General features: G+C 60.0%; 58 protein-coding genes and 7 pseudogenes (1 of these 65 running past the window's edge). 34 read left to right on the plus strand and 31 right to left on the minus strand.

The window, feature by feature from the left end:
* Positions 1 to 59: 59 nt before the first annotated feature.
* Together trfA and AXYL_RS32340 are read right to left on the minus strand one after the other, a co-directional pair.
* Complete coding sequence (gene trfA, locus AXYL_RS32335; RefSeq protein ID WP_011013257.1) at positions 60 to 1283, minus strand: plasmid replication initiator TrfA; 1224 nt, start codon at positions 1281 to 1283, stop codon at positions 60 to 62.
* Between the two features lie 48 nt (positions 1284 to 1331).
* A complete protein-coding gene (locus AXYL_RS32340; protein ID WP_011013259.1) occupies positions 1332 to 1670 on the minus strand; it encodes a single-stranded DNA-binding protein in 339 nt (112 codons plus the stop codon).
* A gap of 109 nt (positions 1671 to 1779) precedes the next feature.
* Here AXYL_RS32340 and AXYL_RS32345 point away from each other — a divergent pair, with 109 nt between their 5' ends.
* The 21 genes and pseudogenes from AXYL_RS32345 to AXYL_RS32445 all read left to right on the plus strand — a co-directional run.
* A complete protein-coding gene (locus AXYL_RS32345) occupies positions 1780 to 2139 on the plus strand; it encodes a transcriptional regulator (protein WP_011013260.1) in 360 nt (119 codons plus the stop codon).
* Between the two features lie 314 nt (positions 2140 to 2453).
* Positions 2454 to 3419 carry a P-type conjugative transfer ATPase TrbB gene (gene trbB / locus AXYL_RS32350; protein WP_011013261.1) on the plus strand — a complete coding sequence of 322 codons (966 nt, stop codon included), beginning with the start codon at positions 2454 to 2456 and terminating at the stop codon, positions 3417 to 3419.
* A gap of 29 nt (positions 3420 to 3448) precedes the next feature.
* Complete coding sequence (gene trbC / locus AXYL_RS32355; protein WP_011013262.1) at positions 3449 to 3913, plus strand: conjugal transfer system pilin TrbC; 465 nt, start codon at positions 3449 to 3451, stop codon at positions 3911 to 3913.
* A gap of 3 nt (positions 3914 to 3916) precedes the next feature.
* The gene (locus AXYL_RS32360) at positions 3917 to 4228 is read left to right on the plus strand and encodes a conjugal transfer protein TrbD (RefSeq protein ID WP_011013263.1); all 312 of its coding nucleotides are present in this window, start codon (positions 3917 to 3919) and stop codon (positions 4226 to 4228) included.
* The gene (locus AXYL_RS32365; RefSeq protein ID WP_011013264.1) at positions 4225 to 6783 is read left to right on the plus strand and encodes a VirB4 family type IV secretion/conjugal transfer ATPase; all 2559 of its coding nucleotides are present in this window, start codon (positions 4225 to 4227) and stop codon (positions 6781 to 6783) included. Before AXYL_RS32360 ends, AXYL_RS32365 begins: the two co-directional genes overlap by 4 nt.
* Positions 6780 to 7568: a conjugal transfer protein TrbF gene (locus AXYL_RS32370; RefSeq protein ID WP_011013265.1), complete on the plus strand. Its 789-nt coding sequence runs from the start codon at positions 6780 to 6782 to the stop codon at positions 7566 to 7568. The genes AXYL_RS32365 and AXYL_RS32370 overlap by 4 nt, the downstream gene beginning before the upstream one ends.
* 17 nt (positions 7569 to 7585) lie before the next feature.
* Positions 7586 to 8479, plus strand: coding sequence for a P-type conjugative transfer protein TrbG (gene trbG, locus AXYL_RS32375; protein WP_014386236.1), 894 nt, complete (start codon positions 7586 to 7588; stop codon positions 8477 to 8479).
* 2 nt (positions 8480 to 8481) lie between these two features.
* The gene (locus AXYL_RS32380) at positions 8482 to 8943 is read left to right on the plus strand and encodes a lipoprotein (RefSeq protein ID WP_011013267.1); all 462 of its coding nucleotides are present in this window, start codon (positions 8482 to 8484) and stop codon (positions 8941 to 8943) included.
* A 3-nt stretch (positions 8944 to 8946) separates the two neighbouring features.
* Positions 8947 to 10326, plus strand: a complete 1380-nt coding sequence (locus AXYL_RS32385; protein ID WP_012478192.1) for a TrbI/VirB10 family protein — start codon at positions 8947 to 8949, stop codon at positions 10324 to 10326.
* A 16-nt stretch (positions 10327 to 10342) separates the two neighbouring features.
* Positions 10343 to 11116 (plus strand): P-type conjugative transfer protein TrbJ, encoded by a 774-nt coding sequence (trbJ, locus tag AXYL_RS32390; RefSeq protein ID WP_011255135.1) that lies wholly within the window; start codon positions 10343 to 10345, stop codon positions 11114 to 11116.
* A gap of 9 nt (positions 11117 to 11125) precedes the next feature.
* Complete coding sequence (gene trbK / locus AXYL_RS32395) at positions 11126 to 11347, plus strand: entry exclusion lipoprotein TrbK (protein ID WP_011255136.1); 222 nt, start codon at positions 11126 to 11128, stop codon at positions 11345 to 11347.
* An 11-nt stretch (positions 11348 to 11358) separates the two neighbouring features.
* Complete coding sequence (gene trbL / locus AXYL_RS32400) at positions 11359 to 13077, plus strand: P-type conjugative transfer protein TrbL (protein ID WP_012478193.1); 1719 nt, start codon at positions 11359 to 11361, stop codon at positions 13075 to 13077.
* An 18-nt stretch (positions 13078 to 13095) separates the two neighbouring features.
* Positions 13096 to 13674, plus strand: coding sequence for a TrbM/KikA/MpfK family conjugal transfer protein (locus AXYL_RS32405; RefSeq protein ID WP_011255138.1), 579 nt, complete (start codon positions 13096 to 13098; stop codon positions 13672 to 13674).
* A gap of 1 nt (position 13675) precedes the next feature.
* Entirely contained in the window at positions 13676 to 14311 is a 636-nt protein-coding gene (locus AXYL_RS32410; RefSeq protein WP_011255139.1) for a transglycosylase SLT domain-containing protein, read from the plus strand.
* Positions 14312 to 14340: 29 nt separating this feature from the next.
* Positions 14341 to 14610 (plus strand): hypothetical protein, encoded by a 270-nt coding sequence (locus AXYL_RS32415; RefSeq protein WP_011255140.1) that lies wholly within the window; start codon positions 14341 to 14343, stop codon positions 14608 to 14610.
* Positions 14607 to 15305, plus strand: a complete 699-nt coding sequence (locus tag AXYL_RS32420; RefSeq protein ID WP_012478194.1) for a TraX family protein — start codon at positions 14607 to 14609, stop codon at positions 15303 to 15305. Before AXYL_RS32415 ends, AXYL_RS32420 begins: the two co-directional genes overlap by 4 nt.
* Positions 15306 to 15320: 15 nt before the next feature.
* Complete coding sequence (locus tag AXYL_RS32425; RefSeq protein WP_011255142.1) at positions 15321 to 15764, plus strand: OmpA family protein; 444 nt, start codon at positions 15321 to 15323, stop codon at positions 15762 to 15764.
* Positions 15765 to 15866: 102 nt separating this feature from the next.
* Entirely contained in the window at positions 15867 to 16283 is a 417-nt protein-coding gene (locus AXYL_RS32430) for a major outer membrane lipoprotein (protein WP_013397084.1), read from the plus strand.
* 99 nt (positions 16284 to 16382) lie between these two features.
* A complete protein-coding gene (istA, locus tag AXYL_RS32435; protein ID WP_011255179.1) occupies positions 16383 to 17939 on the plus strand; it encodes an IS21-like element IS1600 family transposase in 1557 nt (518 codons plus the stop codon).
* Complete coding sequence (istB, locus tag AXYL_RS32440) at positions 17929 to 18723, plus strand: IS21-like element IS1600 family helper ATPase IstB (RefSeq protein WP_011255145.1); 795 nt, start codon at positions 17929 to 17931, stop codon at positions 18721 to 18723. Before istA (AXYL_RS32435) ends, istB (AXYL_RS32440) begins: the two co-directional genes overlap by 11 nt.
* 75 nt (positions 18724 to 18798) lie before the next feature.
* Positions 18799 to 18993: pseudogene (locus AXYL_RS32445) on the plus strand (ABC transporter ATP-binding protein); the annotation flags it as partial.
* On the opposite strand, the gene AXYL_RS32450 reads toward AXYL_RS32445, so the two are convergent.
* The 6 genes from AXYL_RS32450 to AXYL_RS32475 all read right to left on the minus strand — a co-directional run bounded on the left by AXYL_RS32450 (position 18990) and on the right by AXYL_RS32475 (position 24772).
* Complete coding sequence (locus AXYL_RS32450) at positions 18990 to 20009, minus strand: AraC family transcriptional regulator (protein WP_011255147.1); 1020 nt, start codon at positions 20007 to 20009, stop codon at positions 18990 to 18992. The pseudogene AXYL_RS32445 and the gene AXYL_RS32450 overlap by 4 nt on opposite strands.
* A gap of 93 nt (positions 20010 to 20102) precedes the next feature.
* Positions 20103 to 21161 carry a maleylacetate reductase gene (locus tag AXYL_RS32455; protein ID WP_011255148.1) on the minus strand — a complete coding sequence of 353 codons (1059 nt, stop codon included), beginning with the start codon at positions 21159 to 21161 and terminating at the stop codon, positions 20103 to 20105.
* The gene (locus tag AXYL_RS32460) at positions 21158 to 21874 is read right to left on the minus strand and encodes a dienelactone hydrolase family protein (RefSeq protein WP_011255149.1); all 717 of its coding nucleotides are present in this window, start codon (positions 21872 to 21874) and stop codon (positions 21158 to 21160) included. Before AXYL_RS32460 ends, AXYL_RS32455 begins: the two co-directional genes overlap by 4 nt.
* 21 nt (positions 21875 to 21895) lie before the next feature.
* The gene (locus tag AXYL_RS32465; RefSeq protein WP_011255150.1) at positions 21896 to 22906 is read right to left on the minus strand and encodes a tripartite tricarboxylate transporter substrate binding protein; all 1011 of its coding nucleotides are present in this window, start codon (positions 22904 to 22906) and stop codon (positions 21896 to 21898) included.
* Between the two features lies 1 nt (position 22907).
* Positions 22908 to 24020 carry a muconate cycloisomerase family protein gene (locus tag AXYL_RS32470; protein WP_011255151.1) on the minus strand — a complete coding sequence of 371 codons (1113 nt, stop codon included), beginning with the start codon at positions 24018 to 24020 and terminating at the stop codon, positions 22908 to 22910.
* Entirely contained in the window at positions 24017 to 24772 is a 756-nt protein-coding gene (locus AXYL_RS32475) for a chlorocatechol 1,2-dioxygenase (protein ID WP_011255152.1), read from the minus strand. The genes AXYL_RS32470 and AXYL_RS32475 overlap by 4 nt, the downstream gene beginning before the upstream one ends.
* 149 nt (positions 24773 to 24921) lie before the next feature.
* On the opposite strand from AXYL_RS32475, the gene AXYL_RS32480 reads away from it, so the two are divergent.
* Positions 24922 to 25806, plus strand: a complete 885-nt coding sequence (locus tag AXYL_RS32480) for a LysR substrate-binding domain-containing protein (RefSeq protein WP_011255153.1) — start codon at positions 24922 to 24924, stop codon at positions 25804 to 25806.
* 201 nt (positions 25807 to 26007) lie between these two features.
* On the opposite strand, the gene AXYL_RS35490 is transcribed toward AXYL_RS32480, so the two are convergent.
* From AXYL_RS35490 to AXYL_RS32530, 16 genes and pseudogenes are all read right to left on the minus strand, one after another.
* Positions 26008 to 26238 carry a helix-turn-helix domain-containing protein gene (locus AXYL_RS35490; RefSeq protein WP_375538800.1) on the minus strand — a complete coding sequence of 77 codons (231 nt, stop codon included), beginning with the start codon at positions 26236 to 26238 and terminating at the stop codon, positions 26008 to 26010.
* Positions 26235 to 26945 (minus strand): fumarylacetoacetate hydrolase family protein, encoded by a 711-nt coding sequence (locus AXYL_RS34570; protein WP_013397086.1) that lies wholly within the window; start codon positions 26943 to 26945, stop codon positions 26235 to 26237. The genes AXYL_RS35490 and AXYL_RS34570 overlap by 4 nt, the downstream gene beginning before the upstream one ends.
* 12 nt (positions 26946 to 26957) lie before the next feature.
* Complete coding sequence (locus AXYL_RS32485) at positions 26958 to 27338, minus strand: YciI family protein (RefSeq protein ID WP_011255155.1); 381 nt, start codon at positions 27336 to 27338, stop codon at positions 26958 to 26960.
* A 1-nt stretch (position 27339) separates the two neighbouring features.
* The gene (locus tag AXYL_RS34575) at positions 27340 to 28269 is read right to left on the minus strand and encodes a VOC family protein (protein ID WP_011255156.1); all 930 of its coding nucleotides are present in this window, start codon (positions 28267 to 28269) and stop codon (positions 27340 to 27342) included.
* A 12-nt stretch (positions 28270 to 28281) separates the two neighbouring features.
* The gene (locus AXYL_RS34580) at positions 28282 to 28596 is read right to left on the minus strand and encodes an NIPSNAP family protein (RefSeq protein ID WP_011489363.1); all 315 of its coding nucleotides are present in this window, start codon (positions 28594 to 28596) and stop codon (positions 28282 to 28284) included.
* A 14-nt stretch (positions 28597 to 28610) separates the two neighbouring features.
* Complete coding sequence (locus AXYL_RS32490; protein WP_011489362.1) at positions 28611 to 29513, minus strand: NAD(P)-dependent oxidoreductase; 903 nt, start codon at positions 29511 to 29513, stop codon at positions 28611 to 28613.
* A gap of 236 nt (positions 29514 to 29749) precedes the next feature.
* A complete protein-coding gene (locus AXYL_RS32495) occupies positions 29750 to 30742 on the minus strand; it encodes an ABC transporter substrate-binding protein (RefSeq protein WP_011489361.1) in 993 nt (330 codons plus the stop codon).
* Positions 30743 to 31054: 312 nt separating this feature from the next.
* Positions 31055 to 31963, minus strand: coding sequence for a LysR family transcriptional regulator (locus AXYL_RS34585; RefSeq protein ID WP_011255160.1), 909 nt, complete (start codon positions 31961 to 31963; stop codon positions 31055 to 31057).
* Positions 31964 to 32001: 38 nt separating this feature from the next.
* Positions 32002 to 32487 (minus strand): annotated as a pseudogene (locus AXYL_RS32500) (ABC transporter ATP-binding protein); the annotation flags it as partial.
* Positions 32488 to 32643: 156 nt separating this feature from the next.
* A complete protein-coding gene (locus AXYL_RS32505) occupies positions 32644 to 33612 on the minus strand; it encodes an IS5 family transposase (protein WP_011255161.1) in 969 nt (322 codons plus the stop codon).
* A 62-nt stretch (positions 33613 to 33674) separates the two neighbouring features.
* Positions 33675 to 33923, minus strand: a complete 249-nt coding sequence (locus tag AXYL_RS34590; protein ID WP_080551153.1) for an ATP-binding cassette domain-containing protein — start codon at positions 33921 to 33923, stop codon at positions 33675 to 33677.
* 8 nt (positions 33924 to 33931) lie between these two features.
* On the minus strand, positions 33932 to 34687 hold the full coding sequence (locus AXYL_RS32510) for an ABC transporter ATP-binding protein (protein ID WP_013397088.1): 756 nt from the start codon (positions 34685 to 34687) through the stop codon (positions 33932 to 33934).
* Positions 34684 to 35682: a branched-chain amino acid ABC transporter permease gene (locus tag AXYL_RS32515; RefSeq protein WP_011255164.1), complete on the minus strand. Its 999-nt coding sequence runs from the start codon at positions 35680 to 35682 to the stop codon at positions 34684 to 34686. Before AXYL_RS32515 ends, AXYL_RS32510 begins: the two co-directional genes overlap by 4 nt.
* Positions 35683 to 35684: 2 nt before the next feature.
* Positions 35685 to 36599, minus strand: coding sequence for a branched-chain amino acid ABC transporter permease (locus AXYL_RS32520; protein ID WP_013397089.1), 915 nt, complete (start codon positions 36597 to 36599; stop codon positions 35685 to 35687).
* A gap of 59 nt (positions 36600 to 36658) precedes the next feature.
* Positions 36659 to 36973: a non-heme iron oxygenase ferredoxin subunit gene (locus tag AXYL_RS32525; RefSeq protein ID WP_011255166.1), complete on the minus strand. Its 315-nt coding sequence runs from the start codon at positions 36971 to 36973 to the stop codon at positions 36659 to 36661.
* Positions 36974 to 36980: 7 nt separating this feature from the next.
* Positions 36981 to 37274 (minus strand): annotated as a pseudogene (locus AXYL_RS32530) (salicylate hydroxylase); the annotation flags it as partial.
* Positions 37275 to 37337: 63 nt separating this feature from the next.
* Here AXYL_RS32530 and AXYL_RS32535 point away from each other — a divergent pair.
* Positions 37338 to 38306, plus strand: coding sequence for an IS5 family transposase (locus tag AXYL_RS32535; RefSeq protein WP_011255161.1), 969 nt, complete (start codon positions 37338 to 37340; stop codon positions 38304 to 38306).
* A 131-nt stretch (positions 38307 to 38437) separates the two neighbouring features.
* Here AXYL_RS32535 and AXYL_RS32540 read toward each other — a convergent pair whose 3' ends face one another.
* The 3 genes from AXYL_RS32540 to AXYL_RS32550 are packed head-to-tail and all read right to left on the minus strand — an operon-like array spanning position 38438 to position 40935.
* Positions 38438 to 38656, minus strand: a complete 219-nt coding sequence (locus tag AXYL_RS32540; RefSeq protein ID WP_011255167.1) for a nuclear transport factor 2 family protein — start codon at positions 38654 to 38656, stop codon at positions 38438 to 38440.
* A 2-nt stretch (positions 38657 to 38658) separates the two neighbouring features.
* Entirely contained in the window at positions 38659 to 39921 is a 1263-nt protein-coding gene (locus AXYL_RS32545; RefSeq protein ID WP_013397091.1) for a Rieske 2Fe-2S domain-containing protein, read from the minus strand.
* Between the two features lie 27 nt (positions 39922 to 39948).
* The gene (locus tag AXYL_RS32550; RefSeq protein WP_013397092.1) at positions 39949 to 40935 is read right to left on the minus strand and encodes a 2Fe-2S iron-sulfur cluster-binding protein; all 987 of its coding nucleotides are present in this window, start codon (positions 40933 to 40935) and stop codon (positions 39949 to 39951) included.
* 107 nt (positions 40936 to 41042) lie between these two features.
* Here AXYL_RS32550 and AXYL_RS32555 point away from each other — a divergent pair, with 107 nt between their 5' ends.
* Positions 41043 to 41975 carry a LysR family transcriptional regulator gene (locus tag AXYL_RS32555; RefSeq protein WP_013397093.1) on the plus strand — a complete coding sequence of 311 codons (933 nt, stop codon included), beginning with the start codon at positions 41043 to 41045 and terminating at the stop codon, positions 41973 to 41975.
* A gap of 58 nt (positions 41976 to 42033) precedes the next feature.
* Here the strand turns inward: AXYL_RS32555 and AXYL_RS32560 are convergent, their stop codons facing one another.
* Together AXYL_RS32560 and AXYL_RS32565 are read right to left on the minus strand one after the other, a co-directional pair.
* On the minus strand, positions 42034 to 43209 hold the full coding sequence (locus AXYL_RS32560) for an ABC transporter substrate-binding protein (protein ID WP_013397094.1): 1176 nt from the start codon (positions 43207 to 43209) through the stop codon (positions 42034 to 42036).
* Positions 43210 to 43325: 116 nt separating this feature from the next.
* Complete coding sequence (locus AXYL_RS32565; protein WP_013397095.1) at positions 43326 to 43643, minus strand: helix-turn-helix domain-containing protein; 318 nt, start codon at positions 43641 to 43643, stop codon at positions 43326 to 43328.
* Between the two features lie 319 nt (positions 43644 to 43962).
* On the opposite strand from AXYL_RS32565, the gene AXYL_RS32570 reads away from it, so the two are divergent.
* The 3 genes from AXYL_RS32570 to AXYL_RS35435 all read left to right on the plus strand — a co-directional run bounded on the left by AXYL_RS32570 (position 43963) and on the right by AXYL_RS35435 (position 46021).
* Positions 43963 to 44493, plus strand: a complete 531-nt coding sequence (locus AXYL_RS32570) for an aromatic-ring-hydroxylating dioxygenase subunit beta (protein ID WP_011255173.1) — start codon at positions 43963 to 43965, stop codon at positions 44491 to 44493.
* A 40-nt stretch (positions 44494 to 44533) separates the two neighbouring features.
* Positions 44534 to 45820 carry an aromatic ring-hydroxylating dioxygenase subunit alpha gene (locus AXYL_RS32575; RefSeq protein WP_011255174.1) on the plus strand — a complete coding sequence of 429 codons (1287 nt, stop codon included), beginning with the start codon at positions 44534 to 44536 and terminating at the stop codon, positions 45818 to 45820.
* A gap of 75 nt (positions 45821 to 45895) precedes the next feature.
* Complete coding sequence (locus tag AXYL_RS35435; protein WP_272941987.1) at positions 45896 to 46021, plus strand: hypothetical protein; 126 nt, start codon at positions 45896 to 45898, stop codon at positions 46019 to 46021.
* Positions 46022 to 46056: 35 nt separating this feature from the next.
* On the opposite strand, the pseudogene AXYL_RS32580 reads toward AXYL_RS35435, so the two are convergent.
* Positions 46057 to 46572 (minus strand): annotated as a pseudogene (locus tag AXYL_RS32580) (ISL3-like element ISPst2 family transposase); the annotation flags it as partial.
* Positions 46573 to 46585: 13 nt separating this feature from the next.
* On the opposite strand from AXYL_RS32580, the pseudogene AXYL_RS34600 reads away from it, so the two are divergent.
* From AXYL_RS34600 to AXYL_RS32610, 7 genes and pseudogenes are all read left to right on the plus strand, one after another.
* Positions 46586 to 46714 (plus strand): annotated as a pseudogene (locus AXYL_RS34600) (MerR family DNA-binding transcriptional regulator); the annotation flags it as partial.
* 1 nt (position 46715) lies between these two features.
* Positions 46716 to 47669: pseudogene (istA, locus tag AXYL_RS32585) on the plus strand (IS21 family transposase); the annotation flags it as partial.
* Positions 47666 to 48526 (plus strand): IS21-like element helper ATPase IstB, encoded by an 861-nt coding sequence (gene istB, locus AXYL_RS32590; protein WP_011255177.1) that lies wholly within the window; start codon positions 47666 to 47668, stop codon positions 48524 to 48526. The pseudogene istA (AXYL_RS32585) and the gene istB (AXYL_RS32590), both read left to right, overlap by 4 nt.
* A gap of 57 nt (positions 48527 to 48583) precedes the next feature.
* A pseudogene (locus AXYL_RS32595) lies at positions 48584 to 49405 on the plus strand (ISL3-like element ISPst2 family transposase); the annotation flags it as partial.
* 106 nt (positions 49406 to 49511) lie between these two features.
* The gene (istA, locus tag AXYL_RS32600; protein ID WP_011255179.1) at positions 49512 to 51068 is read left to right on the plus strand and encodes an IS21-like element IS1600 family transposase; all 1557 of its coding nucleotides are present in this window, start codon (positions 49512 to 49514) and stop codon (positions 51066 to 51068) included.
* A complete protein-coding gene (istB, locus tag AXYL_RS32605) occupies positions 51058 to 51852 on the plus strand; it encodes an IS21-like element IS1600 family helper ATPase IstB (RefSeq protein ID WP_011255145.1) in 795 nt (264 codons plus the stop codon). Before istA (AXYL_RS32600) ends, istB (AXYL_RS32605) begins: the two co-directional genes overlap by 11 nt.
* Positions 51849 to 52796, plus strand: coding sequence for a Tn3 family transposase (locus AXYL_RS32610; protein WP_015060629.1), 948 nt, complete (start codon positions 51849 to 51851; stop codon positions 52794 to 52796). The genes istB (AXYL_RS32605) and AXYL_RS32610 overlap by 4 nt, the downstream gene beginning before the upstream one ends.
* Here AXYL_RS32610 and AXYL_RS32615 read toward each other — a convergent pair.
* Positions 52765 to 54983: the 3' portion of a Tn3-like element IS1071 family transposase gene (locus tag AXYL_RS32615; RefSeq protein WP_013397097.1), read on the minus strand. It continues 652 nt past the right edge of the window; 2219 of the gene's 2871 nt are visible here — the last part of the coding sequence; its start codon lies off the right edge, out of view — the gene reads right to left on this strand; its stop codon occupies positions 52765 to 52767. The genes AXYL_RS32610 and AXYL_RS32615 overlap by 32 nt on opposite strands.

Here is a 54983-nt window from a genome sequence, read left to right on the forward strand (position 1 = left end):
TCTGACTAAATAACCGCAGGGCTTATGAGTCAAAACTGGCTTTATCCCGGCTTGCCCTCTCATCGCTTGCAATGCACCAGGTCGTCATTGATCCAGGCGCTGTCCACCAGGCCGTTTTCGCGCAGCTCGTCGCATGCCTCGCTGACCTGCTCGCGCCACTTCTTCACGCGGGTGGAATCCGAACCGCACATGAGCCGGAACGTCTCCAGCTTGAGCGGGTACGGCTCCTTGTGCGTGGCAAAGTAGTCGAACATCCGCCGCGCGGTGGGCGACAGCTTGCGGTACTTCTCCCACACGAATTTCGTGTAGTGGTCGCCGGCGAACAGCACCACCATTTCGGTGTCGATCTCGACCTGGCAGCGCGACGTGCGCTTGCCGCGATCCAGGATGCGGAAGCGCCGGATCAGCGACACGGATTCCAGGCGGCCCAGCCGCTGGGAAGAGAACTGCATCGCGGACGCTTGCAGCCGCGAAAGGCAGTCCTCGGCCTGCTTGTAGTAGCGGCCATTGATCGACCAGCCCAAGTCCTGGCAAATCTCGTAGAACGTGAACGTGACCGGCTCGCCCAGCGGCGTGCGCTTCGCGTATTCGAGCACCTGGGCAAACACCAGCTCGTCGCTGTCGGCGCGTAGCTCGATGCCGGTAAAGGTGATCTCCACGTCCTTGCTGATGTGGTAGATCGCCTCGCGCTGCAAGGCGGCGCGGGGCACCTTCTTGTTCCTGGTCGTGAAGATCGCCGACCGGCCGAAGTCGTTGGGCATGGCCCGCATGTGGTCGGGCCACGGCGCGAGGTCGAACAAGGAAAGCTGCATGTCCTTGATCTGCTGCTTCGTGTGCTTGAGCAAGGCGGCCTGCTTGGCCTGGCTGACCTGCTCGGCCAGCTCGCCGGTGGCACTGGCCGGCTTCTCGGTCGTTTTCTTGGTCGCCATCTGTTGCGTTCTCCGTTCGGCGGTCACGCCGCTGACTTTCTCGGCCAAGGTGTTGACCACGGTTCGCGGCTCGGGCGGAAGGCCCATAGTCCGCGCCAGCTCGGCCGACTCGGCCGCCATCCGCTCGGAGCGCGCCACGGCCGCGCTGGGCGGCGGTGGCGGTGGCTCCGGCGCTGCCGGCCCGTCCGGCAGCTCGAAGAGGGAACCGGCGGGGCGGAAAGCCCCGCCGGCGGTGCCGGCCTGCGCGTTGCGCTCGGCCGCGTAGCGGCGGGCAAGCGCCGTCGCGTCGGCCTCACTCAACCCGCCGTCGATGAGCTTGCGGCGGTAGCCCTGCTCGTCGAAACTGTCCGGCATATCTTCGTCCTCCTAGCATAACGCCCGGCCTGTGGCCGGGCGCGTTTCTCATTTGCCGCCTGGTTCCTTGGTATCCAGGTACTCGATCACGTCGGCGATGAAGTCAAAGCCGTACTCGGTCTGGCCGTCCTTCTCGAACTTCGTCGGCTCGATGCGGCCCTGGACGAACACCTTGGAGCCTTTGCCAAGGTACTTGCCCGCGTTCTCTGCCAGGCCGGCAAACGACTTGATGCGGAAGAAGTCGGTTTGCTCTTTCTTCTCGCCGGCGCGGTCGCGCCACACGCGGTTCACGGCCAGGTCGAATACGGCGCGGGCGCTGTTTTCGCTATGGCGAACATCAGTATCACGGGTAAGATTGCCGATAAACTGGAATTGGTTATGGCTCATGCGTAGCTCTCCAGGCTGTGATGAAGCCTAGAGTTTAGCTAAACCTAATTCCGAGGTCAAGAACTTTAGCGGCTAAAATTTCGAGCCGCCCATGCGCAAGGCGACGCCTTTGTATAACTACATCTTCTTCACGAACGTGCTGCGGCTGCTTGATGAGCGCCACATGACGAAAAAGGAGCTATCGGACAGGTCGGGGGTTTCGATCTCCTTCCTGTCCGATCTCACTACGGGCAAGGCCAATCCGTCCCTCAAGGTCATGCAGGACATTGCCAAGGCCCTTGATGCGCCGTTGCCCCTTCTGCTTGAATCAACCGACTTGGACAAGGACACGCTCGATGCCCTGGCCGGCGGCAAGGCTCCGCAGAGCCTTCCTGCCGGTTTCGAGCGAGTGGCGGCGGTGCTACCGTCGCATCAGGCATTCATCGTCAAGAAGTGGGGCGAGGCCGCCCGCAAGAAGCTCCGGGGGTAGGACGCCAAGAAAGAAAGCAGGGAAGGGACGCGGCAAGGAACTGAGCCAGCAGAAGCCAGCACTTTTTAGCCGCTAAAGCCCGCCGGGGTGGCTCAACCCCCGGAACACCCACAACGCAAGCCATAGGTTCGGTGCGAGGCGCACGGAGCATGCGCCGCGTTGTTTCTATTGCGATCAGCTCGGGACACGATTGAAAACACTCAATCCGTCATTCCGTTTGCTTGCTCGTCAAAAGACTTCGGTATATCGTATGAACCTGTGTAGAATGCGTGCGGTCAGGGCAGCACGCAAATCACATACATGGGATACACGGAATGACCGAACAGAAGCTGGAACACAACACGATCAAGGAACGGGCGAAGAAGAAGCTCGAACGCGACATGGGGCCGGAGCTGTTGGCAGCTCTGAACGATCCCAAGACCGTTGAAATCATGCTCAACGCGGACGGCAAAGTCTGGCAGGAGAAGCTGGGCGAGCCGATGAAGTGCATCGGCACCCTTCGCTTCGCGCAGGCCCAAGCCATGATCGAAACCATTGCCGGCTACCACGGCAAGGAAGTCACGCGGCAGCGGCCGATCCTGGAAGGCGAGTTCCCGCTAGACGGTAGCCGCTTTGCCGGCCAGCTCCCCCCGGTCGTGCCCGCACCGACCTTTGCGATCCGCAAGAAGGCGGTCGCCATCTTCACCCTGGCGCAGTACGTCGAGCGCGGAATCATGACCGCGCAGCAGCGCGATTCCTTGATTGCCGCCGTGCGTGCCCACCGGAACATCCTGGTGATCGGCGGCACCGGCTCGGGCAAGACCACGCTGGTGAACGCGATCATCAACGAGATGGTGCTTCAAGACCCGACCGAACGGGTTTTCATCATCGAGGACACCGGCGAAATCCAGTGCGCCGCCGAGAACTACGTCCAGTACCACACCAGCATCGACGTGACCATGACGGCGCTGCTCAAGACCACGCTGCGCATGCGGCCCGACCGCATCCTGGTCGGCGAAGTGCGCGGCCCCGAAGCACTTGATCTGTTGATGGCCTGGAACACCGGGCACGAAGGAGGAGCCGCAACCCTGCACGCAAACAACGCCAAAGCGGGCCTTGATCGGCTCGCCATGCTCATCAGCATGCACCCCGATTCACCCAAACCCATTGAACCGCTGATAGGCGAGGCGGTTCACGTGGTCGTTCATATCGCCCGCACCCCTGACGGCTCGCGGCGCATCCAGGAAATCCTTGAGGTTTCCGGCTACGCCAACGGCCAGTACGCAACCAAAACCCTGTAACCCTGTAACCCTGTAAGGAGCTTAGACCCATGCAATCGACCCTTCCCGCGTTCCGCTTCGACAGCCGCGCCGTGTTCTACCTGGGCATGTTCGCCCTCTTGGCGTTCTTCCTGCTGGCCCCCCAGCACGCTTTCGCCTCCGAAGGCACCGGCGGTTCCCTGCCGTATGAAGGCTGGTTGACCAACCTGCGCAACAGCGTCACCGGCCCGGTGGCCTTCGCGCTGTCGATCATCGGCATCGTTGTCGCCGGCGGCATCTTGATCTTCGGCGGCGAACTCAACGGCTTCTTCCGCACGTTGATCTTCATCGTCCTGGTCATGGCCCTGCTGGTCGGCGCGCAGAACATGATGAGCACCTTCTTCGGCCGTGGCGCGGAAATCGCCGCCCTGACCGATGGCGTGCTGCACCAGGCCAAGGTCGCGGCGCTGGACATGGCCGGCTTCCCTGGTGAAGCCATCGCACGCTGGGCCGAACGCGGCCACATCGCGGGGTAAGTCATGGCACTGCGCGCGATCCCCATCCGTAGGGCCGGCAACCGAGAAAACCTGTTCATGGGTGGCGACCGCGAGCTGGTGATGTTCTCGGGCCTGCTGGCCGGGGCGCTGATTTTCAGCGCCCAAGAAGTGAGGGCAACGGTGTTCGGCATCGCCTTGTGGTTCGGCGCGTTATTCGTGCTGCGCCTCATGGCGAAGTCCGACCCGAAGCTGCGACACGTGTACCTGCGGCACCGCCGGTACAAGCCGTACTACCCGGCTCGCAGCACGCCCTTCCGTGAAAACACGCCGAGTCAAGGGAAGCAATACAAATGATCGAAGCAATCGCAATTGGCATTGCTGTACTCGGTGCGGTTCTGTTGCTCATCCTCTTTGCCCGTATCCGTCAGGTCGATGCCGAGCTGAAGCTCAAGAAGCATCGGTCGAAGGACGCGGGCCTGGCCGACTTGCTCAACTATGCCGCCGTGGTCGATGACGGCGTGATCGTGGGCAAGAACGGCTCCTTTATGGCCGCCTGGCTGTACCAAGGGGATGACAACGCCAGCAGCACCGAAGAGCAGCGGGAAATGGTGTCCTTCCGCATCAACCAGGCCCTGGCGGGCCTGGGCAGCGGCTGGATGGTTCATGTCGATGCCGTGCGCCGGCCGGCACCCAACTACTCCGAGCGCGGCGTCTCCACCTTCACCGATCCGGTGTCGGCCGCCATTGATGAAGAGCGCCGGCGGCTCTTCGAGGGCCTGGGCACGATGTACGAAGGGCACTTCGTATTCGCCGTGACCTGGTTTCCGCCAGTGCTGGCCCAGCGCAAGTTCGTTGAGCTGATGTTTGACGATGACGCGGTGACGCCCGACCACACGGCCCGCACCGTGGGCCTCATCGAGCAGTTCAAGCGCGAAATCCGCAGCCTGGAATCGCGCATGTCCTCGGCCGTCAAGCTCACGCGCTTGAAGGGCCACAAGATCGCCACGGAAGAGGGCAGGGAAGTCACGCATGACGACTTCCTGAGCTGGTTGCAGTTCTGCGTGACCGGCAACTATCACCCGGTGCAGCTCCCCAGCAACCCGATGTACTTGGACGCCGTGATCGGCGGGCAAGAGCTGTGGGGCGGCGTCGTTCCGAAGATCGGCCGCAAGTTCATCCAGGTGGTGTCCCTCGAAGGCTTCCCCTTGGAGTCAACGCCTGGCCTGCTGTCGGCCCTGGCCGAGCTGCCGAGTGAATACCGCTGGTCGAGCCGCTTCATCTTCATGGATCAGCACGAGTCCTTGAAGCACCTGGACAAGTTCCGCAAGAAGTGGAAGCAGAAGATTCGCGGCTTCTTCGACCAGGTTTTCAACACCAACACCGGCAGCGTCAACCAGGACGCGGCAACGATGGTGGCCGATGCCGAGGCGGCCATCGCCGAGGTCAATAGCGGCCTGGTGGCCGCCGGCTACTTCACGTCCGTGGTCGTGTTGATGGATGAGGATCGGGAGCGCCTGGCGGCCGCCGCGCTGTCGGTCGAGAAGGCCATCAACCGGCTGGCCTTCGCGGCGCGCATCGAGACGATCAACACGATGGACGCCTACCTGGGCAGCTTGCCCGGCCACGGCGTCGAGAACGTGCGCCGGCCGCTCATCAACACGATGAACCTGGCCGACCTGCTGCCGACAAGCTCCATCTGGACGGGCAGCGCCACCGCGCCGTGCCCGATGTACCCGCCGCTGGCCCCGGCGCTCATGCACTGCGTCACGGTCGGCGCTACGCCCTTCCGGCTGAACCTGCACGTGCGCGACCTGGGCCACACCTTCATGTTCGGCCCGACCGGCGCGGGCAAATCGACGCACCTGGGCATCATCGCCGCGCAGCTCCGGCGCTATGCCGGCATGTCGATCTACGCCTTCGACAAGGGCATGTCGATGTACCCGCTCGCGGCCGCAATCAATGCCGGCTCGAAGGGCAAGACTGGCCTGCACTTCACGGTGGCCGCCGACGATGACCGCCTGGCCTTCTGCCCGCTCCAGTTCCTCGAAACGAAGGCGGATCGGGCTTGGGCGATGGAGTGGATCGACACGATCCTTGCGCTCAACGGCGTGGACACCACGCCAGGGCAGCGCAACGAGATCGGCCACGCGATCATGAGCATGCACGCCAGCGGCGCGCGCACGCTCTCCGAGTTCTCGGTGACGATCCAGGACGAAGCGATCCGCGAGGCCATCAAGCAATACACGGTGGACGGCTCGATGGGCCACCTGCTCGATGCCGAAGAGGATGGCCTGTCGCTCTCCGACTTCACGGTGTTCGAGATCGAAGAGCTGATGAACCTCGGCGAGAAGTTCGCGCTGCCGGTGCTGCTGTACCTGTTCCGCCGCATCGAGCGCGGCCTTAAAGGCCAGCCGGCCGTCATCATCCTGGACGAAGCCTGGTTGATGCTGGGCCACCCGGCGTTCCGCGCCAAGATTCGGGAATGGCTCAAGGTCTTGCGCAAGGCGAACTGCCTGGTGCTCATGGCTACGCAAAGCCTTTCCGACGCGGCCAACTCGGGCATCTTGGATGTGATCGTGGAATCGACCGCGACCAAGATTTTCCTGCCGAACGTCTATGCCCGCGACGAGGACACGGCGGCGCTCTATCGCCGCATGGGCCTCAACAAGCGGCAAATCGAAATCCTCGCCACGGCGGTTCCGAAGCGGCAGTACTACTACGTCTCCGAGAACGGCCGCCGCCTCTATGACCTCGCCCTGGGGCCGCTGGCCCTGGCCTTCGTCGGCGCGTCCGACAAGGAATCGGTCGCCGCCATCAAGAGCCTGCAAGCGAAGTTCGGCCATGAGTGGGTCGATCACTGGCTGGCCGGCCGCAATCTGAATCTCAATGACTACCTGGAGGCCGCATGAGCTTTGCCGACACCCTCAAGGGCTTGATCTTCAAGAAGCCCGCCACGGCCGCAGGACGCGACAAGCGCGACCCTCGGCAGACCGATGAACCGCTGGAAGGCGGCCGACGCCAGGGCGAGGCCGAGAACCCCTATCTGGCCGCTCGTCGCACCTGGAACGATCACGTGGGCGGCGTCGTGTCGTCTCGCCAGACCTGGCAAGTGATCGGCATCTTGTCGCTGTTGATCGCGCTCGCCGGCGTCGGCGGCGTGATCCACATCGGCAGCCAGTCGAAGTTCATCCCCTACGTGGTGGAAGTGGACAAGCTCGGCCAGACAGTGGCCGCCGGCCCGGTGCAAGCGGCCTCGAAGGCCGATGCCCGCGTCATCCATGCGACGGTCGCCGAGTTCATCACCGACGCCCGCACGGTCACGCCGGACGTGGCCTTGCAGCGCCGCTCTGTGTTCCGCGTGTACGCCAAGTTGTCGCCCAACGATCCGGCAACGCCAAAGATGAATGAGTGGTTGAACGGCACCCCGGATGCCAGCCCGTTCCGTCGCGCTGAAAAGGAAATGGTGAACGTCGAGATCAAGACGGCCATCCCGCAGACGCCGGACACCTGGCAAGTCGAGTGGGAAGAAACCGCCCGCGACCGTCAAGGCACACCGAAGGGCAAGCCCGCGATCTGGCGTGCGCTGGTCACTGTGTACGTCGCGGAAGTCACGCCGCAAACCACGGATGAGCAACTTCGGAACAACCCCCTAAGCGTGTACGTGCGGGACTACTCCTGGTCGCGCGTTCAATGAACCCAAGGACATTCACCATGAAGAAAATCTTTTCCGTTGTCGCCTTGGGCGCTGCGCTGCTGTCGCCCACCCTGGCCCTGGCCGCCGATGACCTGGCCGACAAGTATTTCACCGGCAAGAACCCGACGCTGACGCCTCAAGAGCGCGCGGCCATCGACATTGCGAAGCGATGGAACGCGGGCGCTGCCACCGGCATGAAGCCCGTCGCCGGCTCCAATGGCGCGATCAAGTTCCTGTTCGGCGCGCAGCAGCCCAGCATCGTGTGCGCGGTGCTCCAGGTGTGCGACGTGGCCTTGCAGCCAGGCGAGCAAGTCAACTCGATCAACCTGGGCGACACGGCCCGGTGGACGGTCGAGCCGGCCATCACCGGCAGCGGCCCCAACGAAGTGCAGCACCTCATCATCAAGCCGATGGATGTTGGCCTGGAAACCAGCCTCATCGTGACGACGAACCGCCGCGCCTATCACCTGCGCCTGCGCTCGCATCGCACCGAGTACATGCCGCAAGTCTCGTTCACCTACCCCGAGGACGCGCTTGCGAAGTGGGACGCGATCCAGCGCCGCGAAACGCAAGAACGCACCGACCGCACCATCCCGCAGACCGGCGAGTACCTGGGCGATCTCAAGTTCGACTATGACCTGTCCGGCTCGGCGAGCTGGAAGCCGGTGCGTGTGTTCAACGATGGCCGCAAGACCATCATCGAAATGCCCGGAACGATGGAGCAAACCGAAGCGCCGACGCTCCTGGTCGTGCGCCGCGAGGGCGGCATCTTCCGCGACGAGGAAACCGTGATGGTGAACTATCGCGTGCAGGGCAATCGCTACATCGTGGACACGGTGTTTGACCGCGCGATCCTGATTGCCGGTGTTGGTGGAAGCCAAGACCGCGTGACTATCTCCCGGAGGAAGTGACCATGCGCAAGATCATCTTTGCTGCGCTGTTCGTCCTCGCCCTGGGCGGCTGCGCGACCACCGGCCAATACGGCAACTTCGTCCCGCCGACCGCAACGGTCGATCAGCAGCAGCTCGCCCGCGAAGCGGTGCAGCAGCTCGCTGTGCTGTACCCGCCGGCCAAGACGCGCCTGGAGCTGCAACAGGCCACGCCTGATGCCTTCGGCCAGGCCCTGGTGCTGACGTTGCGCGAGCGCGGCTATGCCCTACTGGAGTTCAACCCGGCCAGCGCGAAGGCGCAGGCCACGGCGGCCAGTGAGCCGGCATCGCCGGCGGCCCTGCCGCTGCGGTACGTGCTCGACCAGGCCGGCGACTCGAACCTGTACCGCCTGACTCTGTTGGTCGGCCATCAATCCATCACCCGCCCGTACCTGGTGCAAGACGGCAGCTTTGCGCCGGCTGGGTATTGGGTGCGCAAGGAGTGACCTATGAGTGACCAAGCCGATCAAATGGCACCGGACGCCTCGCCGGGCGCGGTATCGAAGAAGTCCGGCGTGCGGCGTGTCAACAACATGCCGATGTACATCCTTGCGGCCGCGCTGGGTGCCTTCCTGCTGGTGATGATGCTGGTCGCGGCGGATCGCGCTGCGAAGCAGAACGCACCGGCGCAAGGCGCGGCCGAGAAGGCGGGTAACACGTCGATGTTCGCCAAGGAGATCGTCGGCGACAGGGATGGCGGCACGGTAGAAGCGGCCTCGCCGCTCAAGCCGCCGGAGCTGGCGACCGGGCCAGAGGCTGCGCCGGTGCTTGTCGCGCGCCCCGACCTGGACGCGCCGCCGCCACCGCCCAGCGGCAACCTGGGCCAGCCGGTGCATGACGATGAAGCCGACCGCATCCGCATGGCGAAGCTGCAAATGTTCCAGGAAGCGGTCAAGGCCAAGACGGGCGTTCGTGTCGATGCGCCGCGCAGCAGCGGGTCATCGGGCGCGCAGCCGGGCACGCCGCAGACGCGCGACGAAATGCTGTCCCGCCTGGCGGCTGTGCGGCAGCAAATCGGTGCGCAAGCATCGGGCGATCCGACCGCCGCCTATCAGGCCCGGCTCGCGCAGCTTCGCGCCTCGGGCGTCGGCGGCCAGCAGGCCGGCGGCGGCGTGGGTGGTGGTGCGCCGCAGCTCTTGCAAACCGCCGGTGGCGGCCAGGGCAAGAACTACGCGCAGTTCGCGGGAAGCGGCCAGGGCGACCGTTGGCGGCTGGACTCCCAGCCCGAAGCGCCGCGCTCGCCCTTCGAGCTGCGCGCCGGCTTCGTGGTGCCGGCCACGCTCATTTCGGGCATCAACTCCGACTTGCCGGGCCAGATCATGGCCCAGGTCGCGCAGAACGTGTACGACACGCCGACCGGCAAGCATCTGCTGATTCCGCAAGGCTCGCGCCTGGTCGGGTCGTATTCGAGCGATGTTGCCTACGGTCAGTCGCGCGTGCTTGTGGCTTGGCAGCGCATCGTGTTCCCCGATGGCAAGGCGATGGACATTGGCACGATGCCGGGCGCGGATAGCGCCGGGTACGCGGGCTTCAATGACCAGGTGAATAACCACTACCTGCGCGTGTTCGGCTCGGCCTTCCTCATGTCGGGCGTCATCGCCGCCGTGAGCATGAGCCAGGACAACAGCGGTTCCACCGGCAATCAGCAGCGCGCCAGCGATGCTTTGAGCGAAGCACTTGGGCAAGTGCTGGGCAACACCATCGCCCAACTCGTTTCCAAGAATCTGAACATTGCCCCGACCTTGGAAATCCGCCCCGGCTATCGGTTCAACGTCATCGTGACCAAGGACATGACGTTCTCGAAGCCGTACCAATCGTTTGACTACTAACGCCAGGAGAAAGCAAATGAAGCAGAAGTTTTTAGCCGCTAAAGTCGCTCTCGCCGTCACTCTGATGGCCGGGTCGATCACCACCATGTCGCCCGCGCAGGCCGGCATTCCCGTCATCGACGGCGGGAACCTGGTGCAGAACGTCATGACGGCCATCGAGTCGGTGGCGCAGACGCTCAAGCAAATTGAGCAGTACCAAACCCAGCTCCAGCAGTACGAAAACATGATCCAGAACACGGTCGCGCCGGCGGCCTATATCTGGGATCAGGCGCAGTCCACGATCAACGGGCTGATGAATGCGGTCGATACGCTGAACTACTACAAGACCCAGCTCGGCAGCATCGACTCGTACCTGGGCAAGTTCCAGGACGTGGCCTACTACCGCAGCTCGCCGTGCTTCAACGGCACCGGCGGCTGCACGCCCGCCGAACAGGCCGCAATGGCCGAGAACCGCCGCCTGGCGAGCGAGAGCCAGAAGAAGGCCAACGATGCCTTGTTCAAGGGCCTGGATCGCCAGCAGGACGCCTTGAAGTCCGACGCGCGCCAGCTCGAACGGCTCCAGTCGGCCGCGCAGGGCGCGAACGGGCAAATGCAGGCCATCGGCTTCGCCAACCAGCTCGCGGCCCAGCAGGCAAACCAGCTTCTGCAAATCCGGGGCCTCATGGTCGCGCAGCAGAACGCCATCGCCACGCGGATGCAGGTCGAAGCCGACCGTGAAGCGCAGCAGCAAGCCGCCGGCGAGGCGCTGCGCAAGGGCGAGTACAGGGCCAGTCCGGCCCGTAATTGGTAAGGGGGATACATGCGCCTATCCAAACCCTCGATCCTGGCAGCGGCCGCCCTTGTGGCGGCCCTGCTGGCCGGCTGCGAGAAAAAGCCCGAGCCGGTGACGCTGCCCGAAGTGAATGCCGAGAACTGCAAACCCGAGAACATCGCCAAGCTCGATAAGAGCGTGCAAGAGGCGTTTTCATCGCAGTGCCTGCGGGCCGGCTCGTTCAAACCTAGCGAACCTAAGTCCTGGTGAGGTACTGACGAATGAGAATGCCAGCCAGCTTGAAACTCGCCCTGCCGCTGCTCGTTTGGCTGGCGTTCTTTTCTACGGACGCTTCCGCCCAAATGAACAGCTCGGGCCTCTTCGATGACGTTCTGAACCGCTACAACGCCGCCGCCAGCGGCTGGGCCGGTGTCATCACCAACGCCGCATCCTGGTTGTTCTGGCTGCTGGTGACGATCTCGATGGTCTGGACGTTCGGCATGATGGCCTTGCGCAAGGCCGACATTGGGGAGTTCTTCGCGGAGCTTGTCCGCTTCACCATCTTCACCGGCTTCTTCTGGTGGTTGCTGACGAACGGCCCTAACTTCGCCTCGACCATCTATGCGTCGCTACGCCAAATTGCCGGCAACGCGACGGGCTTGGGTCAAGCCTTGTCGCCTTCCGGCATTGTCGATATTGGCTTTGCCATCTTCTACAAGGTGATGGATCAGTCCTCGGTGTGGTCGCCGGTGGACAGCATGGCCGGCATCCTCATGGCCGTTGCCATCTTGATCGTGCTCGCGCTCATCGGCGTGAACATGCTTCTTCTCCTGGCGTCTGGTTGGGTGCTCGCCTATGGCGGCGTGTTCTTCCTCGGCTTCGGTGGGTCGCGGTGGACTTCCGACATGGCGATCAACTACTACAAGACCGTGCTGGGTGTGGCCGCGCAGCTCATGGCAATGGTGCTGCTGGTCGGCATCGGCAAGACCTTTCTGGATGACTACTACGCGCGCATGAGCGAGGGGATCAACCTCAAGGAAATGGGCGTGATGCTCATCGTCTGCGTGATCCTGCTGGCACTCGTCAACAAGATTCCGGCGCTCATCGCCGGCGTCATCACCGGCGCGAGCGTGGGCGGTGCCGGCATCGGCAACTTCGGCGCAGGCGCGGCCCTCGGTGCCGCTGGCATGGCGGCCGCAGCAGCGGCAACCGGCGGCGCTGCTCTGGCGGCCGGCGCGGCCTCGGCCGCCGGCGGTGCTTCTGCGGTCATGGCCGCGTTCTCGAAGGCCAATGAAAACGTCTCGTCCGGGTCGGATGTCATGTCCATGCTGGGCGGTGGTGGTGGCGGCGACTCTGGCGGTGGTGGTGGCGGTGAAGCCGGCACCAGCACGCCCCTGGGCCAAGCCGCCGGCTTCGGTGGCGGCGGTGGCGACTCTGGCGGCGGCGGCAGCAGCGGCGGCGAGTCGAAGGGCGGCGACAAAGGCGGCGACAAGGCCGGCGGCGATAAGGCCGGCTCCAGCTCGAAGGGTGGCGAAGGCGGCGGCCAGAAGGCCAGCGGCGGCGGTGACGCCGGCGGCGCGAAGGCCGGCCAGGGTGGCGGCCAGGGCCAGGGAGCGGGGCAGGGCGGCCAGCAGGACGCACCTGGTAGTACCGGCCCCGGCATGCTGGCCTCGGCCGCTTCCGCGCTTGGCAAGGCCGGCCGCGTCACGGCCGACGCCGGCGCGAACTTGGCGAAGGGTGTAGGTGCGGTGGCGGCCGCGAAGGCCGCCAGCATGCGCGACTCGGCGATGGAACGCATCGCCGACACCACCGGCGGAAAGATCGCGGCCGCGATCAAGGCGCAGGGCGGCAGCTCGGCCGACACGAGCATCGACGTGCCCGATCAACAACCCTCGCCGACCTTCGGCGACAACAGCCTGGCCGGAGCTGACAGCTCTGCCGATCCCGAGTCCGAAGTAGCCGCGTTCCGTGACGGCGGCCGCAACGACAAATCTGCGTAACCCAAAGGAGTGTTCATCATGAAGAAGAAGTTGCTTTCCATCGTGGCCGCTGTGGCGGCCCTCTGCTCGGTCGGCACGGCCAGCGCGCAAGACGTGCTGACCGGCGACACCCGCCTGGCTTGCGAGGCGATCCTGTGCCTCGCAAGCGGCACCCGCCCGAGCGAATGCGCGCCGTCGCTTCGCAAGTATTTCAGCATCACGGCGCGGAAAATGTCCGACACGATCAAGAAGCGCAAGAACTTCCTCGATCTGTGCCCGGTGTCGAACCAGACGCCGGAAATGTCCGCGCTGGTGTCGGCCATGTCGCGCGGCGCTGGCCGTTGCGATGCGCAGGCCCTGAATCAAACGCTGGTGTTCTGGCAGGGCTACGAGGACGGGACGACGTACATCAGCAACCAGATGCCCGACTACTGCGCGGCCTACACCAACCACGCTTACACCGATTTCAGCAGCACCAAGCCGCGCTATGTCGGCACGCCAGAAAGGGGCGGGTATTGGGTCGAAGCGGCCGACTATGACCGGGCGCTGGCCGAGTACAACGAACGCATCCGGCGCGAGGACGAAGAGCGCCGCCGCGCTTCCTGGGGGGGTTACTGACATGCCCTTTGCTGCCGACCTTCCGCCGCAGCTCCAGGAGCGCGTCGTGTGCGCCGTTTCGGCGGCCGTGAAGTACGAAGTGCCGGCCAACATCGTGTTGGCCGTCGCGGAGAAGGAAGGCGGCAAGCCGGGCCAGTGGGTGCGCAACTCGAACGGCACTCATGACGTGGGGCCGATGCAGTTCAACACGGCTTACCTGCGCGACCTGGCCCGCTACGGCATCACGGCGGACGATGTAGCGGCCGCTGGCTGCTACTCGTTCGACCTCGCCGCCTGGCGCTTGCGGATGCACATTCGCAACGACAAGGGCGATCTCTGGACGAAGGCCGCGAATTACCACTCACGCACGCCGCAGTACAACGCGGTGTATCGCGCCGACCTGATGCGCAAGGCCGCCAAGTGGGCGGATTGGCTCGAAGCTCGGTTCGTCACGCTGGACGTGACGAAGGCGGGGGCCACGCCCTCGATGCCGACCGGGCCAGCGCCGGCGGTGCAAGCCGCCCAGCAGGCCACGGCAGCGGCCCCAGCGGCCGCGCCGGCGGCCAGGCCGGCAGCAGCTCCATCCATCAACGTCGCGGGCGGCTACGTGCCGCGCTCGATCTCCTTCAACAACAGAAGCGAAGGCTCGCCGGAGTAGGGCGGGCCTTCCGATTTAGCGGCTAAAACATGGACAAATTCCACGCCTTCATGATGCGCTACACGCTCGGTTTCGGCCGGGTGCTGACCGCCTATTGCAACTGGGCCGAATCGCAGGCCAAGGGGCAATTCGATCTGCTCTTGCTGGGCCTCGGCCCGATCTTCGCGCTGGGTCTGCTGCTGTGGGCGCTGCCGGCATGGATCGGCAAGCCCATTGCCTTCGTGCTGTCGCTTCCTGCGCTGTACATCATCTTCCTGGTGCTGCGCGCCTATGCCTCACGCGGGGGCAAGCGCGGATGAAGCCCTTGCACGTGCCGGATGGGACGGTCGAAGCGTTGAAGTGGCTCGCGCTGGCCCTGATGACCGGCGATCACGTCAACAAGTACCTGTTCAATGGCACGCTGCCGTTTCTCTTCGAGGCCGGCCGCCTGGCGCTGCCGATCTTCGTTTTCGTGCTGGCCTACAACCTGGCTCGACCTGGTGCATTCGAGCGCGGCGCGTACACGCGCACGATGAAGCGCCTCGCGGTGTTCGGCGCTGTGGCCTCGGTGCCCTTCGTCGCCCTGGGTGGCCTGTCCGCCGGGTGGTGGCCCCTCAATGTCTTGTTCACGCTCCTGGTCGTGACGGCGTGCGCCTACCTGGTGGAAAAGGGCGGCCCGCTGCACCTGGTCGGCGCCGGCCTGGTGTTCCTGGTCGGTGGCGGCCTGGTCGAATACTGGTGGCCGGCCGTGGCCTTCGGCCTGGCGGTGTGGTCGTACCGCAAGCGGCCCACCTGGGCCGCCGCGGCCGTCGCGCTGCTCGCCTGCGCGGCGCTGTGGTTCATCAATCGCAACCTGTGGGCGCTGGCCTCGCTGCCGCTGCTCCTGGTCGCTTCCCGCGTCGATCTGCCCATGCCGCGCCTGCGCTGGGCGTTCTACGCCTATTACCCGCTGCACCTGGCCGCTCTGTGGTTGATCCGCATCCCCATGAGCAAGGCCGGCTACCTGTTCTTCTGATTTGGAGTCCGCACCATGCGCAAAGCCCTTTTTCTGACCCTCTCCTTGGCGTCCCTTGCCTTCGCGCCTGGCGCGATGGCCGCCGGCGCTGCCGGCATGGCGGCCGTGAGCTATGGCGAGCCGGTCTTGACCGCTGTTTCGGTGTCCTTCTCCGACAGCAGCACCACGTTCCGGCCGGACGCTTCCACGGCCGAGCTGCTGGCCGAGGCGAAGGGGGCCACGATCATCTACGTCAGCGGTCGCACCAGCACGCTACGCCCCAGCGCGGCCGATGAGGCCCTGGCCTTGCGCCGGGCCTTGTCGGCCCGCCAGTACCTGATTGCGCGCGGCGTGTCGCCGCTCAAGATCATGGTGAACTTCGCTTCGGCATCCGACTTCGTGGCCGACAACTCGACGCCAGAAGGGCGGCACCAGAACCAGCGCGTGGACATTGAAGTCATCTACGTGCCTACGTACTAAAAGCCGCTCGCTTCGGTCTAGCGGCTGCGTCACCTGCCTAGTGGTGAGCAGTCGGGGGCATCCCGACACCCAATTTCCTAACCAACCCTCAAGGTCGTGTCTATGCAATCAACCAAGAAGTGTCTAGCCCTCGTTATTCCATTGCTCGCCCTCGCGGGCTGCGCTGCGTTGGATCAAGTCGCCAAGGATGTGCAGAAGGCCACCGCCCCGGTGATGCTCACGGAATCCCTGCCGCAAATCTGCCAGGCCGCGAAAGACAACCAGGTGCGAGCAAACGGCCTCTATGCCAACAAGGGCCTTGCGGTCAGCGGTGAAGTGCGCTCCGTCACCGAAGGCTTCCAGCCTCGCTATCGGGTGTTCCTGCGCTCCGGCCAGGTTTCGGTGCATGCCGGTACAGACAACAAGCTCAACGTCACCCAGCTTTCAACCGGGAAAACCGCTCGGGTGTCGGGTGTCGTGTCGGACGTGAGCTACGACTACAACGGGTGTTCGATCTCGCTGAAAGACGCGACGTGTTGATTTCCATCCAGAACTGATCCACTTAACCCGGTAATTTCCGTCTAAAACTGATCCACGTAACAACCCTAACCTGCTGATTTTTTCGGCAGGAGCATAGGAGTGATTGACGTGGCAACATTAAGTGTCATCAGACGCTGGGCCCTGCGCGAGCAGTTGTCCATCCGAGAGATCGCCCGGCGCACCGGCCTGTCTCGCAACACCATCAAGAAGTACCTGCGCGCGGGTGTGGCGGAGCCGCACTACCCTCGGCGCATCAGTCCGAGCCAGCTCGATCCCTACGCCGAGAAGCTCTCAGGCTGGCTCAAGAGCGAAGCGGGCAAGTCGCGCAAGCAGCGGCGCACCGTGAAGCAACTCCACGCCGACCTGTCCGCCCTGGGCTACCCAGGCTCATACGGCCGGGTAGCCGCCTTCGCCCGAGTCTGGCAGCAGCAACGTCAGGAAGCGCAGCAGACCACCGGCCGAGGCACCTTCGTGCCGCTGGCCTTCGGTCCTGGCGAAGCGTTCCAATTCGACTGGAGCGAAGACTGGGCCGTCATCGGCGGCGAGCGCACCAAGCTGCAGGTAGCCCACTTCAAGCTCAGCCACAGTCGCGCCTTCACCGTGCGGGCTTATCCGCTGCAAACCCACGAGATGCTGTTCGATGCGCACAACCATGCCTTCGCGGTGTTGGGTGGCATTCCCCGGCGCGGTATCTACGACAACATGCGCACCGCCGTGGACAAGGTGCGCCGGGGCAAGGAGCGCGACGTCAACGCCCGTTTCAGCGCCATGGTCAGCCACTACCTGTTCGAGGCCGAGTTCTGCAATCCGGCCTCGGGCTGGGAGAAAGGGCAGGTGGAGAAGAACGTGCGTGATGCGCGTCACCGGCTGTGGCAACCCGTGCCGGCGTTTCCAACCCTGGCCGAACTCAACGAGTGGCTGGAGAACCGCTGCAAGACCTTGTGGCGCGAGATCGTCCACGGCAAGCTGCCAGGCACGGTGGCCGATGTCTGGGAGCAGGAGCGGCCCACCCTGATGCCGATGCCGCGCCCCTTCGACGGCTTCGTCGAACACACCAAGCGGGTCTCGCCCACCTGCCTGGTGCACTTCGAGCGCAACCGCTACAGCGTGCCGGCCTCCTACGCCAACCGGCCGGTGAGTCTGCGGGTCTACGCCGAGCGGCTGGTGGTCGCCGCCGAAGGTCAGATCTTGTGCGAGCACACGCGCCTCATCGACCGGCGCCACGACGTCGGTGGTCGGACCGTCTACGACTGGCGTCACTACCTGGCGGTGCTGCAGCGCAAGCCCGGTGCCTTGCGCAACGGTGCTCCGTTCGCCGAACTGCCGCCAGCCTTCAAACGGCTGCAGGCCATGTTGCTGCGCCAATCGGGTGGCGACCGGGAGATGGTGGAGATCCTGGCCCTGGTTCTGCACCACGATGAACAGGCCGTGCTGGCCGCCGTGGAGCTGGCCTTGGAAGCTGGCGTGCCGACCAAGACCCATGTGCTGAACGTGCTGCATCGTTTGCTGGAAGGGGAGCCGGCGCCTGCGGCGCCGGTGACGGCACCACAGGCCCTGCGCTTGGTCAACGAACCTCAAGCCAACGTGCTGCGCTACGACCAGTTGCGCCGCCCCGCGGCTGCCCGCACAGCCCAGGAGGTGCGTCATGCGTCATGACCCTGCCAGCGGCGCCATCGTGATCATGCTGCGAGAGCTCAAGATGTATGGCATGGCCCAGGCCGTGGCCGAGCTGACCGCACAAGGGGCACCGGCGTTCGAGGCGGCACAACCCATCCTGGCCCAACTGCTCAAGGCGGAAACCGCCGAGCGCGAGGTGCGCTCCGTGGCCTACCAATTGAAGGTGGCCCGTTTCCCTGTGTACCGGGACTTGGCCGGTTTCGACTTCGCCCACAGCGAAGTCAATGAGGCGCTGGCGCGGCAGTTGCACCGTTGCGAGTTTCTGGAGGAGGCCAACAATGTGGTGTTGGTCGGGGGCCCGGGCACTGGTAAGACCCACCTGGCCACGGCGCTCGGTGTGCAGGCCATCGAGCATCATCACCGGCGAGTCCGGTTCTTCTCCACGGTCGAACTGGTCAATGCGCTGGAGGTCGAGAAGGCGCAGGGCAAGTCGGGACAGATCGCCACCCGGCTCATGTACGCCGATCTGGTGATCCTCGACGAACTGGGTTATCTGCCATTCAGCGCGTCCGGTGGGGCCTTGCTGTTCCACCTGCTGTCCAAGCTTTACGAACGCACCAGCGTCGTGATCACGACCAACCTGAGCTTCAGCGAATGGGCGTCGGTGTTCGGTGATGCGAAGATGACGACGGCGCTGTTGGACCGGCTTACGCACCACTGCCATATCCTGGAAACTGGCAACGACAGCTTCCGATTCAAGAACAGCTCGGCGCTGCCGGCACAATCCAAGAAGGAGAAAACCAAGAACTTATCCACACCGTGAGCCTTCCAGGCTTGCAAAAAGGGTGGATCAAGATTCGATGGAAATGCCGGCTCAGGGTTGCATGGAAATTAACACCAGGAGATCTGGCACTGCCTGGAACTGCTCAGGAAGGCGGGCCAGACGATCCTCATCGTGGACAAGTACGTCGAGCGGCTCCTGAAGCTTGCCGACCGCCACCTCATCGTGGAGCGCGGCAAGGTGGTCTGGGAAGGAAGCTCGTCGGCCCTGGACCGCGATCGGGCGCTGTGGACCCGCTACCTGGGCGTTTAGTGCATCTGCGAACTGGTCAAGCTGGGCAACTCGCCAAACCGCTCCTTGTAGTAGGCGGAAAAGCGGCCCAGGTGGCCGAACCCGTAGTCGAAAGCAGCCTGAGTGACGCTGACGCTCTGGTTGAGGAGCAGCGCGCTGCGAGCCGCGTCGAGGCGAATGTTGCGAAGAACCTGCATCGGCGTCTCGCGTCGATATTCCCGGCAAATGATGTTGAGGGTGCGAACACTCACGCCCGCTGCCCGCGCGAGATCGATGACGCCCACCGGAGCACAGAGGTGCCTGCGGATGTAACGCTCCATCGCCTCCAGGCGCTCCAGGGCGCTCGAGGTTCCACCGGTGCAGGACGAAGAGCGAATAAGGACTGGCGGCGAGGCAGTGGCGACTCCGTCACGCGGCCGTTGTTGCGACGGCCTCTGGCTCAGCAGGAAGAACGCGATGTTCTTCTCGAAATGGTCAACCCATCCTTCATCGAGCCGCAACTCATTTGGCGCGGTACCGATGTTGAGCAGCGATTGCATGAACAAGTGCCATTGCCTGGCGGCTGCCGGCGTCAATCTCATGGTTGACGGCAAGTCCAGGCACGCGCCCGCCTCGGCCACAATGGAACGCAGCAAGGTGTCGGGCACCTTCAGAATCAGCTGCTGTGCACCGCGCTGCCACAACATCCGAAAATTCTTGCGCGGCGCGAGATACGCGACTTCGCCGGGCGAAACCGTGATGCGCTGCTCGTCGGAGATGATGTCGATCGCGCCTTTCAACGAGAGATGGACCAGCGCGAACCCTTCGGGAACGCGGGGCCGCACCTCCACTTCGGCGCCATAGTGCAGCATGAACATTTCCAAGGCGTGAACCCCGACCTTGTACATGCCGGTGTCAACGGCGCCCCGCCGCCAGCGCAAATCGTGGTCGGCCAATTCGTGCGCGATCTTCTCGTGCGACTCCATCGGCGATTCGCATCGGAAAATGCAGTTGCGCTGCAGATTCGACAGGTCGAAAGATGAACCTTGTTGGTGCATGGCAGTCTCCATTTGCGCCGCGAGCTACATAGGCGGGGGCGCATTGTTTTCCCAAGCAATCAATATGCCACCGAACGGTGGCCTGCGGCAAGGTCAGGGTTGCGGTGGCTCCCCTAGATAGGCCCTGCGCAGCAGATTCGCGATCGCATGCTTTTCGAGCGGTCGCGGATTGGGGTATTGCGCGGACATCACCAGCTCGCAGGCGCGGTCCAAGTCCGCTTCCTTCATCCCGATCGATTGCAGTGAAACCGGCGCGCCGTTCGACTTCGCGAGATCAAACAGTGCCTGCGCCGGTTCGCGAGTGGCGAGTGCCTCCTGCAGCCATGCATTCGCACGCGGGATGGCCGGCGTGTTGTAGGCGAGCGCGTGCGGCAGCACGACAGTGTGCGTTTCAGCGTGCGGCAGATTGAATGTTCCCCCCAACGTATGGCACAGCTTGTGGTGCAGGGCCATGCTGACATTGCCGAGCACACTTCCGCACAGCCATGCACCGTATTGCGCTTGCGAACGGGCCTCAAGGTCGGTCGGAGCCGAACGGATCGTGGGAATTGATTTGGCCAACGCCGCGATTCCTTGCTGGGCCATGATCGCGAGGATCGGGTTCACCTCCGGCGCGTAAAGGCCCTCAACCGCGTGCGCGATCGCGTTCAAACCGCTTGTCACGCTGATGCCCGTGGGCAGGCCGAATGTCAGCTCCGGGTCGTAGATGACCGTGCGCGCGAGGACGCGCCTATCCCGACCGGTCTTCTTCAATTCGTTTTCGGTGACGCCATAGATGGATGTCATCTCGCTTCCGGCATACGTCGTGGGGATGGCCACGATTGGCAATGACGAGTGGAGCGCGAGCATCTTCGCGAGGCCGATGGTTGAACCTCCGCCAGGGGCCACATAGCTGTCAACGCCGAGTTCTCGCGCGACAGAAGCCGCCTGATCGACGATTTGCGACGGCACGTGCATCGTCGCGCGGTCGAAGAATCCGGCGACGCTGCCGGGAATGAGGGCCGCGACCTGGTTGGCGAGTTCACGCTGCTCCGGGGTGGAGATAACCAGCACGCGCCGTATCCCGAGCAGCTTCAGTTCTTCGCCCAGAGACTGCAGGCGCCCCGCGCCGAACAAGACGCGAGGCGTGAGTGGGTCGTGGATGAAGTTCATTGGCCAATTGTCCCGATGGGCTTCATGCGCTTCAGCATTTCCAGCGTGCGTGCATTCGCCGTCCTCGTGGCCTCCGGTGAGAAGTTCGGGCTGGAAGCCCGCGCGAACGAGTGCCCGGCGTCGTACCAATGCAGCGCAATCGCGGGATTCGCTTCAAAGGCATTCGTGATGAGTTGTCTGGCCTCCGCGGTCACGAAATGGTCGTTCGTGCCCATGTGGAACATTGATGGTGTCTTCACAAGTCGGGCGCGTTCGAGACGCTTCTCGAAGCCGACGCCGTAGTAGCCGACACAGCATTGCGCGAATCCCTCTGCGGCAACTTCGTAGGCCAGCGCTCCGCCCAGGCAATAGCCGATCACCGCGACCCCGCCGTCGCAAAACGGCTGAGAAGCCGCGTAGGCGACTGTGGCCCGCAAATCCGCCACCCCATCTTCCAGCTTGTAGTCGCGGAACATCCCGAGCGCGCGCGCACGTTGTACTTCGTCGTTCGGATCGAACTCGATGCCTGGTCCGTGGCGCCAATACAGATCAGGACAGAGGCCCACAAAACCTTCTGATGCCAACCACGCCAAGACTTCGGTCATGAATGGGTTGACCCCAAAAATCTCCTGCGCAACGATCACCACCGGGCCGCGCCCGCGTGCCGGCAATTGCAGGTGCGCGCCGAAGCGGCCGCCTCCTTTCGCATCGATAGATAAGCCTTCAGTCAGCATGTGCTTGTCTCTCTTTCAACTTCACTGGTTTGCATTGAGGCGGTGTTCGACGATGAGCTTTTGCCACCGCTCCGTCTCGGACTTGAATAGGTCCGCAAGGACTTCCGGTGCGCCGCCGGCAGTCTTGATCCCAAGCTGCTTAAGTGCTTCGACGACGTCCGGCGCAGCAATCGCCTTGTTGATTTCGGCGTTAAGCCGCTCCACGACGGAGCGAGGCGTGCCTTTGGGTGCGAACACCCCGCACCATGTGAGCACTTCAAACCCGGGAAGGCCCGCCGCCTCGGCGATGGTCGGCACTTCGGGCAGTTGCGGATGGCGATCCAGGCTCGTCACCCCGAGTGCGCGAACGCGCTTGGCGAGGATGTTCTGGCGCTGCGATGTCACTGAGTCGATCATCATGTCGACGCGGCCCGCGACCAGGTCCGAAACGGCTGGACTGCTGCCCCGGTAGGGGACATGGAGCAGCTCCACGTTCGCCCTGGCCGCGAGGAGCGCGGAGGCAAGGTGGATAGACGTGCCCAATCCCGCGGAAGCAAAGGACAACTTGCCGGGGTTTTCGCGCGCCGCTTTCAGGAGCTGCGTGATGTCACGAAACCGCGAATCCGCCGGCACGACCAGAACGCTGGGGAGCGTCGCCGCGAGAACCACCGGAACGAAGTCGCGATCGGACTGGTACGGTACGCGAGGATAGAAGAACCGGTCCACCACCAGTCCCGTGGAGTTGATCAGAATGGTGTGTCCGTCAGACGGGGCCTTCGCGACGAGGTCGCTGCCGATGATGCCGCCCGAACCCGCGCGGTTATCCACCACAACCTGCTGCCCGATGCTCTCTGACATCTTTCGCGAAATGATGCGCGCGATCGCATCGACGGCTCCGCCCGGCGGGAAGGGAACCACCCACGTGATGGGACGCGATGGAAAGGCTTCGGGCCGTTGTGCCCTGGTTGAACCCGTCGTCATCGCGAGCGCGATGCCCGCAAGGACGCGCCGGCGGCCGATGTTCGCCAGGTGAGGGGGTTGCGAGACGGGCATCTCAGGCCGCCCGCGTGTAGTGCCGGACCTTGTCGTGGTCGAGGTCCACGCCGAGGCCGCTTCCAACAGGCAGGTGCACTTCGAAGTCCTTGATCTCAAGGTCCTGCTGGGTCAGACGGTCGCTGAGCACCCACGGGCCGATCAACTCGCACCCGTAGGGCAGGGAGGGCAATGTTGCGTAGACGTGCAGCGCCGCGGCCGTGCCGACCGTGGAGTCGAGCATGGTTCCACCATACGAGGAGATGCCCGCAGCTTCGGCAATTGCCGCCACCTTCAGCGTGTTCGCGATGCCGCCCATGTTGCAAAGCTTCAGGGAGAATGCATCCACCGCGCGGTCGCGTGCCAGTTCGAACGCGGACGACAGCGAGCTGAGGCTCTCGTCGGCGAGGATCGCCACGCCGTTTTGCTCCGTGAGGCGCCTGAGCGCACCGAAATTCGCTCTCGGCACGGGTTGCTCGACCAGTTCCACACCCGCTTCTTCGAGTCGCGGAATCCAGATCGATGCGGTCTGCTCATCCCATCCCTGGTTGACGTCGACGCGCACGGACGCTTTGTCGCCCACGGCCTTCACGATGCTGCGGATGTGCTCCAGATCCTGAGCCGGCGTGCGCGCGCCCAGCTTCACCTTGAAGCGGTTGTGTCGCCGTGCTTCGATCATTTCGAGGGCCGAGTCGATGTCCCGCGCGGTATCGCCGCTCGCGAGCGTCCATGCGATCGGGATGCTTTTCCTCATCGTCCCGCCGATGAGGTCCGCTATAGACAGGTTCAGCGCTCGCGCCTTCAGGTCGTGCAGCGCGATGTCGATGGCGGCCTTCGCGGACAGGTTGCCCGTGACAGCGCGGTCCATGAGAGCCCTTGCTTCGCTCAGGTTGGACGCATCTTTCCCGATCAGGAGTGGCGCCAAGTAATTGTCGATGATGACCTTGATGGTCTCCGCCGATTCGGAACCCCATGTCGGCCCACCGACACTTCCGCCTTCGCCGATGCCAACGAGCCCTCCCGCCGTCACTTGGACGATCACATAGCTCTGCTTGTGCACCGTGGTGAACGACATCTGCAACGGGCGACGTGTCGGGACGTCGACGATCGTTGTGCTGATGGCCTCGATCTTCATGCGTGCTCCCGGGGTCGTTCGATGACGAAGTCGATGGCCATCACCTGCGCGCCGCCCTCGGTCTTTGCCGGCATGACCAGGTCCGGTGCGACACCCTTGCAGCAGTCGCTGTCGACCCAGTCGCCGCCTTCGAAGTAGTACTGCGTGGTCAGCGGCACGAACCCGTCCTTGCGCACCTTGAAGTGCACGTGCGCGGGACGCCACGTATGGCTTCCCATCATTTCAAGCAGCACGCCGGTCGGTCCCTTGTTCGGGATCTGGTACGGGGCGGGCATGGTGGTGCGCACGGCGTACTTGCCCTGCGCATCGGCCACGACCTTGCCGCGGTACAAGTCGGTCGGGATCTGGTCATGAAAGCCGCTGTACTTGCCGTCGGGCGTGGAGTGCCACACGTCGATCACGGCTCCCGCGGCTGGCGCGCCATCGTCCGTGCGCACGGCGCCGCGGATCACGAGCGGGTGATGCGAGTCATCCTCGTAGGTCTTCAGGGCGCCGGCGACCACCGGGGCGCCTTCCAGGAAATACGGGCCCTGGATCGCGGGCGTGGATCCGCGCGTGGCCTGGGCTTTGAGGTCGACGATCGTGTGGTTGAAGAACACGTCCAGCAGGAGAGCCATTTCCTTGGCCTCGGCCAGTTTCATCATGTAGCCGACGCCCGCGCGCCACTCTTCTTCCGTCACGCGTTGCTCCGTGAGGGTCTTCTGGATCGCATCCACCAATGCGGACGCAACCTGCTTCACTCGTTCGTTCATCCCGGTCTCCTTTGTCGGTTTGCCCGGTCCGGATTGACGCGGGACGAGTGAATGCTAGGCAGCGCCGGCCATGCCGTCCAATACCAAATTAGTCAGCCATCGTTACGGTTTGCGTAATATAGGCACATCACCAACTCGGAAAGCGCGCCATGGAATTCCGGCAGCTCAAGTATTTCATCGCCGTCGCGGAAGCAGGGAACATGGCTGCAGCAGCCAAGCGCCTGCACGTCTCACAGCCCCCCATCACGCGGCAGATGCAAGCCCTGGAAGCGGACTTGGGCGTCGTGCTTCTGGAGCGAAGCCACCGCGGGATCGAACTCACCGCCGCAGGTCACGCTTTCCTGGAGGATGCGCGCCGCATCCTGGAGTTGGCAGGCCGTTCGGGTGATCGCTCCCGCGCCGCCGCGCGGGGCGACGTGGGCGAGTTGAGCGTGGCGTATTTCGGAACGCCCATCTACCGCAGCCTGCCCCTTTTGCTGCGCGCTTTCCTTACGTCCACGCCTACGGCGACGGTATCCCTCACGCACATGACCAAGGACGAGCAGGTGGAGGGCCTGCTCGCGGGGACCATCCACGTGGGCTTCAGCCGCTTCTTTCCCCGGCATCCCGGGATCGAGATCGTCAACATCGCGCAAGAGGATCTCTACCTCGCGGTGCACCGCTCCCAGTCGGGGAAGTTCGGCAAGACCTGCAAGCTCGCGGACCTGCGCGCGGTGGAACTCACACTGTTTCCGCGCGGCGGCCGGCCGAGCTTCGCCGATGAGGTGATCGGCCTGTTCAAGCACGCGGGTATCGAGCCCCGCATCGCCCGAGTCGTGGAGGACGCCACGGCCGCGCTCGCCCTGACCATGGCCGGTGCGGCGTCGAGCATCGTCCCTGCGTCTGTCGCAGCGATCCGTTGGCCGGATATCGCGTTCGCGCGGATCGTCGGGACACGGGTCAAGGTGCCCATCAGCTGCATCTTCCGCAAGGAGAAACAGCCGCCCATCCTGGCAAGGTTCGTGGAACACGTGCGGCGATCCGCGAAGGACTGAGGCAAATGGTTATTCGCTCAACCACGTTTGAGTTCGCAAGGTCCGATCGTCACGCTGGACAGGGATCGCGTTGCGGTCGCAAGCTACGAGTTCGTAGCCCAGCCTTCATCGCCCAGCCCGCCGTCACAGATGCAAAAGAGTCAGAAAGGTTGCAGTTCTGATGGCAAGCATTCGTAGCTACCGTCAAGCAAGCTTATCGGATCACTTGAGGTGGGCTCGATTGACTCGCTCGATGGTCTGCGAGGGTAGTTCCCCAAACTCGAGTCGGTACTCTTGAGAGAAACGCCCCAGGTGATGCAGTGCGCATTCTCCAGCCACCTCCGTGACGGAAGCGCGAGCTTGCGTCGATTCGAGCATCTTTCTAGCCTGCGTCAATCGGTGGAGGCGCAGGTACGCCATAGGACTCGTATTTCGAAATCGCCTGAAATTTATATCAAGTCCTCAGGCGAGGTAACGAATTCAGCTGGAGTAAGGTATGGCCCCAGAGGGCAAGCGCCGCGAAAACACTTATGGCCAATCCAATCAAAACGAAAAGGGGAGCTAACATCTACCCCTTCACGCTTTAGATTGTCCCGAGCAGACAGATCATTGGCACATGTGTATCCGGCGACGTAACTCAGCGCCTCAGACACTGAGACGCGGGACGCCCGACGACCAATTACCACGGCCAACTCGGCCTCCCAATCCAACATTTTGGAATGGGCAGGAAACTCAACCCCTTCTTGATGCGCCGACAACACAGATTGGCCTGATTTAATAAAATGCCAAGGAGGAACCCCCTCTTTTTTAGGGTCAAGAACAAGCGTCATACCCATAGCCTGGGCCATTGCCTCGACATGGTCGCGATAATTTGCGCCAGCGGCATAAATAACACCACAACGAGTCAAAGGTGCCGAAAACCGCACTGCGCCATCCAAAACATGATCGGAAAACATATCTGCATCACAGGCGATTGCCTCGGCTAATGCACTCAGGCGCTCATGGGCCGAGCCCCAGTCTAACAATAAGTCGTCTACCATCGACCAACTTACATTGCCATGCAAAACCAGCCCTTGAAGGTCGTAATGCGTATCGAGAACCCTGATTCCTGGGCGCAACAAGCCCCCGGGTCCACAGTAAGTGAACACCTGATATTTCATTTGAGTACCGCCTTATCGTAGGATGTGTGCTTGGTCAGAGAAGCGCATGGTCACGGTCATCCCGCCCTCCATTAGTAGCCACTTCTTGATCTCGGGTATGTAAACCCCATTTTTAATGAAAGGGTCCTCGGACAAAATTTGATGAGCAGCCTCCAGGGTCGAGGCCCTGATAATTGACATCCCTCCCGCAGCCCCCGGCACACCGGCCTGCTCGGAAACAAAAGGCCCTGACGCGAATAGCTCTCCGCGTTTCTCAGCGCTAATTGCCCACTGCAGATGAGCCTCTAGAAGCCCTTGAAATTTTGACAAATCGGCCGGAGTACGAATAACCACATAAAACGACTTATTCAGCATCTGGGCCAACAGTCTTTGAGCGCCCTCGGAGACTTCCATATCAATCAGGCTCCTCGAAGTTAAGTACGAAATCATCAGGCGGGGGCATAGCAGCCCATACCGCAGTGATTTCCTCAGGTCCCACGTTCAAAGGAACCCAACCGCTGTCATCTTCGGGAATCACGTCAATATCCCAAAAGTACTCAACCAAACTTCCCCAAGGATCTCGAATGTAATGGAAGTAGTTCGACCCACCTATGTGACGCCCAAGGCCAAAACCGTCTTTGTATCCAGCGCGTAACAACGTCTGCGCGCCTATTTCTATCTGATCAAGATCCGAGACTTCGAAACTCATATGATGCAAGCCGGTATGCGAGCTTTTTGCGAATGCAATCATGTGATGATCTCCGCCAGCCGCCCCGCGCAAAAACGCCAAAATGTCGAACGCCCGATCAGACACCTTCATTCCCAATAGCTGGGTGTAGAAGTCAACTGACCTGTCAACGTCGGGACTGAACTTAATTAGATGGCCTAACCGTAAAGGCACTGCCTTTTTACTTCGGGTAGAGACGTCGCAAGCACGCTCACCAATGCGACGATAGCGCCCATGCGCATTAATTTCAGGGGGCAGCGGACTAACGCAAGGTGCCGGCTCGGCAACCCGAACATTAAGCCAGTCCCCGTGCGGGTCTTGAAACCAAACTCCGTCTAATCCAACATCAAACGGTGGGTTACTACTTAACGCGACTCCTGCCGCATTAAGGCGAGACATTAATGTCGCCATACCTGGACCGTTCGTGCCCAAAGAAACATAGGCCAACCTTTTTTTAGCGCCTTGAATTAATCGAATTTGGTCTTGGTCTCGCCCTGGGCAACGAAACACCAAATCGTTACCCACCGCCCGCGCTTCCAAGCCAAACAATTCATAGAACGCCCTCCCAACCTCTAAGTCGGGGACGAGAATACCAACATGCAAAAGTGAACGAATCATAAAAGACTACCTTTAGCTGACGGGTGAAAATGGTGCGGGAGTTAATAGCTCTGTCGATTGGCGCTCTATCATTGAGCCCGCTCTGCCGACAAAACTCTTCCATTGCGGATTGCCAGAAAGTATCGCCTTACGACGCGTACGATCCTCAAACGAATCAAAACCCCACAACTGAATCACACGGTTCAAATCGCCGGTCTCGGAAAAGTAATAACCCAACAGCCTTCCAAGCGCCCCTGCCTGGATAGCAAGGCCCTCTGCTTCATATAAACTCAGAAATGTCGAAACTGACCCTGGCTTCAACCAATATGTACGTTGTTCAACAAGCATGAATCCCTCCGTTCCTAAATTTTGTCGCCTTGAGACTCGGCCTCGAGCAACTTAATTACTGCAGCGATATCCTCGTTTTGTAAACCTTGTTCAATAGCACGCCTGAAATACGGAACCGCAGCAGCATATAAAGGCGCAGAACAACCCAGCTCTGACACGAGCTCTTGCCCAAGATCGAGATATTTTTCAAGGGTGATAAACGAACCTGGGGCCGGCTCGAACTTGCGGCTAGCCATAATTGGCGCACGCACGCTCATCATTGCGGATGCACCTGCCCCTACCGACAAAACCCGCGCCAGCAGGTCTGGCGAAAACCCTGCGCGAGTACCTAAGTTCATTGCCTCGGCCGCAGCCAACGTATTCACAGTAACTAAATAATTCGCAATCAACTTCATAGAGACCGCGGTTCCGAAGGCGCCCAAAAAGAAACGGTTATCAGTGATGGCTTGCAGCAAGGGCTCACACTTTTCATAAACCGAATCGGTACCGCCGACATAAAAGCACGCTTTGCGTGCTAAAACCAACGATGGTGAACCGCTCAGCTCCGCCTCAAGAATATTAGCCCCCGTTGCTTGAATTTTTTCAGCCTGCATCAATTTGAAGCTCTTACGATAGGTTCCAACTTCCACTACCGTTTTCCCATCTTTCAAAAGGGGCAAAATGCCGCCGACGCCCTCTAGGACAGCATTTGAAGCGGACTCATTCGGAAGACACAGAAAAATGAAGTCTGCCTGCTGTACCACCAGAGACGGGGTGTCGACCAGCTCGCCGCCGGCATCCACAAAAGCCTGCGCTTCGTTGCGATTTCTCCTATACCCAACGACTCGATAGCCCATATCGAGTAAATTGCTTGCAATTGCTGAGCCCAATTGTCCGATGCCAATGATGCCCACTACCCCGGATATTTCTTGTGCCATGTCTCCGACCTACTTTAATAGTCTTATTTTTTCATTTTATGCAGTCTTAACGCATCAAGCCATACGCAGACGTTGATTGTTAAGTATTAACAGGATTTATGCTTTAGAGTAACAAGAGGGCGTCAAATGCTTATAAGTTCGACAATGACCCAGCGTTAATCGCCGATACGCTGGGCCATCTCAATAAAGATACGTAACAATAGGTAGCTTAAATAATGCGAACCTGCAAAATCTAGCTACTGAGTCGCCAATTGATAAAAACGATTGTCGTAGTACTTGCTGGGATCAGTTAGCGTCTTTTGAGGTCGGCCCCACTTGCTACGTAAACTCAATACCTGAGCAACGCCGTCCATCTCAATCTGAGCCTTGCGCTGCATACCTGTCTCAGGGTCCAGCAATATCCGATAGGCGGTTTCAGCCGACTGCTTGTCAGCGTTACGCATGTTGGACTGATAAATCGTGATTGCCTCTTCTTTGTTGGCAGGGTCGTATAGCCACTCTACGCCATTTATATAAGCTCGAATGTAACCCACCAATTTCTCGCGATTATCCTCAGCCCAACTTAACCGAGTACCCGCAACTAAGCCTTGATAACTTCCAAGAGCTTGAGAGGCTGTCGCCAAAACGTTATAGCCATTAGCAAGTGGCTGGACCTCAAAAGGGGATATCAGCATAGTGCCCGCATGCTTCTTATCCATTAAGTCTTTGAAACGCTGCATTACACCGCCAGCTCTCTCCACTTGAAAATCGGGCTCTCTCAGCCCTGCCCGATCCAGCAGCTCAAAGAGTACAAGCGCATACCCTGTATTGCGAGCGTCAACGGATAACGTTCTCCCCTTCAAGTCTGAGACTGTTTTGACCTCAGGCACCGTAACAAGCTTAAGAAAACCGCGGTCAGCACCCATGACGGCCACAAGATCTGTCCCTACTTTGTCGACTTCACCTTGCCCCTCTCGATAAGCTATCAAGTTATCGATGGCAGTCATGGCGATATCATATTTCCCGTCAATTAAGTTACTGAGCTGGTACGAGGAACTGGGCGTTGGCGTAACGTTGACTGAAACGCCTTGCTGTTGGAAGTATCCCTTGTTTTGAGCCACCCAGATGGGCCAATTGAAGCCTCCGGGAAAGACAATAACCTCGAGTGCTTTTTCTGCTGAGGCAACCCCGCAAGAGAGCACTCCCCCGCTTAAAATAAGACCTGCCAACATCCGAGCGAAGCTGCGCATTTGTTGTCTCCTTAATTTGCGTTTTGATCTAAGTCATGCGATTTTGACTAATCGCGCAAATAGTATGACCAGCCGCAGAGTACGAACAAAGACGCCTAAGCTAATAGTTTCTTATAAAGGCGATTTATACGTTACCAGAATGAAATTCTATGTCCGCACAGAGGTAAGAGCGAATCACAAGGTGCGATTTCCCCTATTTTTAGGTCCGCAAACATTCAATATCCGCGTAAGCACACTGTTATGACCCAAGTTCCCACATTCGAAGCCAACGAAAAATACGGCGTCTCGAACAACTAACAGCTTTTATGTAGACTAGCCGTCCACAACAAGGCTAGCGCCATAAGTACTCGCTATTAATTCCCTCAGCCACTGATTAGCAGGGTCTCGATGGAAACGATCATGCCAATAAAGCGCGATTTCGAATGGCGGCAACGATAGCGGGACTGGCTTGATGACCAAATCGTAATGATTTGATAATGTCTCCGCCAGTACCGCAGGCGCGCACCATACCAGGTCGGACGAAACTATAAAGTGCGGCGCAGACAAATACTGGGGCAATCGAAGCTTAATGTTATTGCGGGCCCCGGCCTCAACCAACGCACGCTCAATCACCAAATGCCCACTGCCAGAGTATTCAACCAATAAATGGTTTTGAGCACGAAACAAGTCGTAGGTTAACTCTTCGTTTGCTAAAGGATGGCAGGCACTCATCACGCAAACGTAGTGTTGCTCAAAAAGCACCCGACGATGAATAGCGGTTTCCAGCGAAGGCAAAAACCCGAGCGCCAAATCTATGCGACCACTAGCAAGGCCAGTGACGGTTTCATCTATCGGTAAAAACGTTGTCCTTAGTCGAACACCTGGCGCAAGGAGAGCGATTTTCTGCAGAATTCTCGGAAAGTAGACTACTTCGCCAATATCACGCGTTCTAATTGTGAACTGCCGACGAGCAGTCTCTGGACAAAAGGGCACATGCGCATTAGCAGTGGTACGTATCATTGCAAGCGCTGTCAATAATGGCTGAGCTGCGTTTACCGCATAAGGCGTAGGCTCCATGCGTCGCCCTACCTGTGTAAACAACTTATCCCCATGCTCATTACGCAATCGCTTCAATGCACTGCTAACTGCCGCTTGAGTCAAGCCCAGGCTTTCGGCGGCAAGAGTAACCGAGCGATCCCTCCACATCGCCTCAAAGACGTATAGTAAGTTCAAGTCTTTCATCACACGCTGTACCCTTTTAGCTCAACAACTTACATCACTCAAACTCCCAAGTACTGGCTGACTACCTTCGGATCATTTCTTAAATCGCCTGAAGTGCCCGACCACACAACTTGCCCCTTTTCAAGCACATAATGGCGATCAGCAAACCCAAGCAATGCCCCGACGTTCTTGTCGACCACAATTTGCGACATGCCCTCGGCCTTAAGGGCCGTTAATGCGGCCCAGATTTCAGCGCGAATCAGGGGCGCCAGGCCCTCGGTGGCTTCGTCAAGCACCAGCAAACGCGGGTTTGTCATCAGCGCACGACCAATGGCCAGCATTTGCTGCTCGCCACCCGATAACTGACCACCGAAGTTCGTGCGCCGCTCTTTCAGACGGGGAAAGAACTGATAAACGCGATCAAGCGTCCAGGGCGCGACCCCTTGCCCACCGCTAACCGGCGGACGTGCGGTGGCGACAAGGTTTTCCTCGACCGTTAAATTGGGGAACACCTGACGACCTTCAGGGACAAGCCCCAACCCTAGGGAAGGTCTGAACAAGGCGTTTTGAGAATTTGCATTTTCAGTCCAACCGCCCCAATTTTCATAATGCAGAAAAGTTGCTCAAAAATAGGCCGGAATCGGAGCAATTTCCGCCCTGACAGGCCCGTTTTTGGCGCTCTGCTCCCATTTCGGGCGCACCTATCCTGCCGTGGCCATCAAATGATGGCGCACCTTCCACAGGTTGGCCAACGTAAACAGCATCTTCAACTGCGCCGTGTTCTTGGCCAGGCCCCGGTAGCGCACCTTGGTGAAGCCAAACTGGCATTTGATCACCCTGAACGGATGTTCCACGCGAGAGCGCAGGCTCGCCTTGGCACGTTCATAAGATTCCAGCATCCGGCCCATATTGCCCTTGCCCAATGCCCGACGCTTGCCAGGGCGCATGGCAATGTGCCACCGTACCTTCAAGCCTTGATTTTCCTCGCGCTTCTCGACGCCCTGGTAGCCCGCATCGCCCAGCACCAGTTCCTCCTCACCATGCAGCAGCGCATGCGCCTGGGTGACATCGCTGATGTTGGCCGCTGTGCCGATCACGGTATGCACCAGCCCCGTCATGTCCACGCCGATATGCGCCTTCATGCCAAAGTGCCACTGATTGCCCTTCTTGGCCTGGTGCATCTCGGGGTCGCGGGTACCCGTGGCATTCTTGGTGGAACTGGGCGCTTCGATGATCGTGGCATCCACGATCGTGCCCTTGCGCACCGTGATGCCCTGGTCGGCCAACAGCAGATTGACCGCCTCCAGCGCATCGGCCGCGATGTCGTGCTTCTCCAGCAGGTGGCGGAAGTTCAAGATCGTCGTCTCGTCAGGAATACTGCCACGGCTCAGCGAGAGCTTGGCAAAGTGGCGTATCGAGGTACTGTCATACAGCGCCTCTTCCATGGCCGGGTCCGACAGATTGAACCACTGCTGCATGAAGTGGATGCGCAGCATCACTTCCAACGGATAGGGCCTGCGGCCATTGCCCGGCTTCGGGTAGTGCGGTTCGACCAGATCGGCGAAAACCTTCCAGGGAACGGCCCGTTCCATCTGGGCGAGAAACTTCTCGCGGCGGGTGACCTTGCGCTTGCCGGCAAACTCGGCGTCGGAGAATCCCAACTGGCTCATCGGGGGCTTCCTGATTGGGGTTCGTTCAACAACCTACATTCTGACAGGTCCAGAGGACTTGTTCAGAGGTTCCCTAGACGGGCAATGCTGTATGACGGCAGTGCGTGGGTTGCTTGCCCGACAAACTGTATTTGCCCTTTACTAACAGGCAATAGCCCAAAAATACACTTGATGGCCGTAGAGCGGCCCATGCCATTTCGCCCCAACAGCGTGACAACCTCGCCCTGGCGCACTTCAAAAGACACCCCGAATAGCGCTTGGGCACGGCCATAAGCGGCGTGGATGTCGTTAACTTGCAGTAATGCAGACATATTTTCTCCTAGCCGATGTGCTCGTCGCCCAAATAGACCGTTTTGACTTCCGGATTGTTACGAATCTCGTCGGGCGTGCCGGTGCACAGCACCTTGCCATACACTAACACCGTAATCCGATCTGCCAAGGCAAAGACGGCTTCCATGTCATGCTCGATTAGCAAAATGGAATGCGAGCCCTTCAGTGACTTAAGTAACTCAATAACACTTGTCGACTCTTGCGGGCTCATACCGGCCATCGGCTCGTCAAGCAGCAACACCCGCGGCTTAGCCGCCAAAGCCATGGCTAGCTCCAATTGACGACGTTCGCCATAAGCCAGCTCGGCTGCCAATACATCGGTCCGATGCGACAGCCGGGTGATCTCGAGCGCATGACGGGCAGCTTTGACGAGATCTGCCCGGCCCAACATAGGACGCCAAAAGTAGTACGCGTGGGACTTAGCGCCCATGGCAGCGAGCACCGTGTTCTCGAGCACTGTGAACTCTTCGAAAATGGAGGTGATCTGATACGAACGCAACACCCCTCGGCGAGCCCGATCGTAAATAGGTAATGCAGTGATTTTCTGACCCGCATACACAACATCGCCCGCATCCGACCAAAGTTCTCCGGACAGCTGGTTGATTAGTGTTGTTTTGCCTGCGCCGTTCGGGCCAATAATGGCGTGCAGCTCGCCTTCACGGACATCGATGGACACCGAGTCGGTGACCAAAAGCCCACCATAACGCTTAATAAGCGCCTGCGTTTGCAATGCCGGCTTGCTCATACCCGCTCTCCTTCAGGCTGCGGACCACGCTTGCCCTGGTTGCCGATACGCAGCGCCATGGCGTCGAGAAAACCGACGATACCGGCCTTACCCACCAGGCCAATCACAACAATGGCCAGACCAAACACGGCCAACCAATGCGTTGTAAACATTTTCAGCACTTCTTCGAGACCCAAGAACGCAAGTGCCCCTAACAACGGGCCAAATACGGTACCAATGCCGCCCAGTACCAGCATAACCACCAGATCGCCTGAAATAATCCAGGATAAGGTGGTGGGTGACGCGAAGGCATTGAGATTGGCCAGCAAGAACCCCGCCACCGAGCACAGCATTGCCGACAGCACGTAAGACACCAACAAATATTGCTGCGCCTGGAAACCGATAGCGTTAACACGACGGATGTTTTGGCGTGCGCCACGCAAGACCATGCCAAAAGGCGAGACACGCAGCTTTGCCGTCCACCAGGTTGACAGCACCAGCAGCACAAACGCCACACCGTAAACGGTATAGACACCGCCAAAATCGAGCCCAAGCATTTTGCTGGTATTGGCAATGCTTGTGCCGTCGTCGCCCCCGTACTGCTTAAGACTGACAAACAGGAAGTACCCCATCTGAGCAAACGCCAGCGTGATCATGATGAACCCGATGCCTGTAGTGCGCAGACTGATCGCGCCGGTGATGTAACCCAACAGACCGCTGACCAGAAGGCAAATGAACAGATGCACCCAGCCACTGTCAATGCCGTAGAACGACGGTATGGCGACGCTGTATGCACCGATACCCATAAACAACGCGTGACCAAGGCTGACCAACCCGCCAAACCCTAAGGCGATGTTTAGCGCAACCACTGCGATAGCGTAAATAAGCACACGCGCATAGAACGCGACGTAAAAAGTGCTGTCGGTGAAATAACCCCAAAAAGGCACCAGCGCCAACAAAAGAATAATTGCGACGGGAACCAGCGTACTTAACTTGAATGGTGTTGTTTGCGTCATCGTTATCTCCGGGCGCCGAACAGTCCTTGTGGGCGAAGCGCAAGCACAACCGCCATCAGGACATAAATAAGCATTGAGGCGATTGCGGGCCCTGCAGCATTGGCAATGTCTCGCGCCATGAATTCGCGCAAAATCATGGGTAAGAATGCACGGCCGAGCGTGTCGACAACACCGACGATTAATGCGGCGTAAAAAGCACCGCTAACCGAACCAATACCCCCAATAACGATGACGACAAGCGTCGTGATAAGTACCGGATCGCCCATGCCGGACTGAATCGACAGGATTGGACTGGCCATTACGCCAGCCAGCCCCGCCAATGCCGCCCCCAAACCAAACAACAAGGCGTTCAGAAACTTAATGTTGACGCCAAGAGCGCCAACCATTTTGGGGTTAACAGAACCGGCTCGTATCAGCATACCCAGACGAGTTTTGTTAATAACCGCGTGAGCGCCTACCGCCACCAAAAGCCCAACCACGATAATGGCAAAGCGATAAGCGGGGTAATTTATGCCGAAAATACTGACCGTACTATCGAGCCACGCAGGGACAGGCAAGAAATACGGTTGTGTGCCCCAGAGAATTTGCACCATCTCGTTGAAGAAGAGCACCATGCCGAAAGTCACCAGCACATGGTCGAGGTGGTCTCGCGAGTAAAGCCTTGATACAGCCAGGCGCTCAAGAATAACGCCTACGGCAATGCTGCCGAAAATGGCCGCAAAAAAAGCCAGCGTCAGGGAGTCGGTATTTTTGAATGTGAGTGCCGCAAAGTAGGCGCCCAGCATATAGAGCGACCCGTGAGCAAGGTTCACGAAGCTCATGATGCCGAACACCAGCGTCAGCCCGGCGGCCAGCAAAAACAGCAGGACGCCGTATTGCAGCCCATTCAACAGCTGGGAAAATACCAGTGTTGTCATATGTCTCCTCCTGGTCGGTCATGATTTTTTATGGTGACCGCCATGTCGTTTCTGTTTATTTAGTCGGCAAGCTCAACCCACACACGGCCGTTTTCGATTTTGACCGGATATGAACGGATATCTTCGGTAAGAGGCTCGCACATGGCTTTACCGTTACGCACATCGAAACGCCCCTGATGCAAAGGGCATTCGATTTCGAAGTCTTCCAGAAAGCCATCGCACAAGCGCGCATGGCCATGACTACAGATATTGTCAGTCGCGTAGACAGCCCCCTCGACACCATAAATGGCGATTTCACGGCCGCCGGCATCGACACCGACCACATCATCTTCCGGGACGGCATCCGCCGCCAGCACATCAATCCATTGCGTCATAAGAACCTCAAATGGGGTAGATAATTGAGTTGGGGATCATTTCGGAGTCGTAGATACAAGCGCGCGACTTGAACTTTAGCCCCTTGTCTGTGACAACGATACGATCCAGGTAACGGCCCACGTTAAACACTGTGGACTCGCCATCGAGCTTGGTACGGAACACCGCGTAGTTGGCCTCGGATTCGATCACGCCGTTTTCGAAGCTGAGAATGCGGGGCGCGCCCACAACGTGGCGCTGGTAGTACGGGTCGTGAAACAAGGTTTCGACAATGCCATAAGCACGGTCTTTAAGGAACCTCTGAACAAGTCCTCTGGACCTGTCAGAATGTAGGTTGTTGAACGAACCCCAATCAGGAAGCCCCCGATGAGCCAGTTGGGATTCTCCGACGCCGAGTTTGCCGGCAAGCGCAAGGTCACCCGCCGCGAGAAGTTTCTCGCCCAGATGGAACGGGCCGTTCCCTGGAAGGTTTTCGCCGATCTGGTCGAACCGCACTACCCGAAGCCGGGCAATGGCCGCAGGCCCTATCCGTTGGAAGTGATGCTGCGCATCCACTTCATGCAGCAGTGGTTCAATCTGTCGGACCCGGCCATGGAAGAGGCGCTGTATGACAGTACCTCGATACGCCACTTTGCCAAGCTCTCGCTGAGCCGTGGCAGTATTCCTGACGAGACGACGATCTTGAACTTCCGCCACCTGCTGGAGAAGCACGACATCGCGGCCGATGCGCTGGAGGCGGTCAATCTGCTGTTGGCCGACCAGGGCATCACGGTGCGCAAGGGCACGATCGTGGATGCCACGATCATCGAAGCGCCCAGTTCCACCAAGAATGCCACGGGTACCCGCGACCCCGAGATGCACCAGGCCAAGAAGGGCAATCAGTGGCACTTTGGCATGAAGGCGCATATCGGCGTGGACATGACGGGGCTGGTGCATACCGTGATCGGCACAGCGGCCAACATCAGCGATGTCACCCAGGCGCATGCGCTGCTGCATGGTGAGGAGGAACTGGTGCTGGGCGATGCGGGCTACCAGGGCGTCGAGAAGCGCGAGGAAAATCAAGGCTTGAAGGTACGGTGGCACATTGCCATGCGCCCTGGCAAGCGTCGGGCATTGGGCAAGGGCAATATGGGCCGGATGCTGGAATCTTATGAACGTGCCAAGGCGAGCCTGCGCTCTCGCGTGGAACATCCGTTCAGGGTGATCAAATGCCAGTTTGGCTTCACCAAGGTGCGCTACCGGGGCCTGGCCAAGAACACGGCGCAGTTGAAGATGCTGTTTACGTTGGCCAACCTGTGGAAGGTGCGCCATCATTTGATGGCCACGGCAGGATAGGTGCGCCCGAAATGGGAGCAGAGCGCCAAAAACGGGCCTGTCAGGGCGGAAATTGCTCCGATTCCGGCCTATTTTTGAGCAACTTTTCTGCATTATGAAAATTGGGGCGGTTGGACTGAAAATGCAAATTCTCAAAACGCCTTGTTCAGACCTTCCTTAAGCATATTTTTACTGATGAACCACATCGTGGCCAACGGGTAGCCACGCTCGTGGTTTTCGCGCGGCTGCACTTTATATTCACAATCTTCCTCAAAGAACTCAGCCCACTCGTCCCACTTCTCGGCATCGATCACCGAGGCGTAATCCGCGTACAACTTGTTCAGGTCCATATAGGTTTGAACGTCAATCATGCTCAAATCTCCATCTGTTTGCGCCAGTACTCGTACATGCCGCGAATCAAAGTTTCGGTCACCATGTGCTCGGTGTTTTCAACGTCGTAGCCGCCCAACTCAGCCACCGCGCGGTGGTAGGGCTTTTGCTCGAAGCCCATTTGCGAGAACTCAATAACCTCGCCATCGTCGGCAGATACAAAGCCCGCGGGGCCGAACAGGTTGGCCTGCACCAGCCGGCGCTGCGTCATTTCGGGCGTATCGTCTTCAAAACCAAAGTGCGTCCAGACAAAATCAAACGAACCTTCGTCGTTAGGTTGAATATGACGCGTTGAAACGCTATTGACCTGCTGCTGGAAGATCACGCTGGGGAAAATCGTCATCATGACGGCAGTAGGCTCGCCCCACCAGTCTTCGTGCACGATGTCGAGCAAACGTTTGTCTTGCACCTGCATGCTTTCTTTAAACGAAGTAACACCTTGCGTGACCTCGTTTTTTGCACCGGCATTGCCACGTGTAGAAATCATGGCAGCGTGACGGTGACGGTCATCCATGCGCAACGCCGACTTATTGTCGGCACGCCACAAGCCGTATGTGACGAACCAGGTATGCAACAACCCGGGGTGATAAGGATCTTTGATGTTCTCTTGCATCAGCTTCCAGTTACCCGGAATACGCTGGCGGTTGTAGCCCAGAATATGCAGCTTGCGGCCATTGAACAGACGGTCGAAATATTTCAGGATTTCTGGGCCCAGATAGTCCTCGAAGGACTCGACGTCGTGATCAAACGAAGCAAATACCACACCGCCGCGGGTGGCTACCTTCAGCTTGTTCAAATTATGGTCTTTGGTCTTGAAGTCTTTTGGCATACCGCCCTGAACTTGACCATCTTTTTTTACGCCACGCAAAAAAGGTACGCCCTGCAGGTCGCCTTTAAGGCTGTAGTTCCATTGGTGATAGGGGCAAACCAGTTCTTTGGCATTGCCGTTACGCTTGCGACAAAACTGCATACCTCGGTGCGCACAGACGTTTTCAATCACGTTGATGCCACCTTCGGCGTCACGCGTCATGATGACGGAACGTTCACCGATAAGGGTACGCTTGAAATCGCCCGGGTTGGGGACTTCGGCCTCGAGGCCCACGTAGCACCAGTGATTGTTGTAGAACAAACGCTCGAGCTCTTGTTTGTAGATGTCTTTGTCGGTGTAGGCCCAAAACGGGATACGGCTACTGCCTTCACCTTCCCACTTGGGGTCACGAGGAAACACCTCTGGAATAGTACTCATCATCCTCTCCTTGCTAATCGGCGCCGGTTAACTGGCGCTGGCGTAAAACGCGTCGGCATACACATGCTCGGGGGCTACCCCTTTTCGCGTCACCAATAATGTTGCGGCATCCACCATGGGTGGCGAACCGCATAAATAAACCCGGAACCCCTCCAGTGACGGCCAATCCGCTTCGACTGCGTCTGTCACCAACCCAGTCCGTTGACCGTCTGCTGCAGCCCCCACGGCGACCACCACGCTGACTTTTAAATTGGCATACCGTGCCTGCAACTGGGCCAACACATCGGTGCAATAAACGTCAGTTTGCGAGCGAACCCCGAAATAGACATGGATGGGGTTGGTCATACCGCTCTCGAGGGCGCCACGCACGATGGACAACACAGGCGCCAAACCCGTACCGCCCGCAATACACAACATAGGCCCCTCGTGCTTGCGGCGCAAATAGGCGGTGCCCAATGGCCCTGTGACGCGGACGGCGTCGCCTATTTTCAAGGTTTGATCTACATAGCCGCTCACCCGCCCATCGGGCACAACGCGGACGTGGAACTCGAGGTGATCATCGGTATGCAGACCAGCCATCGAATAAGGGCGGATATGGTCTGGCGTAAATTGGAGTGAGACGTACTGGCCGGGCGAATACGCCAACGGCTTGGCAGGTTTAAGTACGACGCGCCGGATGTCGTGGGTGGCCTTTTCGATGGCAACGACTGTTGCCTTGATGATGCGGGCCGGATGGTTGACCACCTCATCGGGCTCGGGGATTTCGATGGTGCAAGACTCAGTAATTGCACTCATGCAGGCCAGGACATAGTCATCGGCATGCGGATTGGTTAGCGTTGCCTCGCGGCCGGACTCGAGCACCTGACCCTTAAGCACTTTACAACGGCATGTGCCACAACGACCCGCCATACAACTGTATGAAATGGGAACCTCGGCGGCGCGCAGGGCTTCCAGAAGGTTAGCCCCTGAATCGACCGATAACGTCTGCCCCAAAGGCTGGATATGTAACTCCATGATTCGTCTGATAGTTCTTATAGGTTTATACAGGGGGTCGAGTATATAGAACGAGGCTTAATTAACCTATAGAATGTGATGAATAAAGGCTATAAGCGATGTGAATAATGGACTTGAAAGACATAGATCTAAACCTGTTGGTCGTTTTTAACTACCTGCTGACCGAAGGCAGCGTATCGGCCGCCGCCGGGAAGATGGGCCTTAGCCAACCCGCCGTCAGCAACGCGCTTCGACGCCTTCGCAGCCTGACTGGTGACGAACTGTTCATACGAACCTCGAAGGGCATGGAGCCCACCCCCTATGCCGCACAGTTGGCTGAGCCCATTACTTATGCGCTTAGCACGTTGCACGACACCCTGAACCAACGCGCCTCGTTTGACCCGCTGGCCAGCCGTCGAAAGTTTGTCATTGCCATGACCGACCTGGGCGAGATTACGCTGTTGCCGCGCTTGATGGATTTGCTAAGCCACGCAGCGCCGGGCGTTACGATCAGCACAGTACGCAATACCCATGACAGCCTGAGCACCGAAATGGAAGCCGGACATGTCGACCTGGCTATTGGGCTGTTGCCGCAGCTAAAAACCGGCTTTTTCCAGCAACGTCTGTTCATGCAACGCTACGTATGCCTGATGCGGTCTGAGCACCCTTACGCAGGCACGGCAATAAGCAGCAAACAATATTTCGACAGTGAGCATGTGCAAGTGGTTTCGGCCGGCACCGGTCACGCCAAGCTGGATGAGATCATTGATAGCTCGGAGCGCAAACGTACTGTCAAACTGCTTGTGCCGCACTTTGTCGCCGTGGGGCATATCCTCAGCAACACCGACCTTATCGCCACCGTACCCGAGCTTTACGCCCTGCACTACGCCAAACCCTTCAATCTGACCTACGTCGACCACCCCATCCCCTTGCCCAGAATCGGTATCAACCTGTTCTGGCATGCCAAGTTCCATAAAGAGCCAGGCAATCAGTGGATGCGCAAAATTATCTTCAACCTGTTCTCGGAAGCCGTTCAAGGCGCCCCCGAGAATGCGGTCTGAAACCCAAAACAGAAGAAGGGCACTACCTGCGGCAATGCCCCCCCTTTCCAACCAAGACTTACTTCAGCGGGCACTGCGTGTGATAGGCATCTTGATACGATTTGAACGGCGTGCCAACGGTCTTGAGCGTCAAGCGACCCTTATCGTCTTTCACAACTTCCATGACGTGCATCCCCTGCTTCGGGAAGTTGTTGTTGCTAAAGCTGAAATCGCCCCGAACCGAGTCGAAGTCTGCTTCTTTAAGTGCTGCCATGAAAGCAGGCTTATCGGCTACGTTGCCTTTAACCTTGGCAATGGCGGAATCGAGCAACAATGCAGCGTCGTAACTTTGCGCGGCGTAATTTGACGGAATACGACCGTACTTCGCCTCGAAGGCCTGAACAAACTGACGACTTTGGGCATTATCGAAATCAGGCGCCCAAAAGCCGCCGCTTACAATACCCAGTGCCGTATCGCCGATCGCGGGCAGTGACAATGCATCTACTACGAAGGTTGTCAGCAAAGGATATTGATTCATTAACCCGGCTTGCGCATATTGCTTGGCAAACGCCACCCCGAGACCACCCGGAAAAAATGCGAAGACGGCGTCGGGCTTTGCAGCAACAACCTGGGACAACTCGGCCGAGAAGTCCATTTGAGTCAAAGAGGTATACAGCTCCTCGGCAAGTGGTTCTTTGTAGTAGCGCTTGAAGCCCGAGACAATATCTTTGCCCGCCTGATAATTTGGCGCCAACACAACGACGTTCTTGTAGCCTTTATCGGTCGCGTATTGACCCACCGCTTCAGCGGCTTGGTCGCCCTGCCACGACGTGATGAACTGATAGGGTGAACACTGCGCACCGGCAATTTGCGACGGGCCTGCGTTCGAGCCGATCAAAAAGACTTCGTTCTCTGTAATGTACTGATGAATGGACATCATGATGTTTGAGAACGATACCCCGGTGATGATGGGCACTTTTTCGCGCTCTACCAAACTGCGCGCCACCTGTTTGGCGACATCAGGCTTCATCTGACTATCTTCCCGGACTAGGGTAACGGGCACGCCGCCCAGCTTCCCGCCCTTCTGATCCAACAGCAAGTTAAAGCCGTCAAGCTGATCTTGACCAACACCTGCTATCGGCCCAGAGAGCTCCCCAATGAAGCCAATTTTTATCGGTTCTTGAGCAACAGCAACACCACCCAGCGCCAACGATAATGCCGACGCGAACAGCACCTGCTTGAATACATTTTTCATGCTTGTCTCCTCGATGGAATAGTTTTTGTCTTACTTTGAGCCTCAGACGTTTGCGGTCTACCCTGAACTGGCCGTCGCTTCGGCTTTCCGTTGCGTCGCCCGCTCGGCTTCGTCTTTCAACATCTTCTGTATTGCCCCGTCTTTGATGCCTCTGCGACCGGGTTGAGCCGATTCAAGGCCGCCACACCCAGCTGCAAGGTCAACTCCCCCAGATCGTAGCGCCCGCTCGCCGCGTCACGCTCGATCAGGCCCGCACGCACGAGGCTCGCGAGGTAACGATGCGTTCGGCTGGTGGACATGTCCACCTCGTCCGCGAGCTCCTTGACGCTCATGGGCGCTTCCGCCCGCAAATAGGCTCGCAGCACGCGAGCCCCGATTTCCACCGACTGCACACCCTGCGACTGGCGCGCATTATCTTCGCTTGTCTTCGACACCCGTCTTCCTCGTTTTAGCTCTCTTCATTCCCGGACGCTGCCGGCCCGGAGTCTAGCAAACCCCCCGGTAGCGCCCTCGCAAACACGGCCACGCAAATAAATCGACAAATATTCGCTCTATCGACATTGCGCCCGTGGAGATGGTGGACTATGCTTGACATGTCCATTATGCATGATGCATGATGCATTTACTATTTTAGCAAAGCCCGCAACAAACAGGGCACGCTCTCGAGCCGCGCGCCAGCAGGTCAGTACAACCGCGAGACGTTCCGGGCCGCTGCCTGGCGCGGCCGGCGAGGGTCAAGAGGAGGGAGAGTTGATGAACACCGATAGTCCGCTGAAGGCGATACAGCCACCGGCCGACGAGCAGGCATGGGCGGTCAGGGCGAGGCGTCAGTTCGAGGCGGAACAGTTGCTGTACGCCTACGTCGAATACATCGACGATGATCGCCTTGAAGAGTTGCCAGAGCTGTTCACCGAAGACGGCAGCTACCAGATCATCTCCAGGGAGAACGTCGAGCGCGGCTTGCCGGCCCCTACCATGGGTTGCAGCAACCGCAACATGCTCATCGACCGCATCGTCTCCTTGCGGCACGCCAACATCTACTCCCAACACGCCTACCGACACGTGCTCAGCAATGTGCGCGTGAAAGCCATGGAGGGCGACGAGGCGCTGGTGCAGAGCAATTACGTCGTCATGGCGACCCGCGGCGACGGCATCGCCCGGGTGTACAGCACCGGCAAGTACGTCGATCGCCTGGTGTTCGAGGAGGATGGTCCGAAGTTCAAACAAAAACGCGTGATCTTCGACACGCAATTAATCGACACGCTCCTCGTGCGCCCGCTCTGAGCGGGTTGCGGACAAGCGTTTCGATACAGGAGAAAAACCAATGACCAACGTATCGCCCCAGCCCGCGACGGCGGAACAAGCGCTCCGTGTGCCCTACAAGGTTTTCACGGACAAGGCGTATCTGGAACTGGAGAACGAGCGGATTTTCCGTGGAAAGGTGTGGGCCTACGTGGCCCTGGAGGCGGAGATCCCCGAGCCGGGCGACTACAAGGCCACCCATATCGGGTTGTCGCCCGTCATCGTCACCCGAGCGGAGGACGGCAGCATCCATGTCATGGAGAACCGCTGCGCGCACCGCGGCGCGCTGGTGTGTGAGCAGCGCTACGGCAACGCCAGCAGCCTGCAGTGCGTTTACCACCAGTGGGACTACAACTTGAAGGGGGAGCTCAACGGCGTGCCCTTCCTGCGCGGCGTGCGCGGCAAGGGTGGCATGTGCAAGCCCTTCGACAAGAGCCGGCACGGCCTGACCAAGCTGCGCGTTGCCACCCTCAACGGCATTGTCTTCGCGAGCTTCTCCGATGAGGTGGAACCGCTGGAGGAATACCTGGGGCCGGTGGCGGTAGAGATCATCAAGCGCAACTGCAAGCGCCCCCTGAGGCTTCTCGGCTTTCAGCGCCAGCGCATCCACAGCAACTGGAAGCTGGCCGCCGAGAATTCGCGAGACCCCTACCACGCCGGCCTGCTCCATCTTTTCCTGAACACCTTCGGGCTCTGGCGAAATACCAGTGAGTCCGCGTCGATACAGCTCGACAGGACGGGGCGGCATTGCTTGCTGGCAACCGAACTCCACACCGACGAGGAAGCCGCGGAGCATGCCAGCCAGGCTCAACACGCCTATAACCCGGAGTTCACCCTGCGAGACAGCTCGGTCGTGCAGAGCCAGCGGGAATTCGACGACAACATCAATCTGGTGGTGCTTTCGATCTTCCCGAACCTGGTGGTGCATCAACTGGGTAACGCGCTCTCGACCCGACACGTCATCCCCATTGGAGAAGACGAGTTCGAGATGGTCTGGACGCAGTTCGGCTTCGTCGACGACGACGAGGAGCTCGAACAACTGCGCATAACCCACGGCAATCTGATCGGCCCCTCCGGTTACGTTTCCCTGGAGGACGGCGACGCCATGGAGCGCGTTCAGCGTTCGGTCAGTCACGACAAGGACAGTACGTCGTTCATGGGCATGGTCGACCAGAACACGCGCTCCATGGACTATTTCGCGACAGAGAATCCGATCAAGGGCTTTTGGCAGTACTACCAGCAGACGCTGGGCCTGGATGCCGACTTCCATATCCCTGAACCGAGCCAAGCGGCCTCGAGTGGCGCCTAGAGCAAAACGCGGCGCGTTGCGTTGAAGAAACCAAGAGCAAAGCAACGCGCTATAACGTAGATGGAGGAGAGACCGGTGAAGAAGAAGCTACTATGCCTCTTGTTGATGGCCAGCCTGGCGGGCTGGAGCGTGCACGCATCGTCCAAGACGCTGCGAATGTTAAGCGGCTGGGATAAAAGGGTATACGGATTTAATGGTTGATGGGGCACCTTCACCCCATCAATCTGATACCACCCTCAGATGGTTGATAGATCGACTCCGTAGTTGAGTTCCTCTGCGAAGTCCGGCAGTCCGTAACCGATGGTTTTCTTGTAGAAAGGAGAGACCTTCGCAGTCGGTGCCTTCTTCTTGTGCTTCGTGGTGTAGAGCATTCGTGCCCGCATCACCTCGAAGGAGTAACCGCGCCCTTCACGGTTCTTGTCCTTGGCCAGTCGGTTGATGGACTCCGTGTAAGCGTTGGTGACGGGCATGTCCGTCTCGAAGTAGGTCATGGTCTCTTCGCGCCAGTTTCCCACTGCCCTGACCAGATCGCTCCAGACTTCCTTTTGGCCCTTCGGGATGGTGGCTATCCACTCGTCCAGGGCGGCTTCTGCCTGGAGCCGTGTGGTGGCGTCCCAGATGCCGTAGAAGCGCTCCTTGTGCTCGTAGGCGGCCAGCAGTTGCGGGAACGCGCCTGTCCAGGTCTCCATGATGAGGCGCTCCCGGTCTGAGACTTCGTGAGCGCGTTTCAGCAGGATTTTCCGGTCTCCCTTAGGGAGGAGGCTGATGCGCATTGGTCAGTTGGCGCAGTTGGTAGGGGTCGAAACACAGACGATCCGCTTCTATGAACAGCAGGGCTTGTTGCCGCCGCCTGATCGGCAGGACAACGGTTACCGTGTCTATACCGAGAAGCATGGTCCTGCGCACAGTACGCCCGCCGCCGGCGCCCATCTTTGAAGTCCGATTTGAAACGCCGCCCGGCGAACAGGCGCAGGTCGACTTTGCCGAGTTCAAGGTCTGTTTTGGCAACCAGGGGCCCGTACGCCGAGTCTGGCTGTTTGCCATGGTGCTGGGCCACAGTCGTTACCTGTGGGGCCAATTCGTTCTACACCAGGACCTGCCAACGGTCCTGCGCTGTCACATGGAAGCGTTTGCCCATTTCGGCGGTGTACCACGGGAGATCCTGTACGACCGCATGAAGACGGCGGTACTGGGAGAGGACGACAGCGGCGAAGGCATCGTCTACAACGCCAAGCTGCTGGCGTGCGGGACTCATTACGGCTTCCTGCCGCGTGCCTGCCAGGCGTATCGAGCCAAGACCAAGGGCAAGGTCGAGCGTCCCTACCGCTATATCCGTGCTGACTTCTTCATGGCGCGCAGTTTCGAGGACATCGATGACATGAACCGCCAACTACGCCACTGGCTCGATACGGTGGCCAATGTACGTTGCCATGGCACGACTGGGCGCGTCGTCGTGGAGCACTTCCGAGAGGAGCAGCCGCAACTGCAACCCTTGCCGGCTGGTCGGTTTGACGCGGTACTGCGCGTCGAGCGGCGTGTTAGCCACGAAGGCTGTGTCAGCGTTGGCGGCAACTACTACAGCGTGCCAGACGGCACCAGGAAGCGGATACTCGATGTGGAGACCACGCCTGATAGCGTGCGCATCTTCGAGGACGGTGCCTTGATCGCTACCCATGCCCGGCTGGCGGGCCGGCGCGAGCGCTCAGTCCTCGCGGGCCACCGGGTACTGCAGCGGATCATGCAGCGCGAGAAGCCGGATGCCATTGTGCTACCGCCTGGCCACGCTGTTGCGCAGCGACCGCTGGCTGTCTATGACTTTATTGCACGGCAGATCGGAGGCCAGCGATGACCCATGAACCCATTGCCGAACGCATCCGTCGGCATCTGATCGGCCTGAAGATGCCCCGCGCGCTGGAGGCTTTGCAGACGGTGCAGTCCCAGATCGAACAAGGGCAGCTTACTGCCCTGGAAGCCATCGAAGCCTTGCTGGGCGAGGAGTACAGCACACGCGAGAGTCGACGCATCAAGATCGCTCTGCAGACTGCACGCCTGACAGTGCTCAAGACGCTCGCCGGTTACGACTTCAGCTTCCAGCCATCGCTGGAGCGCAGCCGTGTCATGGCGCTGGCGGAATTGGGGTTCATTGAGCGACGCCAGTGCGTGCACTTCCTTGGGCCACCCGGAACAGGGAAGAGCCACCTTGCCGTGGCACTCGGTGTAGAAGCCATCAGAGCTGGCAAGAGCGTGTACTTCGCCACACTGGCCGAGCTGGTCGATTCCATGCGCAAGGCCGAGCGCGAAGGCAAGCTGCGTGAGCGGGTGAAGTTCCTGTCGCGCCACAGCGTACTCATCGTTGACGAGATTGGCTACCTGGCGTTGGGCTCGACCGGCGGCAATCTGTTCTTCCAGCTGGTCAATGCCTGCTACGAGCGCTGCGCGATGATCCTGACCAGCAATCGTGGCTTTAGTGAATGGGGCGAGATCTTCGGCGATCCAGTTGTGGCCACTGCGCTGCTGGACCGGTTGCTACACCATGCGATCGTCATTCCCATTGAAGGCAATTCATACCGTCTGCGGGAACATGCCGCCCTGATTCCAGAGCACTTGCGCAACCGTCCTGCATTCAATGAAATGGGTAGCCCTGTACCGGAAAAGCGCCGGCCCGGCCGTCCCAAAAGGGAGGAAGCCGCGTCACTGCCGGGTTGACTTCCCACTGCCAAGGGTGGGGAAATTTACTTCGGCAGATATGAGGAAATTACGTGCGGCATTGACAACAAGCGCTACCGCTGCATTCTGACCAACATTGAGGAGCGAACCCTGCTCGACCTGCTGGCCACCCGCCGCCAGGACGTGGTGACCAACTACCTGATGAAGCTGAAAGACCGGCAGAAGGTCGAGATCGTCAGCATGGACATGTGGAACCCCTACCGGGCAGCGGTCAAGGCTGTGCTGCCCCAGGCCCGTATCGTGGTCGATAAGTTCCATGTGGTGCGCATGGCCAACGATGCCCTAGAGAGAGTGCGCAAGGGCCTCAGAAAGGAGCTGAAACCGTCCCAGAGCCGGACTCTCAAGGGAGACCGGAAAATCCTGCTGAAACGCGCTCACGAAGTCTCAGACCGGGAGCGCCTCATCATGGAGACCTGGACAGGCGCGTTCCCGCAACTGCTGGCCGCCTACGAGCACAAGGAGCGCTTCTACGGCATCTGGGACGCCACCACACGGCTCCAGGCAGAAGCCGCCCTGGACGAGTGGATAGCCACCATCCCGAAGGGCCAAAAGGAAGTCTGGAGCGATCTGGTCAGGGCAGTGGGAAACTGGCGCGAAGAGACCATGACCTACTTCGAGACGGACATGCCCGTCACCAACGCTTACACGGAGTCCATCAACCGACTGGCCAAGGACAAGAACCGTGAAGGGCGCGGTTACTCCTTCGAGGTGATGCGGGCACGAATGCTCTACACCACGAAGCACAAGAAGAAGGCACCGACTGCGAAGGTCTCTCCTTTCTACAAGAAAACCATCGGTTACGGACTGCCGGACTTCGCAGAGGAACTCAACTACGGAGTCGATCTATCAACCATCTGAGTGTTGATTTCCATCCAGAACTGATCCACTTAACCCGGTAATTTCCGTCTAAAACTGATCCACGTAACAACCCTAACCTGCTGATTTTTTCGGCAGGAGCATAGGAGTGATTGACGTGGCAACATTAAGTGTCATCAGACGCTGGGCCCTGCGCGAGCAGTTGTCCATCCGAGAGATCGCCCGGCGCACCGGCCTGTCTCGCAACACCATCAAGAAGTACCTGCGCGCGGGTGTGGCGGAGCCGCACTACCCTCGGCGCATCAGTCCGAGCCAGCTCGATCCCTACGCCGAGAAGCTCTCAGGCTGGCTCAAGAGCGAAGCGGGCAAGTCGCGCAAGCAGCGGCGCACCGTGAAGCAACTCCACGCCGACCTGTCCGCCCTGGGCTACCCAGGCTCATACGGCCGGGTAGCCGCCTTCGCCCGAGTCTGGCAGCAGCAACGTCAGGAAGCGCAGCAGACCACCGGCCGAGGCACCTTCGTGCCGCTGGCCTTCGGTCCTGGCGAAGCGTTCCAATTCGACTGGAGCGAAGACTGGGCCGTCATCGGCGGCGAGCGCACCAAGCTGCAGGTAGCCCACTTCAAGCTCAGCCACAGTCGCGCCTTCACCGTGCGGGCTTATCCGCTGCAAACCCACGAGATGCTGTTCGATGCGCACAACCATGCCTTCGCGGTGTTGGGTGGCATTCCCCGGCGCGGTATCTACGACAACATGCGCACCGCCGTGGACAAGGTGCGCCGGGGCAAGGAGCGCGACGTCAACGCCCGTTTCAGCGCCATGGTCAGCCACTACCTGTTCGAGGCCGAGTTCTGCAATCCGGCCTCGGGCTGGGAGAAAGGGCAGGTGGAGAAGAACGTGCGTGATGCGCGTCACCGGCTGTGGCAACCCGTGCCGGCGTTTCCAACCCTGGCCGAACTCAACGAGTGGCTGGAGAACCGCTGCAAGACCTTGTGGCGCGAGATCGTCCACGGCAAGCTGCCAGGCACGGTGGCCGATGTCTGGGAGCAGGAGCGGCCCACCCTGATGCCGATGCCGCGCCCCTTCGACGGCTTCGTCGAACACACCAAGCGGGTCTCGCCCACCTGCCTGGTGCACTTCGAGCGCAACCGCTACAGCGTGCCGGCCTCCTACGCCAACCGGCCGGTGAGTCTGCGGGTCTACGCCGAGCGGCTGGTGGTCGCCGCCGAAGGTCAGATCTTGTGCGAGCACACGCGCCTCATCGACCGGCGCCACGACGTCGGTGGTCGGACCGTCTACGACTGGCGTCACTACCTGGCGGTGCTGCAGCGCAAGCCCGGTGCCTTGCGCAACGGTGCTCCGTTCGCCGAACTGCCGCCAGCCTTCAAACGGCTGCAGGCCATGTTGCTGCGCCAATCGGGTGGCGACCGGGAGATGGTGGAGATCCTGGCCCTGGTTCTGCACCACGATGAACAGGCCGTGCTGGCCGCCGTGGAGCTGGCCTTGGAAGCTGGCGTGCCGACCAAGACCCATGTGCTGAACGTGCTGCATCGTTTGCTGGAAGGGGAGCCGGCGCCTGCGGCGCCGGTGACGGCACCACAGGCCCTGCGCTTGGTCAACGAACCTCAAGCCAACGTGCTGCGCTACGACCAGTTGCGCCGCCCCGCGGCTGCCCGCACAGCCCAGGAGGTGCGTCATGCGTCATGACCCTGCCAGCGGCGCCATCGTGATCATGCTGCGAGAGCTCAAGATGTATGGCATGGCCCAGGCCGTGGCCGAGCTGACCGCACAAGGGGCACCGGCGTTCGAGGCGGCACAACCCATCCTGGCCCAACTGCTCAAGGCGGAAACCGCCGAGCGCGAGGTGCGCTCCGTGGCCTACCAATTGAAGGTGGCCCGTTTCCCTGTGTACCGGGACTTGGCCGGTTTCGACTTCGCCCACAGCGAAGTCAATGAGGCGCTGGCGCGGCAGTTGCACCGTTGCGAGTTTCTGGAGGAGGCCAACAATGTGGTGTTGGTCGGGGGCCCGGGCACTGGTAAGACCCACCTGGCCACGGCGCTCGGTGTGCAGGCCATCGAGCATCATCACCGGCGAGTCCGGTTCTTCTCCACGGTCGAACTGGTCAATGCGCTGGAGGTCGAGAAGGCGCAGGGCAAGTCGGGACAGATCGCCACCCGGCTCATGTACGCCGATCTGGTGATCCTCGACGAACTGGGTTATCTGCCATTCAGCGCGTCCGGTGGGGCCTTGCTGTTCCACCTGCTGTCCAAGCTTTACGAACGCACCAGCGTCGTGATCACGACCAACCTGAGCTTCAGCGAATGGGCGTCGGTGTTCGGTGATGCGAAGATGACGACGGCGCTGTTGGACCGGCTTACGCACCACTGCCATATCCTGGAAACTGGCAACGACAGCTTCCGATTCAAGAACAGCTCGGCGCTGCCGGCACAATCCAAGAAGGAGAAAACCAAGAACTTATCCACACCGTGAGCCTTCCAGGCTTGCAAAAAGGGTGGATCAAGATTCGATGGAAATGCCGGCTCAGGGTTGCATGGAAATTAACATATGGCAGCAGCCCAGGCAGGACGTTCTACACCCACATCTCTGACCAGTACGCGCCGTTCCACAACAAGGTGGTCAATGTCGGCGTGCGCGATTCCACCTACGTGCTTGACGGCCTGCTGTACCACGAGTCCGACCTGCGCATCGAGGAACATTACACGGACACGGCGGGCTTCACCGATCACGTCTTTGCCTTGATGCACCTGCTGGGCTTCCGCTTCGCACCGCGCATCCGAGACCTGGGCGACACCAAGCTCTACACCCCGAAAGGCGAAGCCGCCTATGACGCGCTGAAACCGATGATCGGCGGCACTCTCAACATCAAGCACGTCCGCGCCCATTGGGACGAAATTCTGCGCCTGGCCACCTCGATCAAGCAAGGCACGGTGACGGCCTCGCTGATGCTTAGGAAACTCGGCAGCTATCCGCGCCAAAACGGCCTGGCTGTCGCCCTGCGTGAGCTGGGGCGCATCGAGCGGACGTTGTTCATCCTGGGCTGGTTGCAAAGCGTTGAGCTGCGCCGCCGCGTCCATGCCGGGCTGAATAAAGGCGAAGCACGCAATGCACTGGCCCGCGCCGTGTTCTTCAACCGGCTGGGCGAAATCCGCGACAGCAGCTTTGAGCAGCAGCGCTACCGGGCCAGCGGCCTCAATCTGGTGACGGCGGCTGTCGTGCTGTGGAACACGGTCTACCTGGAGCGCGCAGCGCATGCGTTGCGTAGCAACGGCCATGCCGTCGATGAAACGCTATTGCAGTACCTGTCGCCGTTGGGCTGGGAACACATCAATCTGACCGGCGATTACCTCTGGCGCAGCAGCGCCAAGATCGGCGCGGGCAAGTTCAGGCCGTTGCGACCTCTGCAATCGGCTTAACGTGCTTTATTCTCCGTTTTCTGAGACGACCCCTGGTGGGCGCAATCTTCCCGATCAGTTCCGGTGGAATGACCTGGCGGCGGTTCGACCAGCGATCCAGGACCGCCTGCATCTGTGAGGTATTCCACGCCATCACGATGTTGGCCATCAGGCTCAACGCATCGGCCACAGCCTGCATTTCATCGACACGTTTGGCCTGCGCCGGGCTGATCCGGCCGGTATAAATGGCGCGCTTGAGGGCGTTAACAGCCTCGCCCCGATTGAGCACCCGGCGCAACTCGTTCCTGAAAGCGTCCTTGACAAAGTAGTCAGCCAAAAACGCCGTACGCAGCAACCGCCCCAATTGCACGCCAGCCTCATAGATTGGATCGCCCTGGGCGGCAGAACCGAACCGCGCAAGAGCTGCCACCGCACTGGCATGTCCGCTCATGACCGAGGCTGCCAGGTGCACCAGACTATCCCAATGCTTTTCGATCAAAGCGACGTCGACATTGGCTTCGCACACCGCAGCGATTTCTGCGGGCACTTTGGTGCCGCGTGGCACAAAGAGGTGGCGCTGTTTGAGTTCCTTCAACCGCGGGCAAAGATCAAAACCAAGCAAACGGGCATGTGACATGGCAAAGTCGGTGTAGCCATGGGTATCCACAGCAAGCTGGCTGGTCTCCAGCTTTTCTTGGCGGATGACACCTTCAATGGCCACGCCCGCCTGGCGCTCATTGAGCACAAAGGGCTGCGCATGGAAGATGCCCCACCGGTCTTTTACATGGGAGTAGATTCCAATGGAAGGTGTGTTGCGCCGAGGATCAAGCCGGGCTTGCCACACCCGTTTGGTGGTCTCCATGCTCATCATGTCAGAAGATGCCAAATCGGACCGCCCCCAGGTGGCGGCAATCGGGTGTCGCTGCATGAATTCCAGCACAGCCTGGCAGGCCTGGCTCAGACGCCGTTCGTCCCGCGCCCAGCGCATGGCCTGGCGAATGCTGGTGGCAGACAATTGCGGAATCATGCGCGCGCATTCGACCGCAGTCAGACTGGTGCCGTGGGCCATGATGCCGGCATAGACCATCAGCAGCTCGTCGGTAGAGCGCGGCTCACGTCCGAGCATGATCCAGCTAAAGCGCACCTGGGCGTCAACGGCCAGAATCACTTCCGGCAATTGAACCTCACCGATGCGGTGATCCAAAGCCGCGCGCAGCTTGGTCACTTCTGGGTCTTCGTCCTCTGCGGGCAATGGCGACAAATGGAGTTCATCATCCACGCGCAGTACGCCACTGCGGGCTGCAGCGGCCACCGCATCGACACCGGCAGTTACTCTGGCCAGCAAAGGCTTCAAGAAAGTGGCAGCCTTGCTGGGTAACGATAGACGGGCATAGTGTTTCTTGGACTCTGCCTGCCAACGCTCGTCCGTGAAGAACAAGCGCGCACGACCCCGAAAGCTCAGGCTGTGCTCAATCCAGACCGAGCCATTGCGCACCGCGCGGCGCAGGGCAAACAGGGTGGCCACCTCCAACGCCTGAAACGCCCGTTCCCGGTCTGGGCTGGAGATCGAAACCTGCCAGATCATTCCCAGACTTGGTGCCACCACTTCAACTGGCAGCTTTCTGGATCCTTTGAGATATAAAGCTTGCAGCTTGGCAAGGTACTCGATGGCAGGATGCTCGCCGGTGGCCTGCCAGGGCAGCTTTGCAATGGCGACGAGCAACGACCGCACGGGGCGAATTCCATCAATCAATCCCTCGCGGACCAGGGAGGCCCTGCTCGGTGGTTTGCGTTTCTGGGTTTCGGTGATCAAGGCTTCAAGACGGGCACGCAACTCAGCATCTGGCACCGCACCTTGCGCGCTCAAGGCAACAAGTTCGCCGAGCAGCGTTTTGTACATTGCGGCCCAATTGACGGTAGCGGGGACATCGGCGGCAGCCTGACGCCACAGATCGGCGATCCGGCGCTGCACCATAAGGATCAACTGGTCTGTGGTGGTGAACAGGCAATACCGAAGAAAGCATGCGACCTCCACGGTGCGCGCTGGCTCTTTGATCTTGGCTCCGGCTGAGGGCGGCCTGGAGACAAGTCGGCGCGCGTAGCGGCGCAAGATGAGATCGGGGATGTCTGCCAGGTGCTTATGAACGTCCAGCGTGTAAAGCAGGTCGATGCGCTCCAGTACCTCGCTGATTTGGCGGGTTGAGTGTT

Source organism: Achromobacter xylosoxidans A8, assembly GCF_000165835.1.
Classification (GTDB): Bacteria; Pseudomonadota; Gammaproteobacteria; order Burkholderiales; family Burkholderiaceae_B; genus Achromobacter; species Achromobacter xylosoxidans_B.

What these genes read in the sequence shown, in the direction of transcription:
- AXYL_RS34570 (WP_013397086.1), bottom strand. Translation starts at nt 26,945, where the DNA reads ATGAAATATCAGGTGTTCACTTACTGTGGACCCGGGGGCTTGTTGCGC.
- AXYL_RS32340 (WP_011013259.1), bottom strand. Translation starts at nt 1,670, where the DNA reads ATGAGCCATAACCAATTCCAGTTTATCGGCAATCTTACCCGTGATACT.
- AXYL_RS32570 (WP_011255173.1), top strand. Translation starts at nt 43,963, where the DNA reads ATGAACACCGATAGTCCGCTGAAGGCGATACAGCCACCGGCCGACGAG.
- trbB (WP_011013261.1), top strand. Translation starts at nt 2,454, where the DNA reads ATGACCGAACAGAAGCTGGAACACAACACGATCAAGGAACGGGCGAAG.
- AXYL_RS34575 (WP_011255156.1), bottom strand. Translation starts at nt 28,269, where the DNA reads ATGATTCGTTCACTTTTGCATGTTGGTATTCTCGTCCCCGACTTAGAG.
- AXYL_RS32525 (WP_011255166.1), bottom strand. Translation starts at nt 36,973, where the DNA reads ATGACGCAATGGATTGATGTGCTGGCGGCGGATGCCGTCCCGGAAGAT.
- AXYL_RS32380 (WP_011013267.1), top strand. Translation starts at nt 8,482, where the DNA reads ATGCGCAAGATCATCTTTGCTGCGCTGTTCGTCCTCGCCCTGGGCGGC.
- trbJ (WP_011255135.1), top strand. Translation starts at nt 10,343, where the DNA reads ATGAAGCAGAAGTTTTTAGCCGCTAAAGTCGCTCTCGCCGTCACTCTG.
- AXYL_RS32535 (WP_011255161.1), top strand. Translation starts at nt 37,338, where the DNA reads ATGAGCCAGTTGGGATTCTCCGACGCCGAGTTTGCCGGCAAGCGCAAG.
- AXYL_RS32560 (WP_013397094.1), bottom strand. Translation starts at nt 43,209, where the DNA reads ATGAAAAATGTATTCAAGCAGGTGCTGTTCGCGTCGGCATTATCGTTG.
- AXYL_RS32450 (WP_011255147.1), bottom strand. Translation starts at nt 20,009, where the DNA reads ATGCACCAACAAGGTTCATCTTTCGACCTGTCGAATCTGCAGCGCAAC.
- AXYL_RS32540 (WP_011255167.1), bottom strand. Translation starts at nt 38,656, where the DNA reads ATGATTGACGTTCAAACCTATATGGACCTGAACAAGTTGTACGCGGAT.
- AXYL_RS32475 (WP_011255152.1), bottom strand. Translation starts at nt 24,772, where the DNA reads ATGAACGAACGAGTGAAGCAGGTTGCGTCCGCATTGGTGGATGCGATC.
- AXYL_RS32485 (WP_011255155.1), bottom strand. Translation starts at nt 27,338, where the DNA reads ATGGAAGTCTCCGAGGGCGCTCAAAGACTGTTGGCCCAGATGCTGAAT.
- AXYL_RS32410 (WP_011255139.1), top strand. Translation starts at nt 13,676, where the DNA reads ATGCCCTTTGCTGCCGACCTTCCGCCGCAGCTCCAGGAGCGCGTCGTG.
- AXYL_RS32495 (WP_011489361.1), bottom strand. Translation starts at nt 30,742, where the DNA reads ATGCGCAGCTTCGCTCGGATGTTGGCAGGTCTTATTTTAAGCGGGGGA.
- AXYL_RS32505 (WP_011255161.1), bottom strand. Translation starts at nt 33,612, where the DNA reads ATGAGCCAGTTGGGATTCTCCGACGCCGAGTTTGCCGGCAAGCGCAAG.
- AXYL_RS32420 (WP_012478194.1), top strand. Translation starts at nt 14,607, where the DNA reads ATGAAGCCCTTGCACGTGCCGGATGGGACGGTCGAAGCGTTGAAGTGG.
- AXYL_RS32490 (WP_011489362.1), bottom strand. Translation starts at nt 29,513, where the DNA reads ATGGCACAAGAAATATCCGGGGTAGTGGGCATCATTGGCATCGGACAA.
- AXYL_RS34580 (WP_011489363.1), bottom strand. Translation starts at nt 28,596, where the DNA reads ATGCTTGTTGAACAACGTACATATTGGTTGAAGCCAGGGTCAGTTTCG.
- AXYL_RS32365 (WP_011013264.1), top strand. Translation starts at nt 4,225, where the DNA reads ATGATCGAAGCAATCGCAATTGGCATTGCTGTACTCGGTGCGGTTCTG.
- istB (WP_011255145.1), top strand. Translation starts at nt 51,058, where the DNA reads ATGCGTCATGACCCTGCCAGCGGCGCCATCGTGATCATGCTGCGAGAG.
- AXYL_RS32555 (WP_013397093.1), top strand. Translation starts at nt 41,043, where the DNA reads ATGGACTTGAAAGACATAGATCTAAACCTGTTGGTCGTTTTTAACTAC.
- AXYL_RS34590 (WP_080551153.1), bottom strand. Translation starts at nt 33,923, where the DNA reads ATGTCTGCATTACTGCAAGTTAACGACATCCACGCCGCTTATGGCCGT.
- AXYL_RS32465 (WP_011255150.1), bottom strand. Translation starts at nt 22,906, where the DNA reads ATGCCCGTCTCGCAACCCCCTCACCTGGCGAACATCGGCCGCCGGCGC.
- AXYL_RS32455 (WP_011255148.1), bottom strand. Translation starts at nt 21,161, where the DNA reads ATGAACTTCATCCACGACCCACTCACGCCTCGCGTCTTGTTCGGCGCG.
- trbK (WP_011255136.1), top strand. Translation starts at nt 11,126, where the DNA reads ATGCGCCTATCCAAACCCTCGATCCTGGCAGCGGCCGCCCTTGTGGCG.
- AXYL_RS32550 (WP_013397092.1), bottom strand. Translation starts at nt 40,935, where the DNA reads ATGGAGTTACATATCCAGCCTTTGGGGCAGACGTTATCGGTCGATTCA.
- AXYL_RS32360 (WP_011013263.1), top strand. Translation starts at nt 3,917, where the DNA reads ATGGCACTGCGCGCGATCCCCATCCGTAGGGCCGGCAACCGAGAAAAC.
- AXYL_RS32515 (WP_011255164.1), bottom strand. Translation starts at nt 35,682, where the DNA reads ATGACGCAAACAACACCATTCAAGTTAAGTACGCTGGTTCCCGTCGCA.
- AXYL_RS32470 (WP_011255151.1), bottom strand. Translation starts at nt 24,020, where the DNA reads ATGAAGATCGAGGCCATCAGCACAACGATCGTCGACGTCCCGACACGT.
- AXYL_RS34585 (WP_011255160.1), bottom strand. Translation starts at nt 31,963, where the DNA reads ATGAAAGACTTGAACTTACTATACGTCTTTGAGGCGATGTGGAGGGAT.
- trbG (WP_014386236.1), top strand. Translation starts at nt 7,586, where the DNA reads ATGAAGAAAATCTTTTCCGTTGTCGCCTTGGGCGCTGCGCTGCTGTCG.
- AXYL_RS32385 (WP_012478192.1), top strand. Translation starts at nt 8,947, where the DNA reads ATGAGTGACCAAGCCGATCAAATGGCACCGGACGCCTCGCCGGGCGCG.
- AXYL_RS32425 (WP_011255142.1), top strand. Translation starts at nt 15,321, where the DNA reads ATGCGCAAAGCCCTTTTTCTGACCCTCTCCTTGGCGTCCCTTGCCTTC.
- trbL (WP_012478193.1), top strand. Translation starts at nt 11,359, where the DNA reads ATGAGAATGCCAGCCAGCTTGAAACTCGCCCTGCCGCTGCTCGTTTGG.
- AXYL_RS32480 (WP_011255153.1), top strand. Translation starts at nt 24,922, where the DNA reads ATGGAATTCCGGCAGCTCAAGTATTTCATCGCCGTCGCGGAAGCAGGG.
- AXYL_RS32460 (WP_011255149.1), bottom strand. Translation starts at nt 21,874, where the DNA reads ATGCTGACTGAAGGCTTATCTATCGATGCGAAAGGAGGCGGCCGCTTC.
- AXYL_RS32370 (WP_011013265.1), top strand. Translation starts at nt 6,780, where the DNA reads ATGAGCTTTGCCGACACCCTCAAGGGCTTGATCTTCAAGAAGCCCGCC.
- AXYL_RS32405 (WP_011255138.1), top strand. Translation starts at nt 13,096, where the DNA reads ATGAAGAAGAAGTTGCTTTCCATCGTGGCCGCTGTGGCGGCCCTCTGC.
- AXYL_RS32430 (WP_013397084.1), top strand. Translation starts at nt 15,867, where the DNA reads ATGCAATCAACCAAGAAGTGTCTAGCCCTCGTTATTCCATTGCTCGCC.
- istB (WP_011255177.1), top strand. Translation starts at nt 47,666, where the DNA reads ATGACCCATGAACCCATTGCCGAACGCATCCGTCGGCATCTGATCGGC.
- AXYL_RS32545 (WP_013397091.1), bottom strand. Translation starts at nt 39,921, where the DNA reads ATGAGTACTATTCCAGAGGTGTTTCCTCGTGACCCCAAGTGGGAAGGT.
- trfA (WP_011013257.1), bottom strand. Translation starts at nt 1,283, where the DNA reads ATGCCGGACAGTTTCGACGAGCAGGGCTACCGCCGCAAGCTCATCGAC.
- AXYL_RS32510 (WP_013397088.1), bottom strand. Translation starts at nt 34,687, where the DNA reads ATGAGCAAGCCGGCATTGCAAACGCAGGCGCTTATTAAGCGTTATGGT.
- istB (WP_011255145.1), top strand. Translation starts at nt 17,929, where the DNA reads ATGCGTCATGACCCTGCCAGCGGCGCCATCGTGATCATGCTGCGAGAG.
- AXYL_RS32415 (WP_011255140.1), top strand. Translation starts at nt 14,341, where the DNA reads ATGGACAAATTCCACGCCTTCATGATGCGCTACACGCTCGGTTTCGGC.
- AXYL_RS32520 (WP_013397089.1), bottom strand. Translation starts at nt 36,599, where the DNA reads ATGACAACACTGGTATTTTCCCAGCTGTTGAATGGGCTGCAATACGGC.
- trbC (WP_011013262.1), top strand. Translation starts at nt 3,449, where the DNA reads ATGCAATCGACCCTTCCCGCGTTCCGCTTCGACAGCCGCGCCGTGTTC.
- AXYL_RS32575 (WP_011255174.1), top strand. Translation starts at nt 44,534, where the DNA reads ATGACCAACGTATCGCCCCAGCCCGCGACGGCGGAACAAGCGCTCCGT.